Raw genomic sequence first — 57,671 nt, forward strand, 5'->3', positions numbered from 1 at the left:
TCTTAAAGCTTCTCCAAATCTTTGATAATGTACTATTTCTCTTTCTCTCAAAAATTTTAACGGCTCAAGTACATCCGGGTCGTCTGTTTGGTTAATTAACCATTCATAAGTTCCCCTTGCCTTTTGCTCTGCTGCTAAGTCCTCCGTAAGGTCAACTATAGGATCGCCCTTAACTTGCAAAAATGCCGCCGTAAAAGGTGTTCCAGATGCAGCTTGAGGATAAACTCCTCTGCCATGATCCGTATAGTATGCGCCTGCTCCGGATCTTTCTATTTCTTCAACTGTTGCATTTTTCATTAATTGATGAACCATTGTGCCTATCATTTCAAGGTGCGCAAGTTCTTCTGTGCCTATATCGTTTAAAGTTGCTATAGCTTCCGGTGTTACCATTGAAAATCTTTGGCTTAAATATCTTAATGAAGCGGCTAATTCTCCGTCCGGTCCGCCGTACTGTGAAATTATTTTTGTTGCTAAGCCCGGATTAGGTTTTTTTATTTTAATCGGGTACTGTAATATCTTATCGTATGACCACATATATATACTCCTTCCTATATCTCAAAATTTGCTTCATATTCCCAAGGCCACGGTCCTTCAATCCATTGCCATGGATATGTGCTAAGCGAATTATCCTGATTAATCATACCAAAGTTTTTATTATATTCATCGTTTAGGATTTTCATCTGCTTTACAAATGCATTACGTTTAGCTAAAGCATTTCTGTCGTTAGGATGAGTATTTAGATATAACTGCAATTCTTCCAGCATCATATGAGTTCCGGCCATCTCTCTTTTTAAGTTCATAGCATTATTATTCATTTTATTCCCTCCTCTTAACTTTCTGATAATCCACAGGGTCTGATTTCATTATCTTTTCTGTTATAAGGACTAAACAATTCCGGAAATGCAGTTCCAGCCGCTAAGCTTTCTATAGGGCTAAATACTTCACACATAAATTGATATGGGACGTATGCGGCTGATAATCTTACGTTTTCTATTACCAATTCTTGAGGTATACAAGTTTCAGAATCGGAATAGTACATCTCGTCCCTTAATCTTCTATTATTAATCATTTTTAAGATTCCTCCTTATGGTATCTACTTATTTTATAATATGGCTTTGATATATTTTTGTTACATATCCAAAAAGATATATCAAAAAAGGTCGAAAAAAAACAGCTTGTGATTAAGCTGTTTAAAATTGCATTTATCTTAGAATCCGGCTTTAATCAGTGCATCCTTAACTGCATTTATTATTGCCTTGCTTGTTACTGTTGCACCTGACACCGTATCTATATCTGTTGTTTGATTTTTTACTATTCTGTCCGTTACAGTTTTAATTGCATTAGTGCTTACACCTTTTGTTTCATTATGGTAAACAACATCAATATTCATAATTTTCTTGTTTTGAACATTTACTTTAACCTCAATAGGTCCCCCTATACCTCTGTCCTTACCGATATATTCACCTGATTTCAATATTATTTCTTCTCGTTCCTTCCATGCAGCTTTAATAGGAGTCTTTCCGCTCATTACTGTTTCCTGCAATACATCATATTTGATTTTGGCTGCATTTTTTCCGGATATCCTTCCAAAAGCAACTGCTTCGCCTAAATTGCCGGTTCCCTGATAAATACTTGAAAACATTGAGCCAAGCTCTCCTGCGCTATATAAGTGAGGTATGGGTTTTCCGTTAACATCAAGAATTTCTCCATTTTTATTTCTTTCGGGTCCTCCCTGTGTATTGGTAAAGGAAGGAACTAATTCCATTGCATAATATGGTGCTTTTGTAATAGGCTTTAATGTTTTCGGATTTCTGTTAAAATCTGTATCCTTCTTATCGTTACAGAATTTATTGTAATCTTTAATTGTCTTTTTTAAATTTGCAGAATCTACTCCTATTTTTTTAGCGAGCTCATCAATAGAATCTGCCTTTATAATATAACCTTTCTCAATTTCTTCTATGTTTCCTTCGCTCCATGAATCGTAAACCGGCTGCGACAATCTTGCTGTTTCATCAAAAACAGCAAATGCAGGCAGAGATAAAGGCATCTGTATCCAAGAGCTGTGAAAATCAATATATCCATGGTGAGGAAGAAGCGATTCATCCGTGAACCTTGTGCCGTCCGTACCTATGAAAATGGTATTTTGAGTAGCAAAGCCCGTACTCAATACACTCTTTTCTCCCTGTATCGCATAAGCGAATGTTGTTCCCGTTTCAGGGTTCAATACATTTAAATCGGGACCAGCCATATTGCCCATATGCCATAGATTTGCACCAACCTCCATAGCCATTTTTATCCCGTCACCTGTATTGTATCTTGCTGCTTTTGAATAACCGTAGGGTAGGTGCAAGTAATCCTGAATCATCTGTTGATCATTCTCAAAACCTCCCGTACATAGAACAACACCGTTTTTAGCTCTTATATTTAATATTTTTCCATTATTTTCGACCTTAACTCCATGAACCGTCTTTGTTCTCGGATCCTGAATCAAATTAACCGCAGGAGATTCATACCAAACTTCGATTTTATCGCTTCGTTTTTCTACTGCCTCTTGCAGTGTTCTGTACAGCTTGCCTGTAAACATTTCTCCTTCAATAATCAGAGCATCCATAACCTCTCCGCCGGGATAATCGTATTCATTAAAAGGAAAAGACATTATGTTTTTAGCACCGATGGAAGTGAGCCATTCTCGATTTTCACTTGCTTTTTCAAGATATGAAATGATTATGTCATCGACCGGTGTATTGAATTTACCTCTAAGGCTCTTAAAATATTCCGTTCCCTTATCTACGTCATTTTTATCTAAAGCAAGGACGGCCTGACCTGCATATCTCGTGTTGCCGCCTTCCTGTCCCTTAGGTGCCTTTTCAAGCAATAAAACCTCAGCACCTTCATCTGCGGCTTCAATACTTGCAGTGGCTCCGGCTCCTCCATATCCGACAACGATCACATCATATTCACCATGCCAATCTACTGTATATTCAAAGTGATAATCCTGACTGTTATAATTCATTTGTGGTGTTTCAAAAGAAAAGCCCGTTAATGTCTGCATAATTAGCATTAAGCTTAATAAAATAACGAATAATTTTTTCATTTTGCCTCCTTTTTTCTTCTTTCTTTTATTGATTTAAGCTCTTTTTCCATTTCAGATAATATCAGTTCTGCACCTACATTAAATTCATTTGCTAAAATATTAACAAATCTCCCGTTGAAAAATTTTTTCCAGTCCGTCATTTGAGGATCGTAAGTCAATGCATAAGCTGCCAATCTTCCTGCATCCTCTTCTATTCTCCCCTGTCTTGATTGTTCAAAATCAATACCGTAAATTTCACTCTTATATATAATAAAATTTCTGAAATTTACGTCCCATATTATATATTGATGATTATAAACAGCAGAAGTAATTTCATAATACTTTTTTAACCATCTGCACAATTCATATAGAATTCCATCATAATCAGTTGAATTAATCTTTTCTTCATTTTCATACCAATCAAGAAGAGTATTGTCTCCTAAATCCTGTAAAATTAAGCTGTTATCATTTATATCTGTTACATCGGGGACTGTTAATCCGTTTTGTTTTAACAGTATTAATATTTCTAATTCTTTTTTAAGATCTTTATCATTATAAAAGGTTTTATAAATAAAAGAATTGCCATTTTCAATAGTTCTTACTACTTTATTTCTTTTACTTGTCAAGCTTATTTTTTGATACATATTTCTATATCCCCATTTTCATTGTATCCTTCAAGTTCCTTTACTATGGCCTCTACCGAGTTAAGTAATATTTTTTGTACAAAAGGAACCATTTTTATTTCTTTACCGTTAATCTTAAGTACTACTTTTTGTTCGTCCAAAATGCAATCCCCCCTTTCCGCATTTCCTTTTAAAATCAAGGAGCATAATTCTTTACAAGTATGCCCGCATTTTTTACAGCATTCATCCTTCATATCCGGCAATCTGTCAAAAACCTTCTCTTCTATTAAATCAACTAATTTTTCGATATCCTTAACTGCGCTGATTGCAGGCAATCCCTTATATTCATTTATTGTGTCTGCGATACGACCTGATATGGCAAATGTAGTTTCGTCCAGACGTTCTTCTATTGCCTCTTCATCATGTGCAGTAACTATTTTAGGAGCACAAGTATCTCTTGCACCTTCTAAAATTACAAAATCGTGATTATAAAAGTTCAAAATCTCGTTTATGCTCAGTTTTTCCTGAAATAAAATATCTGTTTCATATTCTCCTCTTGCAGTAACCAATAATGAACCCGCTTTTTTATGTCTGTCGGTATTAGTTCCCTCAGCATCCATTTTGAAACCGTGAAAGTGAATATGCTTTACAGTTCCAACAGAATAATTTCTTTTCTTTAATTCCTTTATTATATGTTCAATTGTGGTTGTCTTGCCTGAATCTGTTATGCCGATTACCGAAAATACTTTCATTATACACCTCTCTAAATAATAACAAATACAACTACCGCCAAGCATAATCCAATAATGATATAATCAATATTTTTCATTTTTAAAATCATGTAGCTTGTCCTGAATGAATATGCCCTAAAACCTCTCATCTCCATTGCTGCCGATAATTCCTTAGCTTTTAAAACAGAATTAATGACCATAGGAGTCAGTAAATACTTATAAATCTTTAGCTTTTCATTTAATTTAACCTTCTGTAAATCTATGCCTCTTAATTGTACAGCAGTTACCATATCTGTCATTTCCTCTTTAAAAACAGGAAGAAACCTAATGGCTATGGAAGTCATAAAAGCAATTTCATATGGACATTTCCACTGCACTAATCCTTGAATTATTTCTCTGCTGCTTGAGGTTGTTATAATTGAGCCGGAAACAATTATAACAGTCATTCTCAACAAAAATTCTAAAGCTTTTATTATACCTGCATCAGTCAAAATTACCACTTTTCCAAGTGAAAACAAGGGATTTCCGGACTTGTTAAAAATACTTTGAATAAGTGCAATTGCTGTCATAACAACTAACAGCTTTCTAATGCTTAAGAATATCGAGATAACATTACTTTTCATTAAAAATGATAAAATTAAAGAAACTGCTAATACGACTAAAAGAGTAAGCAAATCATTGTGGATTAATGATAAAGTTGACAACAAAAGGGCTATAGTAAGCTTAGTTCTGGGGTCTATTTGCAGAGATTGTATCACTTATAATTTTACCTCCTTCTATTCTGATAATTCTTTGCCCATATCTTTCTATAAATTCTTTGTCGTGACTTATTGCCAAAATTCCTGTTTTTTTAGCCCTCAATGTATCCAGCATTTTGTTTAAGGATTCTATTCTGTCCTTATCCAAAGAAGCGGTTGGTTCATCAAGTATTAAAAATTTTGGTTTGTTCATAAGTACAGATGCAATAGCAAGTCGTCTTTTTTCACCGTAACTTAAAAAAAACGGATAAGAATCTTTTACCTTATTAAGTTCAAATATTTTAATCATTTCCTCAGCTTCTTTTAAAGCAATTTCCGGTATAATTCCTTTAGTGATTAAGGGAAAAGTAAGCTCTTCCGTGACAGACATTGCAAAAAGCTGCCGTTCAGGATATTGATATACATATCCGATTAACTCTCCTGCTTGTCCTAACGACAACGAGGATAAATTTCGTCCCAATATTTTTATTTCTCCCCTTTGAGGCTTTAAAATGCCCATTATCAGCTTAGATAAGGTTGTCTTACCTGAACCGTTATTTCCTGTTAATACTGTGTTTTCTTCTGTATTAAGTGCTAAAGAGAAATTATCAAATATTGTCCTGCCTTTTTTATACTTGAATGAAACATTGTTTATTTCTATAAAATTACTCATTATTCACCTATATATACTGTTCTGTCTATTATTTCTATATTTTCAGCATGATCTGCTATTATCAAAGTTTTTCCTTTATTCTTTATTTCTTTTAGTAAATTTATTATTGTTGCTTTTTTTTCATCATCAATCCATGACATGATTTCATCACATATAACAATTTTTGGATCAAGCATTAGTACGGAGGCAATTGCAATAAGCTGCTGTTGTCCGCCGGATAAATTATTCGGATTCTCATATCTATATTGTTCCATTCCGATAATTTTTAATATATTGTCAATTCTTCTTCCTATTTCTTCTCTGTTTATACACATATTTTCAGGTCCGAAGGCAAGCTCATCTTCTATGGTCGGTGAAAAAAGCTGAGTGGACGGATTTTGAAATATAATGCCTACATTTGAAACCATTTCAGACAAAGCCATTTCTTTTATACTTTTTCCGAATATGAAAATTTCACCTGCCAGATGACCTGAGTATAAGGAAGGAATTAATCCGCATATAACATTTACCAAAGTACTTTTACCTGAGCCGCTTTTTCCTTTGATTTCAACAGCTTCGCCTTCTTTTATGAAAAAGCTTATATCTTTTAATATTTCATACTTTGAATTTTCATATCTGAAGCTTAAGTTATTAATTTCAACTGCATTCATTATTTTACCTCTATTTTTGTAATCCACTTACATCTTCTGTTGCTGAAAATATCATTGACTACTATGGATTCGTAAGGACCTCTTCCGCCATTATCTCTGCTGCCCAAATATTTGCCGTCCTCCATATATGTAATAAAAATATTTTTATCGGTTAATATTTCTTCCTTTGAATACGCAACCGCATATCCGTCTGCACCGGTTATTACAGCTCCGGTTATTTCGTTTATCTCTATATTATTTTCTTTTAATATATTCTTTAATTGAACTCCCACATAACTATGAAGCTTTGCATCTGTCGTTGAAGTGTCAAGAATTGCTTCAAAAATTTCTTCCCCTGAGCCTTTAATGATTCCCATATTCAATACTATTTCATTATTACTGTTTTCTAATATTATTTCAGCTCTGTTTAATATTTCCTTCTGTGCTTCCATTGTTTGCTTGTTAAAATTATACGATATTATTACCGTTATGAGTAATAATATAATTGTTACTATCGCAATGATTTTTTTGTTCATATGCTGCTCCGCTTATTAAAATCTAAATAGTTGGTTTAACTTTATAATAATTGTTTAAAATAAATATATATTTGGTATAAATATGTTATATAACGAACTTAGGAGGAAAAAATGTATAAAGAAGAACTATCTGTTATCTCTCAAGCAATTCTGAATGAAATAGAAGGATTCGAATTCTACAATTTAGCCGCTAATCAATCTGCAACCGCCGGAACTAAAGAGGCGTTTTTAGAACTGGCCAATGAAGAGCTAAAACATGCCGATTATTTAAAAAAGCTATGGAAAAAATTAAGTGACGGCAATGAAGTGAAAATAGAAGATATCATTGGTTCAGGCATTGATATTCCGTCTCCTGAAATATATCGCTGGGACAAAATAGATAAAAACAGCTCATCAGTTGCCATGTCTATTTTCGGAATAGGAATGCAAATGGAAAAAAGCTCTATTGATTTTTATGAAGAAGCTAAAAGCAAATTATCTTCGCAAGCAAGCAAGGATCTCATTGATTTGCTTATAAGCTGGGAAAAAGTTCATTTAAATCAATTCAGTAATCAATACTCCTTATTAAAAGAGGATTGGTGGGCTGAACAAGGATTTGCACCGTTTTAATTCAGAAATACATAAGTATTGACCGGCTGGACGGCAACTAAGAAGTCGGTCTTTTCAATTTATTACAAAATAAGGAACAATCATATCCGATTGCTGACATTCTCCGTGACTTCCACCTTCTGAAGTTTTATGCATCCCATGGTCTGCTGTAAGAATAATTTTACCTTCCCAAATTTCTGATAATTGTTTAATACAGTTATCTATTTTGCTAATATAGTTCATTACCTCACCCGAATACGGTCCAAAGCTGTGTCCCCTGTCATCAATTCCGTGAAAATGAACAAATATCAAATCATAATCTTCTTTTGCTTCTATTAACGTACTTTCAAACATCTCATCATCCGTGTCGCCGTCTTTATTTAAATCTATATGTAGCATCGGCTCTATTTCCGTATTGAGAATTTTTATATCACCTTCCAATATAATAGATTTCTTATTGTTTTCCAATGTGTATTGAAAAATACTGTCGACCTTCATTTCTCTGTTGCTTCTGTCATGTATTCCGTTAATATCAGGAGTTTTTCCAGTTATAATAGCTGCATATCCTGCATTTGTAACAGGTGTATAAACACTTAAGGCCTCATTTTTATAATAGTTCTGAAGAAATTTTATATATCCCTCACTTAATGCATGCATGTATTGGTTTAATGAAAAACCGTCAAGTAAGACTAAAATAACTTTTTCATTATTTCCCAAGGATAATTTAGCATCATAATAAGCATCCGTTATGCTGAAAAAATCATTATATAAATATATACCTTTCAATTCCTTTAATTTACTGATGCTGATTGAGTCTTTAACAGGAAGTTTGACTATTGAACCCGTGTCATATATTAATGCAAGCTCATTATACTTTTCATCAGTTATATCTTCACTTAAAATAATATTATCTTGCAGATAGTAATCCGCTGCCAAATCTCCATGTTTATCAAAAATGTTAATTACTGATTCATTTACTGAAGAAGTTGAAACGCTGCAAGATATTAATAAAACAGAAAACATAATTAAGATTATTATTTTTTTCATATCATACCTATAAAATTATATTTATTTTTTTTAATCCTTTAATTATACTGTAAGCAATTATACCGCCTATTGCCCCGGACAGTGCCGCACTCGACAATATTAAAGCAACCGTAACAGGAGGTAATCTGAAAAACATTATGTTTGATATCAAGGTACCGGTTACATTAGCAGCCATGCAACCAAATAAGCAATGTAAAATGTTGTAGCTTTTATCCTTGGAAAACAGAAAAACTATATCAACCATCATACCCGGCAATGTATATGAGACTAAACTCATGATGCCGTGAGTTCCCATAGCTCCAGTGGCAATAACCAAAATACTTTGTACTATGCCAATCAATGTTCCCGTACCGGTTTTTTTTACAATGGCGGCGCCCAGCACAATCCAAAACATATAGAAACCTCCTGCTACCGCTCCGCCGGGAATAAACAAGGGACCCGATATAATGTGAACAAGCGGAACTATAATCGGTTTTGTGGCTACTCCTAAGCCGGACAGCATAGCAATGACTATTAAATTAAACACTGAAAAGTTACTTAAAAATGATTTAGCTTGCATATTGATACCTATTCCAATATAATTTCATTTACATGTTTTATCCATCGCTGGCTAAAGGGGTCTCTTCTTATAATCAGCTGAAACGGACCGTTTCCCCCTTGATTCTTTGACTTAAGATTTTCTCCGTCTCTTTCAAAACACAAATAAACATTGCTTTGTTCATTAATTTCTGCCATATCTAATATTATCCTGTATCCGTCTGACGCATTAAAGGTTGCTTTTTTAAATTTATCAATTTCAATCCTATTTTCATTTAACAGCTTAATCAGCTCAATTCCCTTATATTCCGTTTCTACCGGTTTTTGTCCGCTGCTTCTTACAACGGCAGGAAAAGCAATTGCATCTGTACTGTTATATATACTGTCTGTTTCAATTTCTGTAATTTCATTTCCAACCTTTACGGTCAAGGAAGCTTTTTCTTCAGAACAGGCAGTGAGCAGTATTAAAGTACAAACAATTATTATATTTTTAATAGCATTCTTTTTAATCATAATTACCTTCCCGTCAATAATGATTTACTTACTGCATCTCTTACAGCATTTAAATACCCTCTGCTTGTTGCTGTTGCACCGCTTATAGCATCAATATTTAAATTATTGGAATATTTTAATTCTTTAGATATTTCCTTGAATACTTCCTCATAATAACCTGTTGTCTCCCTGTGATTAATAGTTCTTACGTCTGTAATGATATTATCCTTGATTACTATTTCAACATCCATAAAACCGCCAAAACCCATACCTCTTCCTGTATAAGCCCCGTCATTCAAATTTGAAGCTCTGCCTGAAGTAAATACATGTTTAGCAGAAGAAGTTAAAGGCAGTAATATATATATTGACATAAACACAATTAAACTTATAAGAAGATATCTCTTAATTAATTTCCCTGAAAACTTATATGAAAATCCCTGTCTTCCTTTAATACACATATGACTTGTACATTCTGAACAATTGATACATTCGGGAGAAACCGTTAATTCATCTGTATAGGGTATATCTACCGGACAATTTTTTAAACAAACAGAGCAGCCGTCACAATTACTTGATTTGTATACCTTGAAAGGTCCCACTGCATATAAAAGTGCCTGAAATGCCCCTAACGGGCAGAGACATCTGCAAAAGATTCTCTTAATGAATAATGAGAATATAATAATAGCAAATAACACCACAGTGCCTATATGAATATTAAAACCAATAAAAATATTCATATAAGAAAGCCAAGGGGAATAGATCGATATCAAATTTCCAATACCCAAAATACTGAGCACCATGGTGATTATTAAAATCAAATATTTCAATATTTCAGGATTAAAATATTTTGTCTTTTTCAATTTAATTTCTTTAATATTCAGCTTTTTCCCTATAAATTTAAAGAAATCCTGCAGGCTTCCTATAGGACATATGTAACCGCAAAAAAATCTGCCAAACAACAGGGTCGTAACTGATATTGCAATTGTTAAGCCGATGCTTTTACTTATACCCCGCCATCTGTATGATAAATCGGTCAATGATGACTTTAATGAGCTCCAGCCACCGTATGGATTCAAATCACCTGCCGACAGAATCCTAAAATCTATAAAATCATTTATATACAAATAGTAAATAATACAAGCAGTTATAACTGATAAGGAAAAAATAATTTGAATTATTGCTCTTTTTTTTATTTTCATTTCTTTTCTATCCTTGCTAAATCAGTTAAAAGAATTTTACTGTCTTTATAGAAGCTGACTGTTTCCTCTTCAGATATTATATAGCTGTTTAACATATCATCTAAAGACAAGTTAATTTCTTCACCAGTTTCACTTACTGCAATAAAAGTATTGCCATCATTCCATCTCATACCTGCCGTCAATAGCACATCCTCTAACAGCATGGCTTCAGCTCCGTCTATATCCTCGGTTCTTACAACTTCTATTATTTTTTCGGGGAAAATAACGGCATCTTTGGTAGTTGAAAAATGTGTCATATTTTTTACATTCATACCAAGCTTAAAGTTTGGTGAAATATTCATTGGAGCATTTTCACCTTCAACCTTGATGAAGTATCTTTGTCTGACTAATGATATGGTTTCATTTTTGCTTAACCCGTCAACGGCTCCCATTGTAAAAAATCCCTTTTCATCTACAATATCAAATTTTCGGAGAATTTTACCTACCTCTATGGATTTGTCCTTACTTCCGTAATATTCATAATAATATGGTTCAATATCCTTAGTCAATATATTAAATATGTGTACCTTATCAATGTCCTTTGGGGATATTTCTTTATACAAATCAATATTGGACACCATCTTAACCCAATAAGGTCCTAATTCCATAGGCAGAGCAATTCGTACAGGTTTTTCTTCGTCTATTATAATTTTTCTGTCAACTTCCCATACTAATATCACATCATTTAAAGATAGCTTTTCTTTGTCTATCAAGGTGTAATAGCCATCACGTCCCGTAATTCCGATACCTTCATACTCACTTAAATTGATACCTTCTTTTTCAAGTACATGCCTTAAGGCAGGGCCTTTAACATGCATATCTGTTTCAGTACCTGTGGTATTTATTAAGGTAACATCCATTTCAAGCTGCTCATACTGCTTTATTTCATCAGTATCAACTCTTACACTGCCTTCTTCCCAGTTGATTAAAAAGCTGTTAATATCCTTCTGCCACATTTCCTGAGGTACAACATCCGCCACTTTAGCCATTTCAACATTGTTATTTTGGTATTGAAACACTCCAATAGCCGCATTTACTGCAGTTACTACCGCCTGAGAACTAACCGTCGCTCCCGTTACCTGGACTATATCTTCGTCATTTTCCTTGTCAAGAACAACTAAATTTAAATATTTGTCTGTAATTATATTTATAAATCTTTCCAAAAACCAATCCTTTTCTATATGTTCGGCATAATCCAAGGATTCTTCATGTTTCAATATTTTAATACCTATAAGTTTATTATCTTCAGTATCAAAGGCTGACAAAACTTCAACCGGACCATTGTAACCGATACAGTCAGTAACATATGCTTTAATTTCACCGTCTATTTTATAGCCTCTTTTAACCGAAGGAAAATTTAAAGATATAAAAACATCATCTGCTATGTCTTTAATTAATTCGGCTTTTTTTGCCTCCGGATAAAAAGACAGAGCTATTTTCTCTTCTTCAGAAGCCTTATTTTGTGTTAAAAACAATGTACCTATGATTATAACTGTTACGGCAATAATAATATAATAAAACTTTTTATTATTCATAATATCCTCGGATTATTCTATTAAAATTCTATCTATATTTGAAACCCAATTAGGTTTATTAACATCCCCTGCTTCCTTTTGACCTACTACAAGCTTAAAAGGAGCACCTTCTTCAGGATCATATTCTATTCCTTTTTCTTCCCATGCAATAATCATAGGATATCTTGCATCTGAATTTGTTTCATCAATATAATCTTGTTTCTTAGCCTGTTCCACCGTAAACATCATTTTATAACCATCTTGAGCTATAACTGTAATTGTTGAAGCTTCAGGTGAAATTTCAGATACTTCCAGCAGCTTCCATAAATTTACTCCCTTAAAATGAGTGTATCCGGTTGTTCCAAAGCTGTTTAGCGAATAAAAATCGGCCTCAAAAATCAAATCATTCATTTCTTTTAATTCATTGAGAGTAAATGATATTTCACTTTCTATAAGTCCTTGAATTTTCAAAGCAATTTCTTGTTCGGAATTTGATTCTTCTTTGTCTTCCGCTTGGGCTGATTCTTCATTTTCATTTGATTCTTCGGTATTATCTTTTACGTTGATTTCATTTTGCGCTGCGTTCTTTTCTTCATTATTTTTTTCTGTTTCTTCTTTTGGTTCTACTTCTAAATCTACTTTAGATTCCTCGTTGTGTTGTTCTTTATTTTCTGGCTCATCTACAGTTTCTTCTCTACCTTCATCATCTTGTATTTCTTCATCTTCTTCTTTTATTACTTCTGTTTCATCTCCAGAATTTGCAGCAATTTGATTGTTGTTTGAGGTACATGAAGTTAAGCTTAACAGTATAATAAACAATAATATCAATAATTTATTTTTCATAGTTCCTCCCAAACTGCTGAAAAAGCTCGCCTGTGACCTTTACCTGTCTTTCCGGCGCCTTGCAGGTCGAACTTTTTCAACAGCCTATTAATTTATTTATTCATATATCTTAACAGCATAACTGTTGCCTGTGCTCTGGTTGCGTTTTGATCCCCGCCAAAAACATTGTTTGGGAGACCTTGAATTATTTTTGAATTGACTGCTTTTGCAACAGGTTCTTTTGCCCAATCAGCTACATCATCGTTGTAAGACGACAATATTTGTGAAGCTTCTGTTGCTGTTAAATTTCCTTCTAAAAGCGAGCCGATTATTGTGCCGATTTCTTGTCTTGTTATTGGTGCATTCGGACTGAAAGTATTATTTTCATATCCCTTCACTAAATTGTTTTCAACTGCTTTATTAACATCATTTACAAACCAATCTTCAGCTTTTATATCGGTAAATACTGTCTTAGCATTTGTTGTATCAAGATCAAGAATTCTGACAATCAATGAAACAAATTCTGCTCTTGTGATGTTATCATCGGGTCTGAACATATTGCTGCTGCCCTTTGCATAACCCTTTTGCTGCATAGTCATAATTTCATTTTTAGCCCAATGATTTTCTATATCGTTAAATACAGACGTATTTTTAACATCCTTTAATTCGGGAGCTTCATAATCTCCTGTCCCCACAACTATACAATCCGTCCATTTGACCCACATGGATTTACTTTCTTCGATAATCAGCCTTATCGGTCCGTATGCGTTGTTGTTTGCATATCCCACATCACCTTCGTTTGCTACCAAAGGATATCCTTCAACCGCATAAGCAAGAATTATGTCTTTTATTTTACCTTGAGAATTTAACACGCCGTTCATTAACTGATCATTACTTCTCAAAATCTGGTTATAATTAGGTCCGCTGAATACTCTGACACTTGGTGCATCTACATCGTCCTTAAGTCCCGCAACATTTGAAATTATATCCCAAAGAACAACTCCTTCAAATTCTCTTATACCGTCACCCGTATAAATATCTCTGACAGCATAATCAGTCAACTCCTCAATTTGTCTTAAAGTAAATGTCATTGGCTCTTTTACTTGTGATCCGGTTACTCTGAGTACAGGTCTGTCCAAATAATCCTTATATACGCTTTGATCATGACTCCATGATGAATCCTTTGTAACTTCTATCTGTGTGCTTTCACCGTTTCCGCTTCCTTTTTCATCCGTCATCAATGAAGTACCTTCTCCAATAATGATTTCTTTGGCAAATTGAACCTGATTTGAACCATTAGTATCATTGTAATTTGTTTTACCGAATATTATGCGGAGAGGTCCTCCGTCATTACCTAACCCGGGATTAAAGCCGTTATCCGCAGGTCTTGTAACATAAGGATAACCGTTGAAGCCATAAGCAACTAAGACAGGCATTCCTGTACGTAATGGATCAACGTACTCTCCCGGGAATGTACCATCACCCTTATCCAGTGCACTTTTTTCATAATATCCGTACAAGGAACTGTCTTTTATTTCTTTTATAGTCATAGGAGCAAAATTATAATTGTCGGCTGCTATGAAACGAACACTAATATTCTCATCAATATTAGGATTTAAACCTGCTTCAAGCAACAACTCCCACAACGGTACACCTTTAAATGTATTGTAATACCAGAAATATTCGCTGTTTGACAAACTGTATTCATCGGTTACATGAAGAGTCTTCATGGCTTCAATATCAGACACTTTATATCTTACTTCCTTACCGAGACCGTCTCCATGAATTATTAATTCATATTCCGTATATTTCACATCGTTATAAGGCGCATATGTATGTTCATATATGTTTTTTGCGTCCTTTTCTTCAATATAAATATACGCAACATTGGAAAATTCCTTAGCACTTTTTTTGTCCTGGTCAAAAACTAACTTAAAGCACCCGTTATCATTGTGTTTCTCTTTTATATAGCCTTCTTCTGTATTTAGGTATACGAGAGGAACCTCATTGATACCATATGCTACGACATATTTTTCTGCCTCTGAAATAGGAACAGTCACTATTTTTTGTCTTGATTTATCTTTAAAAGTTATATTGCCTGCATTGCCCTTTGCCTTAACGTAATTATCTATTAAATACTTAGCGTTAATTCCTTCATAGGAATTCTCAATTATTTTTCCGGCGACTTTTTCATTGTAGATTTTCGTAACCTGACCATTTAAATCCTCTTCAATTTGCCTTAAGGAAACTGCTCTGTAACCTTCAACAGCAGGACCTTCTATGGTAAAGGTTGCGCCTGTTATGGCATCTACGTTATAGGGCTCTCCTTCATATGAAAGATGTTTGTACGGTGATTTTTGATCTGATTCATTTTTTATATCATCACCAACCGTAATCTTTATAACTTCTTTTCCCCATTTAGACATATTCATATCATCAATATCGTTTTGTCCAAAAACTAACTTTGGAAAATCTCTGTCTAAATCCTTTTCTGTAAGAGCTCTGTCAGACCATATTATCGGCGGAGCAAAAACATCCTTTGGAAAATCCGCCAATACTGCATTATATTTTGCGATCATAGGAGACACGTTTAATTTACTTTTTTCTGTAAAGTCACTGTAGCTGTATGTATTTTTTAATTCGCTTATTGTCTTTGTAAATTCAAACCCGTCTGCACATGTAAATTTAACTTTATAATCTATGTCATTTTTTAAATTATCAGTACCTATTAATTCAAATAAATCGTATCCTTTTGCTTTAACTATTTTATGAAAACTTAGTGAATTATTAGTGGAATATATTTTTTCCACCATCGAATATTTTGACCAATCCGATTCAGTAATTATAACTTCTTTATTAACTCCGGTGCCTGTTATTAATAAATCAACCTCTGATGCATTTACGGGCAATATCAAAGCTTGGGAAATAATCATGCATACAACCAATATCAAAGATAATATCGATTTGTTTTTAATCATACTGACCTCCTTTTGTTAATATTGAAACCCGCCGCCTTTGGAGGCGGCGGGTATCTTTATTTAAATAATGCATTAAATACCACTAAAGCTGCTTCTGCGCGGTTTACATCTTTTGCAGGTTCAAAATTCTCACCGGCAACTCCTGTAAATACTTCTTCCGCTTCAAGCCATGCTACTGAGTTTCCTGCCCAATCGGCAACTGCATCTTTATCTGAATAATCAGATTTTTCCATTACGAATTTATTTAATTTTTCCTGAGCCACCTTACCGGAAGCTACGGCTGCTCTTGCAACTACAGCTGCCATTTCCTGTCTTGAAATTATTTTTTCCGGAAGGAATGTCCCATCTGTATTTCCTACAAACAAACCATTATCAACTGCAGCTTGTACATATACCGAAGACCATCTGTCAGCTGTTACATCACTGAAGGTTCCTTGATATTCTTTTGTTTCATAACCTAAAGCTTCAATAATTATTTTACAGAATTGCTCTCTTGTAAACGGATTTTGCGGTGCATATAACCCATCACCCATACCATCGATTATACCTTTATTGGCAAGGGCATAAATAGCTTCTTCAGCAAATTTATATTCTTCTGTTATATCAGTAAATACTTTTTCTGCGTCAGTATCTGCAGGCTCTTCTGTTTCTATAGGTTCTTCTGTAGCAGGAGCTTCTTCTTCAGTAACAGCTATCTTATTTACCAATTTATAAACTGTTCCAAATTCACCCTCTTGTTTAACTTTTCTGTAAACTGTTATATCGTCTGTGTCAGCATTTTCATCATTGTCTATTATTTCACCGTTTACTTCATATGCTATAACATATTTCAGTTCATCATTAAATATATCTTCAAGAGATTGAGGATCAATCGGATAGCCGTCAGATGCTTCAAATAATACTTGTCCATTTTCAAAAGCAATATCGGCTTTTTCCTTTAAAAGATATTTTAAGCTTACACCCTTTACATCAGCTGTTTTTTCACCGGTCTTGCTGTTATATATGTACTCTTCATCAATTAGTGCTTCAGCCGGCATTGCTTTTAAATCATCAAGTGAGAACTTCAATGTTTCTTCCACACCATTAACTGCTACTTCTAACGTATAATCAGCAGCAAATGCAGAAACCTGCGACAATATAAGTGCAATTGTCAATACAAATAAAACAAATTTTGATTTTCTTAACATATTCATCTTCCTCCAAAAGTATAAATAATTACAAAAAAACAGCATACCTGATGGAAATGCTGTAAAAATTAAAACTCCTTTCCAACAGGAGGCCTCATCGTTTCCAAACAAGACCCTAACGGCATAACGACCATGATTTCTTTTAGGCAGCTATACTCGGAGCTATTTTCTATATTGTGTAAATTATATCATATTATAAAAATTATGTAAAGATAAACAATAATACTAATAAAAATAATGGCAGCCTTCATAGTACAGCCATTATTTTTATCAGTAATTAATTTAGTTTAATTACTTTTAGCTTTAATTCTATCCATATTATCATTTTGACCAATTCCAAGTAATATTGTTGCAAACATTACTGCAAGCATAGCATATGCATAGAATACGTATGGTGTTATATCTAAAGCTGCTAATGGTGCACTCGAATCGGCAGCAAATCCTAATGTGTAAATCATTGCCGGAGTCCAAGGCAAGCTGTATACAAATGTATTAGATTGAGCATCCATTAAATTTGCTACTCTGTATGGGCTTATATTGTGTTTCTCTCCTAACGGTTTTGCAAAAGAAGCACCAACCGCCAATATTGCCGGAGCATTTAAACCCATTAATGCAGAAAGCGATATAACCATTGCTGAAATCGTAATTTCTGCTCCGATTCTTGTATCTGTAACTTTATTTAATGAATTTAACAATTTAATATCTCCGTGTCCTCTTCTCATAATAGCAATCGATCCGAATAGCAACAAAGCTAATAATATAACCTGTATCATACTGCTTAATCCCGTTTGAATCGTACCTCCGATAGTACGGTCAAGACCTTGTCCTGATACAGAGAATATTGCCGGTTTTACTGCGTCTACAACATCTATTTGTACAAAATCAAATAATCCTGCCGCAATACCTGTAACTGCTCCCACTACCGAACCTATTATAGTTGCTATAATTATATTACCTGTCTTTACAGCTACAATAATTGTAAATATAACAGGTATAAACATAAACAATGTATTGGGATTATAAGAAATATTACCTGCTGCAGTACCTGCCGTTGCCTTCATAGGTCCTAAAATTAATATTGCTATAATTGTTATGGCTCCTGCTGTAAAAGCATATTTTAATCTTGATTTAACTACTCCCGGTACGTCAACTCCCTGAGAAGTTGCAGAACATATAGTTGTATCTGAAACAGGAGCTAAATTATCACCAAATGCACCACCTGATATAATTGCACCGGCAACTAACGGTGGGTATGCTCCTAATGCTACCGCCGCCGGATACAAGACACCCATGCCTGTTGCAATGGTTCCAAACCCGGTACCTGTGGCTGATGCGAAAACAGCAGAAGCAATGAATGTAATAATTGTAAAAGCTGTACTGCCAACACCCATGTTAGCTGCAACACCTGCAATACCTAAAGCAAGTCCCGAATCTCTTAAAATTCTTGAAAACACTCCTGCAAATAACCAGCAAACAACAGGAATTAATGCCTCCTTGCTTGCCATACCTTCTATTACAACGTCAGAGAACTCTTTCTTGTCTTTTGCAAAGAAAAATCCTATTACAAGAGCCATAAAAGCCGGAATCCACAATGCACCATCAGATATTGAACCAAAGTGGAATGTTGTAACTATAATTAATACTAAGAACACTAAAAAAGGTATAAATGACATCCATTCGCCACCATAAAACTCAAGTTTTTTTTCTTTTAATTCCATATTTCCCTCCTAAAATTATTAGTACAACCATATATAAGCAAATTCTATGCCAAAAATAATTAAAATAGAACCGGCTGAAAATAAACAAAAATAAAAAAGCTGCTAAGTATTTATTTTCACATGGAAATTTTATTCATAGCAACTTCTTTCCTATTGAATATTAAATCGAATCTTTTAAATTATATTCTATTATTTTATTAAATAATTGTCTTCTGCTGATATCCATTAATTTGGCTGCATGAGTTATATTGTTGTTACACTCTTTTAAAACACCGATTATATAATTAATTTCAAAATTTCTTTTTGCTTCCTTGTATGATGTTATATCTAAATCATTATATTTATTTGATCTCCCGGTGTCCCTTTCACTGTTATATATTTCTCCTCTGATTATTTCACCGTCTGATAATACTACCAATCTTTCGATTATATTTTTTAATTCTCTGATATTACCTGGATAGTCATAATTCAATAATTGATTTCTTGTATTTTCATCTATTCCTATAATTTTTTTACCCATTTCCTTATTAAATCTGTTTATAAAAAAATTTATCATATCCTCTAAATCCTCTTTCCTATTACGTAACGGAGGAATTTTTATTTCTATAGTATTAATCCGAAAATACAAATCTTCTCTGAACTTTTCTTCTGATACTGCCCTCTTTAAATCTTTATTTGTAGCTGATATCAACCTGAAATTAACATTTATCAGCTTGTTTGAACCCATGCGTTCGATTTGCTTTGTTTCTAAAACTCTTAATAATTTAATTTGAATAGGTTCTTCCATATCTCCTATCTCATCTAAAAAAATGGTACCTCCGTTAGCTTCCTCTAAGTGTCCTATCCTTCTATGTTCCGCACCTGTGAATGCTCCTTTCTCATGCCCAAACAGTTCTGATTCAATTAAATTAGAAGAATAATATTGACAGTTAATTGGTATAAACGGCATATTGGCTCTATCGCTTTTATCATGTATCATATTTGCTATTATTTCTTTACCGGCTCCTGATTCACCGGTTATAAGAACATTTGAATTGCTTTCTGCGACCCTGATTACTAAATCATACACATTTCGCATTTCTTTATTTTTGCTTGTGTAAAGAAATTTGCTTTTCATATTATTTTTATTTAATTCGTTAACATTATTTAAAGAAAAAATTTTTTTTACCTTTTCAATTTCTATTATTAGTTCTTCGGGGTTATGACTTTTTATAAAATAACCAAAAGCACCTATTTTCATAGATTGAACAGCAGTTTCAACACTTCCGTAACCTGTTACCATAATTAATTCTATATTTTTACTATACTTTTCTTTTACATCCTTTAAAAATTCAACTCCGGATTTGCCGGGCATCATAATATCACTGATTATTAAAGAATAATAGTCCTTATTCAGCATTTCATAAGCTTCTTCGGCTGAAGCAGCTGCATCTATACTATATCCCTTTTTCTTCAATAGCATTTTATATGTTTCTCTGTAATCATCGTCGTCATCTACAATTAAGATTTTAAACAAACCTGCCATTACTCTGTCTTCCTTTCTAAAGGTATGGTTATGGTAAAAATAGTTCCTTCTCCCAATTTACTTTTCACATCTATTTTCCCGTTTAATTTTTCTATTTCCGAATAAACAATAAACAAACCTAAGCCTGTACCTTTGCCTAACTCCTTTGTAGTAAAAAACGGATTAAATATATTACCTATATCGTCTTCAGAAATACCGATTCCGTTATCTTTAAAAGTAAAAACCAAACTATCCTTCTCTAAGTTTATATAGATTCTTATAATACCATTATCATCTATTGCATCAATAGAATTAGACATTAAATTCATAAATATATGTTCCATACTCTCAAAGCTTAAATTAACTTCCTTATCGATACTGCTGTTAACTTCTACCACTATACTTTTATTTTTAATAATATCACTGTGCATTTCAATTATTTTGTCAATCATTTGCGGAACATTAATCAGCTGTTTAGCATTGCTTGAAAACCTTGAAAAGCTTAATATATTATCTATAATGCTGCTTGCTCTGTTAACAGCCGAATCTATAAAATCTAATGATTTATTAATTGCTTCATCAAACTTTTCATTAATTCTTATTAAATAACTTTGCGTTCTTATTATCCCCAACGGATTTCTTATTTCATGAGCCATACCCGCGGCTAATTGTCCCACAGCAATCATTTTATTGTTCTGAAGCATTTTATTTCGATTTATTTTGTCCAATGTAATGTCTTTTATAGAAATGAGAAACGCATTATTAATTCCTTTTAGCAGTTGTATGCTTAATTCATATACTTCATTGCCAATCATACTTTCTTTTTTAATATCTTTGTGAGAATCCAATATTTCATTCATTAATATATTTGGCTCGTTATAAAAGTTATTTAAATATACATCACAAAGTTCTCCAACCATGTTAATACTTTGAACCCCTAAAAAGTCTGCAAAGCTTTTATTTGCCTTCAATACTCTTTTATCACTGTCAACTACCATCATAAATTCTGAGATTCCATCAAAAATTTTCTGAAGTTCGTTTCTACTCTGTTCTAATTCACGCGTCCTGATATTTACCTGCTTTTTTAGTGATAAATTATTAAATACCACAATTGAAAATATGGCTATTATTATTACGACTAAGATAATAATATCATCAATTATCTCGGCATATGTCTTAATCTTAATTAGTGGTGTTGAAATACCAAACCACTTCTGCTGAATTTCTTCTAAGCTTCCCTTTTTATTTACTTGAGAGATTGCTTTGTTAAGTATTGAAACTAACTCCGGTTTATCCTTCGAAACAGCTAAAACTACCTCAAGTTCATATAAAATGAGGTTAGAAAACTTTGATTCATCAATATCTTTATCGTTGTCCATCAAATATGTAATTATAGGTTCATCTCCTATAACAGCATCAACTTCGCCTTGTAATAATAACTTATAACCTTCTGCTACATTATGTGTGTACACCAATTCCGCATCAGGATAGTTTTCAATTAAATAATTATTGGCATAATCACCCTTTTCTGTTGCGATTTTTAAATTATTGATTTCATTTAGTTCAATGTTATGATCTTTTCGTAATAATAAAACAGTTCTTAAATTGTAGATTGGATTAGTAAACAAGTAAACATTATTTCTTTCTTCGTTAATAAACATATCACATATATGAGTTTCACCTTTTTTTAACGATTCTAATGCCTCATTCCATTGCATGGGCACAGTTTGTATGTCAACTCCGATTTCTAAAGAAATCTGATTTATATAATCAACAACAACGCCTTTATATTGATTATCTTTTTCATCTACAAATCGCAGGGGAGGTGCATTTTCATTTGCTGCATAAATAATTGAATCCTGCTTTTTCAGCCAATCAATTTCTTCTTGAGTTATTTTGTTGCTGTTTGCAATTAACATATACAATATAATAATTGTCAAAATAATTACAACTAATGTAATGGTACCTTTTATCCTGTTCATTTGTTCTCCATCTTTTCAACTGTGGTTAACTGCTATTACACTCATTTATACAAAAAGTTGTGTATAAAAGTAATATTATTTCTTAATTATACAATATTATCATAAAGTAAAGTAAACAACAATCAAAAAAGCGAGATATATAATATTCCCGCTCAGATTGATGACAAAGTCATCAAGATGTAGGTTGTTATTCATAAATATTTACTATTCTATCTCCAACCATATCCATATTTAAATATTCCCTGTGTCTTATGGGGATGGTTACAACTTCAGGATTACCATCGCTTATAAATCTTTCTCTCGTGCCATTTTCAAAGGATCTGAAATAATCATATATGCCGCAATTATCTACATTTATTTCACTGGCTGTAACCCTGTATAAGCTGTTAAAATCAATCAATGTATCAAACGGCGAGTATGCAGGTCTCCAGCCTACATCCAGAGTTGCAATCGTATTGTATTTATTACCTTCATATTCTCCGCTCAGCATAATTTCCAAATTTTCTTTTTTGGGATTGCTTCCATGCGGAAGTGCCAATGTTTCAACTTCATAATCAGGTATGATTGCTTTTATTATATTGTTTACAGAGCCGATTTCCGCTTGAATTTCATCTGAGCTTAACAATTCCATCTCATAATGGCTGTAAGTATGATTTCCTATGTCATACCCATTTTCAACCAGCCATTTTATTTTTTGCTCTGTGTACTCTTTTTGTCCAAATGGATTAGCATTTAAGAAAAAACTTGTCGTAACATCAAAATCATCATATTTTTTCTTAAATTCTTCTAATATTCCCACGGCACAATCCGGGTCAATTATCAATTCACCGTCTTTTTCTATATAATTAAAATTGTTTTGCCTTCCGTCATCAAATGTTAATATTATAGGAGTATAACCTGCTTTAGTTTTTATTTCTCCTTTTGCATAATCATTTAAGCTTATCATTTGATATTTATTCTGATACATATATTCTAAATCTTTACGAAAGTTTTCAGGAGTTCTTTGCCATACTAATTCTTCAGGTCCGATGCCATGATACATAAGAATCATGACTTCCCCAAGCTCATTTGGCTTTAACGACAAATCAATTGCAGCAACAGGATCAATTTCTTCTGTATCTTCCAATTCCTCTGTTTCATCATCCTCCCCTTTAATCGGATTTTCAGGAACCTGTTCATTTTGCTCATTGCTTGGATTCTCATTTGATGCTTCTTTATCTTTTGCAGAGCATGCGGTTAAAACAAACATAATAATCATAAAGATGATAATAAATTTTTTCTTCATTGACTTTCTTTCCCCTTTTATAATGATACCTAATTGTATAATATCTTTAGCAATATGTCTATATGAAGAATTTTCATATTCATATTGATGACAAAATCATCAATATGGTAGACCGTTGAAATTTTTTCATATTATTGTTGTTATTGGCTAATAATTTGGTATAATTAATTAAGCAGATGTCCCAAATCTTTGATTTGGTGTCAGTCGATTATGCTGTAAGTGAAATAGCGAAAGTAGTTTAGCACTTAGGAGGAAGAATGAGTAACGGAAATAAAATAGCTCAGGATAAGCTTAAGCTTCTATACATATTAAATTTTATTAATGTACCATTAACAAATATTGAAATAACAAATTTCATATTAGATAATAACATTCTTGATTATTTTACCTTACAGGGACTGTTGTCTGATTTATGCGATTCTAAATTTGTAGTTTTAAATTCAAAAAAAGGAAATGAATATTACGCAATATCCGAAGCCGGAATAGCTGCTTTAGACATGTTCGGAGAGATACTGCCTGAATATTTTAAAAATGAAGTAAAACAAAATTTATCATATTTAAAAAAGGAAATAAAAAAACACAGAGAATTGCTTGGACACTATTATAAGAGAAAAGATGACGAATTTATTGTATCTCTTCAGGTCATGGAAAATGAATCCGTCATTTTCAGCTTAAGCATTAATGTCATAGATGAAGCAACAGCAAAGAACATATGCAAAAAATGGGATTCAAATCCTGAACAAATATTTTCTAACATTGTTAAAACTCTTACATCCGATCTTAGTTAATAATTTTTATACAGCCGGGGATAAAGGAAATATCTATCGTTTTTGAAATTGTATGATAGTTCTTATCTATGGCTGTTATTTGATTTTTCTTGGAATTATTAATATATACATAATAATTACCCACAGTTAAGCTTTCAGGATAACCGCCTAAATAACTAATTTTTATTAATTCTTTTTTCACAACATCTATTGTATAAATGTTTTTGTCAACAATGTTTATTAAATATATTTTATTATTGCTTTCGTCAAAATCAAAATCAGAGCATAATCCTTCAATTTTTATGACCTTTTCTATTTCACCCGTTATGATGTTTATAAAATTAATGTTTGTATGTACATTGCCGTTTACAAAATAAGTCATAACAATTAAACAGTCCCCAAATATAAACATATGCATGGGTTTTCCGCTTGTTTTGAAATGTCTTTTTTCTTCTCTGTTTTCCGAATATTCTATAATTTCATTTTCTTCATAACAGCATGTGTACAGCTTTTTATTATTGGGGTTGTATAAAACATCGTGAGGTTTTATACCGGCCGGGATGGATTCTGTCAATGAAAAATTAGTTATATCTATTACGGAAATATTATCCGATTCAAAATTTGCAACATAAATGTTATTTTCATCTAATGTAATATGACGCGGGTCCCTGCCTACATTTGTTTCTGAAATTTCATTAAAACTCAAATCGTATTTATATATTTTATTATTGTATGAATCCACCAAGTATACGGAATTCTGCCAATTAACTATGCTATGAATAGCAATTTTTTCTGACTTGCCAATATAAACTGCTTTTTTACAAATATATTCCTCTTCCAATAATTCAAGTAAAAATAAAAATAAATTTCCCTGACTGTTTCCCGTAACAGCCAATATTTCATTACATATCAAAGCAATCACCTCCATATAGTTTATGATAAAAATTTAAAGAAGTGATACTAATTCGCATTAAAAATGTTCCCTTGAAGCGAATTAGTAGATGCTGTTTTCCTATGTCGCGGACAAATATTTGTCCGCATTTTGAAATAAAAACAGTATGAATGTTTTAAAATTGCTTTTTTAGGGTATTAATGATATATAGCTTAAAAAGGAGATTTAAATTATGATAAAAGAAAATGTAATTAAATTATTAAACGAACAAGTAAACAAAGAGATGTTTTCAGCTTATTTATACTTAGATATGTCAAATTACTATATTGATAATGGTTTAGATGGTTTCGGAAATTGGTTTAAGGTTCAGGCACAAGAAGAAATGGATCATGCGATGCTGTTTATTCAATATATGCAGAACAACGGTTTGTCGGTTAAATTATTAGTAATTGGTGCTCCTGATATAGAATTCAAGAGCTATGATGCTCCACTTCACGAATCTTTAAAGCATGAAAAATTTGTTACCGATTCAATAAATAATATTTATGATGAAGCATTCAATGCTAAAGATTACAGAACCATGCAATTCTTAGACTGGTTTATAATGGAGCAAGGTGAAGAAGAGAAAAATGCTGATGAATTAATACAAAAATACAATAATTTCGGAACAGATGCAAAGGGTTTGTACCTTCTTAATACAGAATTAAAAGCAAGAGTTTACGCTCCCCCATCATTGGTTTTAGATTAAACCTAAATCAATGTTCAATAAATAATACAACAAAAATACAGCAGATAATCTGCTGTATTTTTTGTTGTATTCGCCTGAGATTTACTTACATTCTTGGTATACAAACTCTTGTTCCTACAATCAAAAAGTTAGCAGGTCTTAAGCTCGGATTAGCAATCAATAGCTGTGAAGGTGTTAAATTGTTGCCTATAGCAACAGTTGAAAGTGTGTCTCCTGACCTAATAATGTATTCTATTGCATTTTCGGAGCAAACTTCGAAATTTTCCGGTGGAATACACAGCTCTGTGCCGGGAACAATAACATTCGGATTAAAATCTCTGTTAGAGCCTATTAATTCATTCAAGCTTAAATTATAGCTGATTAAAATATCACTTAAACGTGTTCCCTCTTGAATTGTAACTACTGTTCCAAATGGGCATCCCGGTGGAACATTAGGTATACATATTTCCTGCCCAACCTTTAAATCATAAGGATTTGCTTCAGGATTTGCTTCAAGTAATAAATTAAGCGGTATTTCATATGTCCGAGCTATATTATAAAAACTATCCCCTTCCCTAATAATATAATAAGCCCCATTTACGCACGGCGGTCTTTGAGGTACTCTCGGTACACACAAAGACATACCTTCGGTCAAGGTTCTTAGCCGCAAAGTTGGGTTTAATTCCAACAGTCCCACTAAATTAGTGCCGAACCTTGCTGCTATGGAATTCAATGTATCTCCGGGCTGAACAACATAGGGCATTGTATTTACATTAGGACATTGAACCTGATTTTGGTTTTGTCTATAAATCATTATATAATCACCTCATAATATAATTTGTTATTTTATAATATTCATGAGGTAATTAATGTTTCTTAAATATTATGTTGAAACTTGTATTATTAATTAACTATTTGCAAACTTATCACGCTCTGAAACGGCAAGCTTGTCACAACGCTCGTTATATTCATGTCCGTTATGACCTAATACATGGACAAATTTAATATTATGATTATCCATTGTTTTTAATAATCTTTCCCACAAATCAACGTTTAAAACCGGCTTTCCGTCAGATTTTTTCCAGTTTTTCTTTTGCCAGGAACTAAGCCAGCCCTTATTGATTGCATCCGCAACATATTTTGAATCAGTTGTAACAGTAACATCACACTTTTCCTTAAGTGCTTCAAAGCCAACAATAACCGCCATAAGCTCCATTCTGTTATTAGTAGTGTTTTTTTCTCCGCCGCTAAGCTCTAATTCATTTCCGTTATATTCTAATATTACTCCATACCCTCCGGGACCGGGATTTCCACTGCATGCACCGTCCGAATAAATATTAACTTTTTTCATTTCATTCCGCCTGTGTTTATAATTTCTATCTGATTCAATAAGATTATTACCCATTATTAAACGTTTATAATTTTTAGTATACAGTTCATTCATACTAAAATCAAGTGAAAATATCCGCTTCATTACATAAGTAAGAGCTGTACGTTACTGTACAGCTCAGATTTATAACAAAATAATAAAGATGATAAGTGTTGAAAAAGTTCGTCCTGCAAGGCGACGTAAGAACAACCGCAGCGTATTCAGACATACGTTGAGGATTGACCCGGCTGGACGGCAACAAAGCAGACGGGCTTTTTCAGCAACCTAAAGCTAAGTACAAATTATCTGCAGCATTTACCTCTGCCGCCAATACCACCAAACAAGTTCTTTCCGCAAAGCAAACAGAAAATTACAAATATAATTATAATCCATTCTATCCAATCATTGCCGAAACCTCTGTCACAGCAATCGAAATTTGTAGCTCTTACTTCATCTGACATATATATTCACCTCTCTTTTATTTTATTTTAATATATGTCAGTAAATAAGATTTGTGATTGTTAAAATTGATTATTCAATAAGACTTTAGCATTGCTTAAGGGTTTTATATAACTTCTAACGTCGAATATGCTTTATTAATTAATTCTTCAACATTCAATCTTTCTTCCGAAATTAAAATAGAATCTAATTTTGGATTTATGAGAGGATGTGAGGGAGCAAACACAGAGCAACAATCATCATAAGGTAAAATTGAAGTTTCATAAGTTCCGATTTCCTTTGCTCTGTCCATTATTTCCGTCTTATCCATACCTATAACCGGTTTAAGTATAGGCATTCCTATAGAGTTTTCTATAACTATCATAGATTTCATTGTCTGGCTTGCAACCTGGCCTAATGATTCACCTGTTATTAACATCTCCAGTCCATTTTCTTCAGCTATTCTTTCCGCAATTCTCATCATGAACCGCCTTGCTAAAATAGTGGTTTCCTCTTCTCTGCAGTGCTCTTTTATGGCTTTATGGACGTCTAATAAATTAATGCTGTAAAGCTTAATTGTTCCGCAATATTCCTCTAAAATTTCTTTAAGCCGCTTAACCTTTTCATTTGCTCTTTCTGATGTAAACGGATATGTGTGGAAATAAAGAGCACTGATTTCAACTCCTCTTTTGGCAATCATATAGCCTGCTACAGGACTGTCAATTCCTCCTGATAAAAGTAACAGTGCCTTTCCACAGGAACCTATCGGCATTCCTCCTACAGTGCTGATCCTTTCTGATGATATATAACAGTTTTTCTTAATATCTATCATTATTTCTATATCAGGATTATGAACATCAACCGTTACGTCTGTGAAAGCATTCAATATCTTTTCACCTGTTAATGCGCTGAAATCCATTGATTTAATAGGAAAGGTCTTATCCCCTCTCTTTGTATTAATCTTAAATGTTTTTATATTTTGTTTTTCTTTAAGATATCTAAATAAATTAATTGCTTTTTCTATAATAATTTCCGGTTCTTTTTCAACCTTTATGGAGGGACTTATAACAACTATTCCAAAAACCTTTTTAACCTTATTTATAATTCCGTCCATATCATAAATATGCTTAGTTTGTATAAAAACCTTGCCTAATTCCTTGTAAATGGATACATCCTTGTACTCTTTTAATGCATATCTTATTTGTTCTGTAAGTTTATGTTCAAAAGAACCTCTGTTTTTTCCTTTTAAAAATATTTCTCCAAAGCTTACTGCCACAACATTATACATATTTTGTCCTTTTAATTCCCTTTCTATATCATCATTATTTCTCTTATATCATTAACTGATTGTTTAATATGCAGTACAACATATTCTACTTCGTCAAGTTTATTAAAATAACCTAAGCTTATTCTTATGGAGCCGTCGATATATTCCTTGCCGACATTTATTGCGTCTAATATCCTGTTATTCTTACTTTTAGATGAACATGCCGAACCGGTTGAAACATATATTCCTTTTTGTTCTAAAAAGTGTACCAGAACTTCTCCTCTTACATTTTTAAATGACACATTAAGTATGTGAGGGGCTCCTTCTTCATTTAATAAACTGTTAATTTGAATATCATTTATTTCTTCGGATAATCTTTTAGCGTAAAGAGCTTTAAGCTCATTAAGCTTATATTTTTCTTCTTCAAAATTTTCATATAGAAGCTTGCACGCTTCACCAAAACCAATAATACCCGGAGTATTTTCAGTACCCGGACGAACTGATTTCTCCTGACCTCCTCCAAAGACCGACGGTTTAATTTTTAATGAAGAACGAACAAATAATCCCCCAATTCCTTTGGGACCGTGAATTTTGTGACTGCTGAATGCCATTGTATCAACGGGGATATTATTTATATCAATTTTTATCTTACCATATGATTGTACAGCATCCACATGTATTTTGGTATTTTTATTTTTGCTTTTAACGATTTCAGCTATCTTTTTTATATCCTGCACAATTCCAATTTCGTTATTAACATGCATAATTGATACTAATACGGTATCAGAATCCACTTTTTTCTTTAAATTATCAAGATTGACTCTTCCCATACTATCGGTTTCAACATATCTGATATTTGCTTTATCCCTGAATTGATCAATCACATTGTAAACAGAAGGGTGTTCAATTTTTGTGGTAACAATATTTGAATTTTCGTATATATTACTTAAGTGGCTAATCAGCGCAATATTGTTACTTTCAGTACCACCGCCCGTAAAATATATTTCCTCATATTTTGCATTAATTATTTTAGCGGCATACCTTCTTGCTTCATCAATTTTCTTTTCTGCCACCAGTCCCATACGATGCAGAGATGAGGGATTTCCATAATAATTTTCATTGACATCAACGATTTGCTTCAATACTTCCTGCCTTGCCTTTGTTGTTGCACTGTTATCTAAATAAACTTCCATACATACCTCTTAGACATAAAAAATTTGTAAAAAATACTTGCAAAATAATGTTTCGTTTGTTATAATAATCTATGGTTATCCCCCCCGATAACCAAAATATATTCCCAATACCCCTTTTATGCATATTAATGCTTCACAACGATGGCCCCAAGGCCATTTTTGTGTTTTCATGACTTTACCTGTTTTTTCAACCTCAATTATTTTCCTTCCTCATCTCAGCCAAATACAACTCCAACGCCTTCTTAACCGTATCGTTGTCGGCAGAATTATAAATTATGTCATCTATAGTTTTTACCGGCAGCACATCATTTGATGTACCTGTGATAAATGCAGCATCAAAGCTGTCAAGTTCATTATACTTTACAATGCGTCTTACTACTTCAATACCGTTTATTTCACAAACTTCTATAACCTTGCTCCTTGTAACTCCAAGAAGTACCGCTTCATCCGGTGCTGTAACAAGCTTATTGCTTTTAACAAAAAATATATTGGATTTACTTCCTTCGCTTACAGTATCATCATTATTTATTAAAATCACTTCATATGCTTTTGTATTTCTTATAATTTCCTCGACCTTTTCCTTGAAGCTTTTTTGAAAAGCTTTTACATTCGGATTATTTCTATTTATTTTTGCCGTAGACGTATGAACTCCGGTCATAAATTGTTCCTTTGCAGGATAATGGCTTTCTATAAAATAAAATAAAACTACCGGCTCGTTATCATAATAATATGAAACTCTTATATTACAGTTTTCAAAATTATTTTCTTTAATCAATAACTCAATTGAATTTTGAAACTCATCAAAATTTAAACTTCCTTCCACATTGCTTAATCGTATGCTGTCTCTCATACGTTCAAAGTGCTCTTTTAAAAATATCGGACTCTTTTTGATTACTCTTATAACCTCATATATTTTTGCCGTGTCCTTTGTCAATAAATCATTTAATTCATCCTTGCTTATCAATTGATCATTCATAACATTTATGTTTGAAATAATATTCATCATTTATTCTCCTTTTCATCCCAAAATGACTTTATTTCATTTATTAAGCTATTTGCATTATTAACTCTTTTATAATGCTTCCAATGCTCAGGGAACAACCTTATGTATGTCATCTGGCATAATCTTGAATCTATCATAAGCACTATGCCTCTGTCTTTTTCAGTCCTTATTACCCTGCCTGCCGATTGCAAAATTCTATTGAAGCCGGGATATTTATATGCAAAGTCATATCCTGAATTATATTTTTCATCAAAGAAGCTTTTAATAATATTTCTTTCAAAAGAAATCTGAGGTATTCCTGTACCTATTATAACCGCACCTATTAATTTTTCAAGAGGCAAATCAATGCCCTCAGAAAATACTCCTCCAACAACAGTGAATAACACCACACCTGTTTCGTTTTTAAATTTATCTACAATTTCTGTTTGTTCTTCTTCGTTTATAGTCTGGTGCTGCAAAATAACATTTGAAGTATCATATAAATTTTCATACACTTCATAAATTTTTCCCATGAAGCTGTAGGAAGGGAAAAACACCATATAATTACCCTTCTTTTCGGATATTACTTTATTTATATAGCTGCATGCTGATTCTATGTTTGCTTCTCTTTCCGTGTATTTCATGGAAATATCCGAAGATATCATTAAATTTAAATTTTCATCATTGAAGGGCGATTTGATCTTTAATATATAGTCATCATCATCGCCGCCTAAGATATATCTGAAATATTTTAAAGGAGTTAAGGTTGCGGAAAAAAATATTGAAGACCACGCATTTTTTAATATTTCTTTTAATACTGAGGAAGGATCTATTAAAAACAATTTAACTTTAGTTTTATTTCCTATGAAATCAATATAGTAGCAAAAATTTGAATCTGCAATTTCAGAAATTTTTATAAAAAATGTGCTTTTAAAATACATATCAATTAGCTCATCCGGCATATTTTCATTTTTTTTATCATTTATAAATTCTTCTGCTATACTTGAAAATTTCCTGAGGGAGCTTATTAAATCAACAGGCTCACTTTCTAAGATCCGGGGCTCATTATCAGTTTCCTTTTTAATTTCAATAAATCTCTTATTAATAGTAAATAATGCACTGCTTATTTTCTTATTAATTTTCTTCATTTCTTTATAAAGCTCATAGAAATCTTCCTTTATAAGCTCGGGAGAATACATGTCTCTTGTTCTGTCCTCAAGATTATGAGCTTCATCAATCAAAAGTATATCATTGGTATTTTTAAATACATCGTCCCTTTGAAGTGCAACTCTCGGATCAAAATAATAATTATAATCACAAATGACAACATCAGACATATAACCTAAATCAAGAGAAAATTCAAACGGACAGAGATTATGTTTTCTTGCTGTTTCTTCTATATATTCTCTATCAAATAAGCAACTGTTTTTAACAGCGTTTTTGAGAGGTGTATTTAACCTGTCGTAATATCCTTTAGCATATGGGCAATATTCCGGGTCGCAGTTCGTTTCATCCATAAAGCATATTTTATCCTTGGCTGTTATAACTGTGGTTCTCAGGCTTAATCCCTTATCAACCATCATTCTGACAGTATTAAAAGCAATTGTTTTAGTGGATGATTTAGCAGTCAGATAATAAACTTTTGTATTATTTTTATAATTCATGGATTTAATTGCAGGAAATAAAACCGATATAGTTTTCCCGACACCTGTCGGTGCCTGAGAGAATAATTTTTTACCTTCTTTTATTGTACTGAAAACCGCAACAGAAAAATCTCTCTGCCCTTTTCTGTAATAATCAAACGGAAATTTAAGCTCATCTATAGATATTTCTCTTTTCTTTTTTAAATCGATAATCGTTTGAGCCCAATCAATATAAGAATTTAATAATTGATAAAAAAATAATTCAAGTTCATTTAAATTATATTTATAAAGAATTGTCTTTGTTTTTTCTGTATCTAAGTTATAGTACCTTAATTGAATTGAAATAGTATCTATTTCATTATCAAGGCAGTAAATGTATGCATAACATTTTGCTTGTGCAATATGAGCTTCATTATAATTTTTTTCAATAAAATCCAAATTTGTATAAGTAGATTTAATTTCATCTATTATAATTTCATTGTTTTCAGATATTATTCCGTCAGCTCTTCCTTCTATTATAAACTGTATATTGTTAACGGTAAATTCTCTTTTGAGAAAATACTCTTTTTGATAATTTTCTCCCATTAACGATTGAAGAATTTTATGTGCCTTTATTCCTTCCATTGCTCTTTCGGCACTCAAGCTTTTTACGTTAATGTCGCCGCTTTTATATACAAATTCAACTAATTCTCTAACTGAAAGTTTAATGAGATCCATGATTTGCTCCAAAATATCAATTTCTTTCTCCCTCGGTCAGTTATTTCGCAGGAGAATGCAACAAAAATAAATAAACACCATATTCGGTGTCTATTATAACATAATTAAATAAATATAAAAATGACTATTTTATATATTGTACGCATTTAACCCTGTTTCCGCATACTTCAAACTTATCGGAAAGACCTTCAACCAACATTAACCCTCTTCCTGATTCGCAAAAGTCATAATCACCATAAGCTTTTTTCTTATAACAAATTCCCGAACCCTCATCAGCTACTTCTATAATAATACAGGATTTATTAATCAATAAATTAATAAAAACCTGTTTGCTTTTATCTTTTCGGTTTCCATGTAATATGCTGTTTATAATTAATTCATTTAGTATTAGCTTCGTGTTAAAGAAAGTATTTTCGCTTACAATGTCTTTTATACTGTCTAAAATTTCCCCAACCGTTATTTTCGCATTGTTTATGTCGCTCTGAAAATTACGCTCAACTTTATAATCCATTATTATTCCTCCAATTGGAAGTAATATACCCATCTACAATGCTTTTAATCAGTTTGAATAAAAATTAACATGAATTCTAACATAAAATTGTACTATTTTTCATTTTCAAAACCCAAAATATTTTCAAACAAATTCCATATTTTTTCAACGCCTAATTTAGATGCTGCTGAAAACGGAATTATTATATTACTATCTGCAATATTCAGTGTTTTCTTAATTATATTAACACTTCTTATTTGCTGAGATTTAGAAAGCTTATCTGCCTTTGAAGCAATAACGTAGCCGGTATATCCGCAGCTTTTTATCCAATCGTACATCTGAATATCGTTATTGCTCGGTTCATGCCTGATATCAACAAGCAAAATTACTTCCTTCAGCTGCTTTCTGTTATGCAAAAATGTATCAATCATTTTAGCCCATTTTTCCTTTTCGGATTTTGATACCTTTGCATATCCGTATCCCGGCAAATCCACAAAATTGAATGCATCATTAATGTTATAAAAATTTAACGTCTGCGTTTTTCCCGGTTGCGAGCTTGTTCTTGCCAGGCTTCTTCTGTTTAACAATGCATTAATCATTGAGGATTTACCTACATTTGATTTGCCTGCAAAAGCAATTTCAGGAACAACCGTATCAGGATATTGTTCTTTTTTGACAGCTGTTATTAGTAATTCTGCTTTTCTTATTATCATATATACCTTCCTTAAGCAATTGATTAGCAATAGATTAGCAATTGTAGTTCATATTACTCATCCACTGATTACCCATTGTTATTCTATTGTTCTTAATGCGTATTTAACGACATCTTCTATTTTATCTGCATATAGTATTTCCATTGAGCGAATTATTTTACTGTCGATTTTTGATGCATCCGGCTTATTCTTAGTACTGAGCACCACTCTTTTTATCCCGGCTCTCTTTGCAGCTAACAGTTTTTCTTTTAATCCGCCTATAGGCAAAACCCTGCCTGTTATTGTAATTTCTCCTGTCATAGCCACATCTTTTCTCACCGGTACATTAGTCAGTGCAGATATAACTGCAGTTGCCATTGTTATTCCTGCAGAAGGACCATCTTTTGGAATTGCTCCCTCAGGTACGTGAATGTGTATATCTGTTTCCTTAAATTTACCGTAATCTATTTTAAATTTGTCGGCATTTGCTTTTATATAGCTTATTGCTGCCATAGCAGATTCCTTCATTACATCGCCTAACTTACCTGTAAGCTGCAACTTGCCGTCACCCTTCATAGTATTTACTTCTATAAACAAGGTTTCTCCGCCAACCTTAGTCCATGCAAGACCTGTTACAACCCCTACCTGATCTTCTTCATATACTAAATCATAATCATATTTTGGAATACCCAGATATTTTTTCAGATTTCCGTTGTTAATTGAAATAGTTTTCTTTTTATTTTCCACTATTTGTACAGCGGCTTTCCTTATTAAGCTTCCTATATTTCGTTCAAGATTACGTACTCCCGATTCACGTGTGTATCTTTCAATTATTTCAGTTATGGCATTTTGCGAAATATTAACTTGAGTTTCCTTTAACCCATGCTCCTTAATTTGTTTTTTAATTAAATATTTTTCGGCTATATTTATTTTTTCAATATCTGTATAACCGGATATTTCTATTATTTCCATTCTGTCTAATAACGGCTCCGGAATGGTGGATGTTGTATTGGCAGTAGTAATGAACATTACATTTTCTAAGTTGAACGGAGCTTCAATATAATGATCGGTAAATGTTTTATTTTGTTCGGGATCCAATACCTCTAACAGTGCTGATGCAGGATCTCCCTTATAATCACTTGCAAGCTTATCTATTTCATCAAGTAAAAATACTGGATTATTTACCTTTGCCTTAGCAATTAATGATATTATTCTTCCCGGTATAGCTCCAATATACGTTCTTCTGTGACCTCTGATTTCCGCTTCATCTCTGACTCCGCCCAATGACATTCGCACGTATTTTCTGTTCATAGCTCTTGCTATGGATTTGGCAACAGATGTTTTACCTACTCCCGGTGGTCCGACAAAGCAAAGTATCGGTCCCTTCATATCTTTATTTATTGATTTCACGGCAAGATATTCGAGTATTCTTTCCTTTACATCATCTAAGCCGTAGTGATCCTCCGACAATATATTTCTTACCTTCTTTAAATCAGTATTATCTTTTGTATTTTTGTTCCAGGGCAGGTCAATAAGCCAATCTACGTATGTTCTTATTACTCCCGCATCAGGTGATGACGAAGAAATTTTTAAAAGTTTGTTTATTTCCTTTTCTGCCTTTTCCTTTACTTCCTTTGGCATATTGATTTTTTTTATTTTTTCCAGATATTCATCAACTTCAAGCTCGATTCCTTCATCTTCACCAAGCTCTTTTTGGATAGCTCTTAATTGTTCTTTTAAATAATAATCCTTTTGAAACTCACTGACTTGTTTTCTCACAAGCTCGCTGATTTCATTTTCAATTTCTAAAACCTTTATTTCCTTAGATAAGTATGCATTAATTGATTCCAATCTTTCATATGGGTCGAATATTTCTAACAGTGATTGCTTTTGCTCATGTTTTAAATAAATATACGATGCAACCACATCAGCAAATTTATCGGGATTTTTTATTTCTTTAAGGGAAATAAGCGCATCCGGTGATATCTTTGTATATATTAACGAATATTCTTCGAAATTTTCCAGGGTCAAGCGAATCATTGCTTCTAATTCATCATTTACCAAGACATCATTATTATAGACATATTCATCTAATATAGCCGCAAAATATGGATCTGCCTGAATAATGGATACAATCTTAGCTCTGTTCACACCTTCAACCAGCACTCTGATATTGTCTCCGGGAAGCTTAATCATTTGTTTAATTTTACAAATAACTCCGACTTCATAAAAGTCATCTTCCTTAGGTGAATCTATGTCTGCTTCTTTTTGTATCGTAAGAAAAATATCTGAATCTTCCAACATTGCTTCTTCTAAAGCATTGATTGATTTTTCTCTTCCAATATCAAAATGCATTATTGCATCGGGAAATATTCCGATTCCTCTGATTGGAATCAGAGGAAGTTTTCTGTTTTCTATACTGTAATTTTCAATCATATAATCTCCTTAGTAAAAACTGCCTGCTATAAGCAGGCAGTTTTAAAGCTTTTCATCAAGATGATAGACGTTGAAAATGTTCGTCCTGCAAGGCGCTGCAAGCCGGGCGACCGCAGCGTATTCAACCATACGTGAGGATTGCCCGGTGAAGCGGCAACGAAGCAGGCGGGCATTTTCAGCTGTCTAAGAGGCATTTTCTTTTTTGTCAGTCAAAGGCTTCTTAGTCAATACCAATTTCGGTTCACTTTTATTAACTATCGTATCCTTTGTTATAACGCATTTTTTAATATCATTTCGAGATGGAATTTCATACATAACATCAGTCATTGTATTTTCAAGTATACCTCTCAAACCTCTTGCGCCTGTTTTTATTTCTAAAGCTCTTTCAGCTATTTCTTCTAAAGCATCTTTTTCTATTTCCAATTCAACATTATCCATTTTGAACAATTCCTTATATTGTTTTACAAGGGAGTTCTTCGGTTCTATTAAAATAGACATTAAAGCTTTTTTATCTAATTTTTCTAAAGCAACCACAACCGGCATCCTGCCCACAAATTCCGGAATTAAACCAAATTTCAATAAATCCTGTGTTTGAACCTGTTGTAAAAGCTTATCAGTATCCATGGCGGAGTTTCCTGAAAGATCCGCACCAAACCCGATACTTTTTTTGCCTATTCTTTTTTGTATTATTTTTTCTATTCCGTCAAAAGCACCGCCCAATATAAATAATATATTTGTAGTGTCTATTTGTATAAACTCTTGATGCGGGTGCTTCCTTCCGCCTTGTGGCGGTACATTTGCAACAGTTCCCTCCAATATTTTAAGAAGTGCCTGCTGCACACCTTCGCCGCTTACATCTCTTGTTATAGAAGGGTTCTCTGAACGTCTCGAAATTTTATCAATTTCATCAATATAAATGATGCCCTTTTCTGCCCTTTCTACATCAAAATCCGCTGCCTGCAATAATTTTAACAGTATGTTCTCAACATCCTCACCAACATAACCTGCTTCTGTCAACGATGTAGCATCTGCAATCGCAAAGGGTACATTTAACAGCTTTGCCAATGTCTGTGCAAGATATGTTTTACCGCTTCCTGTAGGTCCAAGCAATAAAATATTGCTTTTTTGAATATCTACACCATCATCTTTTGCTTTATAATTAATTCTTTTATAATGATTGTATACTGCCACTGCCAAGCTTTTTTTAGCGTAATCTTGTTGAATTACATACTCATCAAGTTTTTCTTTAATTTCTTTTGGTTTTGGAAGTTCAGTAAAATCATATTCCTCGAATAAGTCTATATCGTCATCTACAATGTTATGACATAATTCAATACATTCATCGCAGATATATACGTCAGGACCGGCAATTAATCTTCTTACCTGTTCCTGAGCTTTACCGCAAAACGAGCATTTGATTTGTTTATCATTATTTTTGCTCATTGAAACACTCCTTATTTTCTTTTGGCAATTATATCATCTATTATGCCATACGCTTTCGCTTCCTCCGCTGTCATGAAATTATCTCTGTCAGTGTCGCGTGAAACTTTTTCTATTGACTGACCTGTTTTTTCACTAATGATATTATTTAAAGTATCTCTTATTTTAATTATTCTGTCAGCGTGAATTTTTATGTCAGATGCCTGACCTTTCATCCCGCCAAGCGGCTGATGAATCATTATTTCTGAATTCGGCAGCGCAAATCTTTTTCCTTTTGCTCCTGACAACAGTAAAAATGCACCCATACTTGCAGCCATACCTATACAAATTGTAGATACGTCCGGTTTAATATACTGCATGGTGTCATAGATTGCCATACCTGCTGTTATAGAGCCACCTGGGGAGTTAATATATAGCTGTATATCCTTATCAGGATCCTCTGACTCCAAAAATAACAGCTGTGCAACTATTACGCTTGCTGTTGCATCATTAACTTCATCGCTCAATATGACTATTCTGTCTTTTAACAATCTTGAATATATATCGTAAGATCTTTCGCCTCTGCCTGTTTGTTCAATTACATATGGTACTAAAGCCATAATATTTCCTCCTGATTTATTATATTTCATTATACTATTATTGTACTTATTTATCTTAATATTATCTTAAATTATTTTACTTCACTATCTTCAGCTTCTTTTTTTACAGGTTCTGTAAAAACCGCACTTGCAACAAGCATTTCTATAACTTTTCTCTTTTTAAGAGTTTCTTCGATATAACCTTTACTTGATTCAAGCATGCTGTTTTTGAAAGCTTCCATTCTTTCTTCTTCTACCTGATATGATTTAGCCATTTCTTCTATTTCCTTCATCATATCTTCTTCAGAAGCCTGAATGTTTTCTTTCTTGACTATTGCTTCTAAAACCAATTCGGCTTTTACATTAAATTCTGCTTGATCTCTTGCGCCTTCTTTATATTGGTTAACAAAATTACTTATTATATCATCGTATTCTTTACCGACAAAACCTTGCTGACGGAATTGTTGTTCATAATTTCTTGCTAAATAATCAATTTCTCTTTTAATCAATACTTCAGGTATTTCCACCTTAGCATCTTTTATAATTTTAGTTAATACATTGTTGTCATTTGTAACTTTTGAGGAATCGGCTGCTTTTTTTTCAAGATTTTTTCTTGTATCAGCTTTTAATTCTTCCAAAGTGTCGAATTCACTTATATCTTTTGCAAATTCATCATCTATTTCAGACATTTCCTTTGATTTTATTTCATGAATTTTTACATTAAATACTGCATCCTTGCCTTTTAAGTTTTCAGCATGATATTCTTCAGGGAATGTTACGTTAACTTGAACTTCATCACCTTTATTTTTGCCTATTAACTGTTCTTCAAATCCAGGAATAAATGTGTTGGAGCCAATTTCAAGTGACTGATTTTCAGCAGTGCCTCCTTCAAATTGTTCTTCGCCCACAAAGCCGGCATAATCTATAGTTAAAAAGTCTCCGTTTTGAACAGGTCTGTCAGTAACTTCAACTATTCTTGCATTCTTGTCTTGAATAGCTTTAAGTTCCTTTTCAACGTCTTCGTCGATAACCTTTACTTCCACTTTTTCAACTTCAACACCTTTGTATTCTCCAAGCTCAACTTCAGGCATTACTTCAACCTCAGCAGTTACAACAATGTCTTCACCTATTTCAAATTTCTGAACATCTACCTTAGGGCTGTCAATTACGTCAAGATTTAATTCTGTAACTGCCTTTGGGTATTCTTCCTGAACGGCAAAATCTAAAGCGTCATCATAAAAAATGCTCTTGCCATATTTTTTCTCAATTATATGTCTTGGAGCTTTTCCCTTTCTGAATCCCTGCACATTAATACTATTTTTCGCTTTTAAATATGCTTTATTCACCGCTTCTTCGAATTGATCCGGTGTAACTGTAAATTCAATAGTAACTATGTTTTTTTCTTTTTTAAGTAATTTAGAACTCATTGTTCCTCCTATATATTAAATTATTGTATGATTAAAAGCTAATATTGTTTCAATAAATGAATTCATAAATATATTAATTCGCATTAATAAGTTCCCTTAAAGCGAATTAATATATACTGTTTTCTTCTGTTGCGGACAAATATTTGTCCGCATTTTGATATCAGAACAGTATAACCATTATATTATACCACAATACTTTTCAAAAGCAATAATAATTTGAAATTATTGGAGAATATCGCTAATTCTTTGCTCATTTTGTCATAAAGATTTATAGCTTTAAACACAATCAGGAATTTCCCTTCTTATATTCATATACTCTGCAATTCATAAAAAGATTCATTCCGCTTAAAAAAAAGCAAAGTTTATTTTTAACATATATCATTCCCACTTTCTCCATAACCTTCCCCGAAGCAATGTTGCGTATATCGTGCAAAGCCCGAACAGTTTCGAATCCTACTTCGCTGATTAGAAAGCTAAGAACTTCTTTTAAAATTTCAGTGGCTATCCCCTCATTCCATCTTTTTTTAGCCACAGTATACCCTACTTCACAATATTTTTTACTGTTTTTAACATTAGAAACAGATATAGAGCCGATAACCTCTTCAATTTCCTTATCAACAACAGCCCAATGATAATTTTTTTTACTTTTATAGCCTTCAACCCATTCGGTAACATAGCTTTCTGTTACTTTTTCGTTTTCATGTACACTCCATGCATTATATTTAGCGGCTTCATAATCGCTCGACCAATTTTCATAAACCTCATGGACATCACTCAATCTGAATTTCCTTAATATAAATCTGTCCGTATACAAGGTAACAGTGCCGATATGTTTCATTTTATCTTTTTTATTTAATAAAAACATTTTAGTTCTCTCCGTTGAATGCTGATTTATTCTGTATTTATTTACTACTTAATTATACAATTACTAATTTATTTTGAAAAGTAATTTTACAATTAAAACTTATTTAATTGATTGAATTTTTTTGAAAACAATTATATAATAGTTCTAAGCAGATGACCCAAATTTTAATTTGGTGTCAGTCGCTTATACTGTATGTGAAATAAAATTCTTGCAATTCTTTGAGTATGAGAAGAATCAAATAAACATTGGAGGTTCATATGGAAATAGATAGAGGTATCATTCAAGATAATTACAGTCATAACGTTAAAAACTGTACTGAAAGAAAAGATAAAAAATTTATACCAACCATAGAATCCGTATTGAAGAAGAAACCGATACAAATGCCTAAAGAAATTTATGAAGCAAGCGGTATTAATATATTTGGTAAAAGAATAAAATCACTTATATTTACAACAGATCTTGCAATCATAAAAAATCATAATGCCGATGGAGTTATAGCAGTTTATCCTTTTACTCCTCAAATAGCCATTAACCAGGCAATTATAGAGGTATCCTCAGCCCCTGTTTTCGTAGGTGTCGGCGGAGGTATTACAACCGGACAAAGATCTATAGACATAGCAATAAATGCAGAATTAAACGGCGCATTCGGTGTAGTTATGAATGCACCGGCTCCAAATGATCTCATAATGGAAATGAAAAAAAGATTGGATATTCCTATAATAATTACGATTGTTTCTGAAAGAGAAGACTTTGAATCACGAATAAAATCAGGAGTTTCGATTTTTAATGTTTCAGGCGGTGCCAAAACAGCTAAAATAGTCAAAAAAATAAGAGAAAGTCATCCGAATTTCCCTATTATAGCTACCGGAGGGCCAAATCCCGAAAACATTTCTGCAACGATACAGGCAGGAGCAAACACAATCACATTTACTCCGCCAACCACCGGAGAACTATTCTCCGAAATTATGGACAACTATAGAGAAAGACTATAATTAATATGACCACCTGACGGTGGTCATTATTTTTAATGAATGTTTTTTAAATCCTCTCTATTAGCTTCTATGATGTTGTTTATTTCTCTTATCCTGTCTTGGAGCTTGGACAATATTTCGTCACTGTAATTGTAGGCGCTGACTTTCATTTCCGTTGCTTTTTTTTCTGCTTCCTGAATCAATTGATTGGCGAACTTTTGTGCTTGTTTTGTCACTTCATGTTCTTCGATTAAGTATTTTTGCTGATTATTAACCTTTACAATTAATTCATCTGCTTCTGTTTGTGCTTCATTTAAAATTCTCTGACGTTCTTTTGCAACCCAGGACGCTCTGTTTATTTCGTCAGGCAGCTTCAATCTTATTTCATTGATTACTTCTAAAACCTCTTCTTTATCTATCATTACCTTGTTTGATAAAGGAAATTTTGAACTTTCTTCAATAATATCTTCAATTCTTTCTAACAAATTTAGTATGTCCATATTAAATCCTCCCAAGTTTTTTATGTATTTCTTGTCCAACATTTATTGGAACTAAATCTTCAAAGACACCGCCATGTTCGGCAACATCCTTTATCATGCTTGAGCTCAAAAAAGAATATTCCGATGAGGCAACTAAAAAAATTGTTTCTAATTTATGATTCAGATGTTTATTAATACTTGAAATAGCCAATTCATATTCATAATCAGATACCGCTCGTAATCCTCTTACAATCAAATTGATATTGTTTTTTTCACAGTATTCAACAACTAACCCTTCTGTATAATCAACAGTAACATTATGTAAATGAGTTGTAGCTCCTTTTACCATATTACATCTTTCCTGTATATCAAACCAGTATTTCTTTTCTTTATTGTTAAATACTGTTACCACTACTTCATCAAATTTGCTTGAAATTCTGTTAATAATGTCAAGATGACCTAATGTGATAGGATCAAAACTTCCGGTATATAAAACTTTCATTTTTTATTAATGTTCCTCCGTATATTTAAAAATGCTTATTCTTGTTCTTCCATAAATTTTCTCTTTATATTTTATCACGTTTGTATCAATATTATCAATTACTTTTTCTGATTCATCGCTTTCAATTATCAATAGACCGTCAGGCTTTAATAAACCGTGTTCAAATACCTTTAATGCAATATTTGAACTGCAGTTTAATGCATATGGAGGATCAGCAAATATATAATCAAATTTAACATTTTCATTGGATAAATTAACAATTGCCTTTTCATAATCATTCATTATTACCTTTGCTCTGTCAACAAATTTGCATAACTCAAGATTTTTTTTAACATAGCTTAAGCTTTTACGGGATAAATCAACGAAATAGGCTAACTTAGCACCTCTTGCCAAAAATTCTATACCTACGCTTCCGGAACCGGCAAATAAATCTAATACTATTGAATCCTCTTCAATAATACCTATCATATTAAATATTGCTTCTTTAATTTTATCGCCGGTTGGTCTCACCGACATTCCATCCGGTGCATACAGTTTCATACCCTTGTTGGTTCCGGAAATTATCCTCATACAATACCTCCTACGTCAATTAAATATTATAGTTTCGTCCTTGAATAGGTTTATTATTGCATTTTTTAGAATTTTGTATTCTTCGCCTTTCAAATACGGGTTTTCTGTCATAATCTTCTTTGAAATTTGTTGGGCACTTTCGACCACTTCGATATCGTTTACTATATTTTGAATTTCATACTTTGAAAGTCCGCTCTGCCTTATACCGAAAAAATCTCCCGGTCCTCTAAGCTTCAAATCTTCTTCAGCAATTACGAAACCATTGTTTGTGCTTCTCAATATATTCATTCTTTGAGCTGATTTTTTAGATCTGCTCTCATTTAATAGTATGCAGTACGATTGATGCTTGCCTCTTCCGACTCTTCCTCTCAGCTGATGGAGCTGTGCAAGCCCGAATCTTTCAGCATTTAACACCATCATAATAGTTGAATTAGGAACATTAACTCCCACCTCAATAACCGTAGTTGAAACCAATATTTTTATTTTTCCTTCATAAAATCTTTTGATTATTTCTTCTTTTTCAGAATTGTTCATTTTTCCATGCAAAAGTCCTAATTCATAGTCTGAAAAATATGTATCCTTTAATTCATTAAAAACCTTTGTGGCTGAATTCAACCCCATTTCCTCTGATTCTTCAATAAGAGGGGCTACTATGTATGCCTGTCTTCCTTCATCCACCTGTTGTTTTATAAAATTATATCCGTCTTGTTTGTCCTGCTCTCTTAAAACATTTGTTATAACCTTTTGTCTCCCCGGCGGCATTTCATCAATTACAGATAAATCTAAATCACCGTAAATCATTAACGCCAAAGTTCTTGGTATGGGAGTAGCCGTCATAACAAGTATATCAGGATTTTTTCCCTTTGTTGAAAGTATAGCACGCTGTCTGACGCCAAAACGATGCTGCTCATCAGTAATAACGAGACCTATGTTTTTAAACTCAACATTGCTTTCTATCAGCGCATGGGTGCCGATTATTATATCTATTTCCCCGCTTTTCAGTCTTTCCAGAATTATTTTTTTATCTTTTGTCTTAGCTGAACCGGAAAGGAGTGAAATATTTAAATTTATATTTGCCATAGCCAAATATTCTTTAATAGTTTCAAAGTGCTGCAATGCCAATATTTCTGTAGGTGCCATCATAGCGGTCTGATAGCCTGAAGCAACGGCTGATAGCAATGCATATATTGCAACTATAGTCTTTCCGGAACCTACATCACCCTGGACTAATCTATTCATTGGCTTTTCCATACTCATATCATTTTTAATTTCTTCTATAACTTTAAGCTGAGCGTTAGTAAGCTTATAAGGTATAGACCCTATAAGCTTATCAGAAAGTTGCGTATTCAATATTTGATTGCCGGCAGAATTGTTTCTTAAATTGCCTTTTATAGACATAAGCCCAAGCTGCATTATCAAAAGCTTTTCAAATGCAATTGTTTTTTTAGATATCTTATATTTTCTGCCGTTCTCAGGAAAATGCAAACTTTTTATTGCGCATTTTCTTGAGGTTAATTTATATTCAGTGCATATATGATAAGGTAATACATCTTCGATTTTATCGTAATATACTTTTAGCGCTTCCATTGTTAATTTTGTAAGCTCATTGTTTGTCAGTCCGTAAGTCAAACCATAGACAGGTGTAATTTTATTTGCTTTCCAATCATTACGGCAAAGCTCAATTTCAGGATTTACCATTTCAAATTTACCGTAAGCAGCTTTGACTGTTCCAAAAATATAATAATATTCACCGACAAACAATTTATCCATTAAAAAATCCTGATTAAAAAACGTAATAGTTATAAAACCTGTTTCATCCTTCCCGACAAGCTTTATTATGGACATGTTTTTCTTAATTTTAGATTTTAGAGGGTTATCAAAAAGCTTGATTTTCAGAAGACATTTTAAATTATCTGATAATTCGTTTATTTTCTTTACAGTTCTTCTATCTTCATATTTAACGGGGAAATAATTAAGTAAATCTTCAACAGTAAAAATATCCAATTTATTTAATTTTTCTGCTCTTTTAGGTCCTACTCCCTTTAAATATTGTATATTAATATCAAGCATATTCACCCTCATGTGGAAATCCTTCGCTACGCTTAGGATGACAGTTTATTCAACCGAAATAATATAGTAGTACAAAGGCTGCCCGCCATATATTATCTCAACATCGCATTCTTCTGCTATTTCTTCTATTTGTTCTTTAAGTGCTTCGGCTGTCTTTTTATCGACCTTGTCACCATAAAACAGTGTTATAAGGAAGCTGTCTTCATCAACCATGTTTTCTATTAGTTTAAGTGTCTGCTCTTCGGGATTATCACCGTGTGAAACAATTTTACCCTCACTTATGGCGATTATTTCATCCTTTTTAATTTCCATATCATCAAAAACAGTATCTCTTACAGCATATGTCACCTGTCCTGTCTTTACCTCAGATACTGCATCCGTCATAGCTTTTATATTCTCTTCAACGCTCATTTCATACTTAAAAGCAAGAAGTGCGGTTATACCCTGCGGTATACTTTTTGAAGGAATAACATGCAGGTTTTTATCAGATATTTCTTTTGCCTGAGTTGCAGCTAATATTATATTGCTGTTGTTTGGTAAAATTATTATATTATCTGCATTTATACTGTTGGCAACTGCCAAGATATCCTCAGTGCTTGGATTCATAGTCTGTCCGCCCGACAAAAATTCATCTACATTTAAGTCAGTAAATACCTTTTTAATGCCATCGCCCATTCCTATTGAAACAAAGCCGTATTTCTTCTTTTCTTGATTTTGCTTTGAGTTTTTCAATCTTTCTCTGAATTGTTCCTTCATATTGTCTATTTTAATTTTAGCTAATTCACCATATTTAACAGCGATTGCAAGAATTTGTCCCGGATTGTTTGTATGGATGTGAACTTTAATGAGCTTTTCATCACCGACACATACGATTGAATCACCCTTATCATAAATCTTGCTTAGAAATTCTTCCGGACTTCTGGAAGGATTTTTAATAAAAAATTCTGTACAGTAAGTAAATATAATTTCATCCTCACTACTAAATCCTAATACTTCATTTTCTGTTTCAATAACCTTAATTTCATTTTTTTCCTGTTTAATTTCAACGCCTTTTAACGCGGCTAAAGCACCTTCCAACAAAAAGATAAGTCCTTTTCCTCCGGCATCAACTACATCTGCCTGCTTAAGAACTTTTAACATTTCAGGTGTTCTTCTCAATGTATCCTTAGCCTGCTCTATCAAGCTTTCCAGAAATAAAGAAATATCTTCAAAATCAATATATGTAACCATGGCTTTTTCAGCTGTTTCTCTCGCAACAGTCAATATAGTACCCTCAACAGGTCTCATAACTGCTTTATATGCTGTATCAGAAGCAGATTTAAATGACTCAGCAATTGCTTTGCTGTCTATTTTATTTACTCCCTTGAGTCCTTTTGCCATACCTCTGAACAACTGCGATAATATTACACCTGAATTTCCTCTTGCCCCCATTAAAGAACCATTTGCAGCTGCATCGGCAATCTGTGTAATTGTGCTTTCACTTAGGTTGTTAATTTCCTTAACAGCTGATTGTACCGTTAAATTCATATTGGTACCGGTATCTCCGTCAGGAACCGGGAATACATTTAGCGAATCCACTATTGCTTTATTATTTTCCAAGTTAACAGCGGCACCTAAAAGCATTCTTTTGAATGTAACATTATCTATATACTTAATTATCATTTTAGCCTCCTACAGTTATTTTTGTACTCTGACACCTTGTACAAAAATATTTACATTCTCCACTGAAACTCCAGAAAAAGTTTCTACGCTGTATTTTATTCTGGATATGATATTATCCGCAACAACAGATATTTTAACGCCATATTGTAATACTATATATAAATCAATATTTAACTTGTCATCTATTGAAGTTACTTTTATGCCCTTTGTAAGCTGATCTCTTCTCAACAGTTCAAAAATACCTTCAGTTGCATTTCTTGAAGCCATACCAACCACTCCGTAGCATTCCATAGCAGCTAAACCGGCCAAGGTTGCAAACACCTGATCATCCATGGTTATATTTCCATATTCATTAATGATTTTTACTGACATACATACCTCCTATATATTTTTTTAAATAATATTACATACAAACTTATTATAACCTTTTTATGACTATTTTACAATAAAATATACCTTATGTATAAACACAAGTTATTTTTATTATACTAATTTAAATTTGATATTGCAATATTTAAATTTTAATGGTAGAATTATAAAGTTAAAATTGTTAAACAATATGTTTAAGCAAATCGAAATTATAAAATCATAAGGTTTTAGATAAATGGGAGGTGTATAGCATGGCAAATTATTGTGAAGTATGTGGAAAAGGTGCTATATCAGGCAACAGTATAACACATAGTGATAAAAAAATAAAAAGAACTTGGAAACCAAACGTAAGAAAAATAAATGTTATGGAAAATGGAATTTCCGTAAGAAAAACAGTTTGTACAAGATGTATGAGATCAAATAAAGTACAACGTGCTGTATAAGCATTGAAATAGTGGCTGCTAAGCCATTATTTTTTTATAGCCCTAACCCCATTTGTACGAGCGATAGCGAAGTACAGATGGCGGTAGGTCTTATGCAAGGAATTCCAAATCTGTGCGAACGACAGTGAGCAAACAGATTTGATGAATTCTACTGCTATGCCTTCTACTAGAATAACCTAAAAAGGGTGCATCCCAACACTATCAGAAGCAATCCAAAAACCAAAAGCCATATTTTTATAGGCAGAATCTGCACAATAATTAATGCCCCTATAACAGCAATCATTAAACCGACAACTTCTGTAAACTTAATTTTAGGTCCGCAAGGAATGCCATTTTTCTTTTTTCTTTTAAAATAATTCATAAAAACCCCCCAAGAACGATAGATTAGCAATGGATATGCTATGGAATATCAATGGATAATCAATTGATAATTTGATCAAATAAACAGTATTACTTAATATATACTATTCAACCACAATAAAAAAAATACAAAGAAGTTTTTATTCTTTGTATTTTATCAATTGCAGATCTATTGCCAATCAATTGATTAGAACTCTGCGTTTTTTGGTGTTCTTGGGAATGGTATAACGTCTCTTATATTACCCATACCTGTCAGATACATTATTAATCTTTCAAAGCCGAGACCGTATCCTGAATGCTTTACTCCGCCGTACTTTCTTAATTCCAAGTACCACCACATTCCCTCTTTTTCTACTCCCATTTCTTCCATGCGTTTTTCTAACATGTCTAATCTTTCTTCTCTCTGGCTGCCTCCTATTAATTCACCGATGCCGGGCACAAGTAAATCCATTGCCGCAACAGTCTTGTTATCTTCATTCATACGCATATAGAAGGCTTTTATGTCTTTAGGATAGTTAGTTACAAATACAGGCTTACCGAATATTTTTTCTGACAAATATCTTTCATGTTCAGTTTGAATATCAGTTCCCCACTGAACAGGATAATCGAAATTATCATTGTTTTTCTCTAATATCTCTATAGCATCAGTATAATCAATTCTACCGAATTCTGAATTTACAACATTGTTAAGCTTGTCATACAAGCCTTTTTCTACGAAGGAATTGAAAAATTCCATTTCTTCCTTTGCATTTTCCATTACATAGCTTATAACATACTTTACCATGTCCTCTGCTAACTGCATGTTATCATTCAAATCAGCAAAGGCAATTTCAGGCTCTATCATCCAAAATTCTGCCGCGTGCCTTGTAGTATTGGAGTTTTCAGCTCTGAATGTCGGTCCGAACGTATAAACATTTTTAAAAGCAAGAGCAAATATCTCGGCTTCCAATTGCCCGCTTACGGTAAGATTTGCCGATTTGCCGAAAAAGTCATTAGTATAGTCAGTTTTTCCGTCAATCTTTTCTATATTGTCCAAATCAAGTGCTGTCACTCTGAACATTTCGCCGGCTCCTTCAGCATCACTTGCCGTTATAATCGGCGGATGAGCGTATATGAATCCTCTTTCATTGAAAAATCTATGTATCGCATATGCAGCAAGAGATCTTACGCGAAACACTGCAGCAAATGTATTCGTTCTCGGTCTTAAGTGAGCTATGGTTCTTAAGTATTCAAGCGAATGTCTTTTTTTCTGCAATGGATAGCCGGGATCAGATTCTGCTTCCATGATTATTTCCGTTGCCTTTATTTCAAAAGGTTGTTTTGCTTCCGGTGTTAACAGTAAATTACCTTTAACCGTAATCGCACTTCCTGTAGAGTATTTTTTAACCTCATCAAAATTACTTAAATTATTTTCAAAAACAACCTGAACATTTTTCATAAATGTTCCGTCATTTAATTCAATAAATCCAAAATTTTTAGAGTCTCTTATAGTTCTAATCCAGCCTTCGGCGATTACTTCCTTGTCGGCGAATTTTTCCGGAGATTTAAACAAATCTCTCATATCTGTTGCTTTCATGAATCCTCCTAATGTTTCTTAATTATTTATATAATATTAATCTTTTGAAATAAAAACAAAGGCACTTCCTTTGTTTAATTTAATTAGGCCAACATCTTCTGATACTTCATTGCTTATGCACAATGTCGATCCTCTTTCTACATTTATATTGTTCAGAGGATATTTGAAGCCCTCTAACGTTAAGCCTTCAATATTTTCTGACAATGGTATCAGAGAAACGTAATAATTTTTTCTGAAGGGTATTATCATACTTTCAGTAACAATTTGGATAAAATTATTATTGTCTATTATTCTTATATTAATATCTTTTTTATAATATTTTTCTATTAACAGCATATTAGCAACAGTATGGTCCAATCTCGTTCCTGATGCACCAACCAAAACTATATCATTAAATCCCATTTTAACGGCATGGCTGATTGCCAATTCCATGTCGGTATAGTCTTTTTCGGATGGAAATTTAACTGTTTCAATATTTAAATTTTTATAATCTTCCAACACAGATTTATTGACCGAGTCAAAATCACCCAAAATTAAATTTGGAATCAATCCAAGCTTTTTTACCTTTTCAAGTCCGCCGTCGGCACATATAACATAATCAACATTTAAATCTTCGATATGGCTTTTATCAATATCACTGCCATTTCCTACAATAAGAGTCGTCATTTTATTTTACCATCTTTTGCTTGAACATTTTAGTTTGTAATACAACATCTTCTGCCTTGTATATTGCCGAGCCGGCAACAATCACATTGGGACCCCAGCTCAAAACTTCTTCAACATTGTCTAATGTTATACCGCCGTCTATCTCAACATCAATATTTAAATTGTAATCCTTTATCATTTGGGTTAATTCTTCACATTTATACTTAACATTTTTAATCAGCTTCTGTCCGCCGAAGCCTGGATTTACGCTCATGAGCAGCACCATATCAACATCTCTTATTATTTCTTTAAGAGTTGAAACGGGAGTAGCGGGATTTAAGGATACACCTGCCTTTAATCCTAAGGATTTAATTTTTTGAATTGTTCTGTGCAAATGAACGCTTGCCTCCTGATGTACTGTTATTATGTCTGCACCTGCATTATAAAAATCTTCTATATAATCATCCGGATTTTCTATCATAAGATGGACATCAAAAGTAAGCTCGGTTATACCTCTCAAGCTTTTAACTACATCGGGACCAATTGTGATATTTGGTACAAAGTGCCCATCCATTACATCTATGTGTATATAATCTGCTCCGCCTTCTTCGATTAGCTTTATTGCTTCTCCAAGCTTAGAAAAATCGGCGGATAATATAGAAGGCGATAATTTATTCATGTTTCCTCCCATTGACAGGGACATTCCTTTTATCAAGCGAAGACTTTCCCTGATTAAAAAGGTGTGTCCCTCTTCCTATTTTTTTTATTCTTTTTTATTTCGTCCAATAATTTAACGTAATTGTTATATCTGATTTCACTTATATTGCCCTCTTCTACGGCTCCCTTTATAACACAATCAGGTTCTTTTTTATGAAGGCAATCCAAAAATCTGCAGCCTGAATCATATTTCTTTATTTCGGGATAATATTCTTTAAGCTCAAATTCTCCCACTCCGTTTAATTCAAAGGAGCTAAATCCGGGAGTGTCAACAACATAGCCCCCAAGGTTTAATTTGTATATTTCCGCATGTCTGGTTGTATGTCTTCCTCGTTTTAGCTTTTCACTGATTTCACCTGTTTCAAGATTAAAATCCGGTTGAATTGCATTCATCAATGACGATTTTCCCACACCGGACGGACCGGAAAACACACTTAATTTACCCTTTAATATATTTGTAAGTTCATTGATTGAATTTTCATCATATATGCTTGTAAAAATAATCTTATAACCGGTATTTATAAAAATATTCTCATATTCTCTTTTTAATTTTTCATCTGCAAAGTCAGATTTATTAAAGCATATAACCGGCTTTAAATTATTTATTTCAGCAGCAATTAATAATTTATCAAGAAGTAAAAAGCTTGGCTCCGGATTAGTTACAGCAAAAAATATCAGCAGCTGTTCAACATTGGCAACAGGAGGTCTTAGCATTTCATTTTTTCTGTCCTTGATTTCTTCTATATAACCGCATGTTTCATCCTCTTCGGTTAATCTGATTAAAACATTATCACCTACTAACGGCTTAATATTTTTTAATCTGAACAGACCTCTTGCTCTGCATTCAATTAATCCAACTTCCGTATCCACGTAATAATTACCCCCAACACCTTTTATTATGACACCTTCAATCATAAAAACTCCTATTCAAATTTTATTTCAACTTTATCATAAAGTTCATTGTCAATATAAATTTCGAAAACTTGAGTTCCCGTGCCTTCAACATTTATTATAATACTTTGCTCAGATGTATCAACATCATTTGAATAAACTATTTCTCTTCCGCCTTCAGCTATTCTTTGAACTACTATATAAACCTCATCCTTATTCTTTGGTAATGATATAGTCAATGGATAAGTTCCTGAACCACCGGGTTCTTCACCGTCGCCATCACCCGGTTCCTCAGTACCCGGATCTTCCGTATCCGGCTTACCCGAGCTCACTGTCAGCCATATAGTTGTTCCCAGTGCAACATCCTGACCTGCAGGCACGCTTTGATTAATAACAAAGCCCTCCTCCACAGTATCGCTGGGCTCGGGAGTAACCTCGCCTACTATTAATCCGTACTGTATTATATATGCTTTTGCAGCGTCTAAAGGTAAATCTGTCACACCCGGCATCACAACGTACGTTATCTTTGGTCCAAGACTTACTACATAATCAACCTTGTCATTTTCATTGGCAGGAGTACTTTGTATCGGATCTTGTCTGATTATTTGTCCGGCAGTAACAGTATCAGAATTCTCTTCGGTAACATCACCCTCGGATAATCCTGCATCTGCTAATATTATACCTGCTTCTATTGCATATCTTCCTACTAAATTAGGTACAATTATTTCTTTTTGACCTCTGCTTACAACAACCTCTACAGGATAATTTTCCTTAAGCTTCATGCCTTCATCAACACTTTGCTCCATTATCCTTCCTTCTTCATACTCGTTGCTGTATTCACGCTTAGCAACCTCAAAAACTAACCCTAAACCCTCGATAGTTTGTTTTCCTTCTTCCTCTGACATGTTTAGTAAATCAGGAACTTCAACCTCAGGCACATACATTATCGCCTTAAATGCAATTATACCGCCTACTACCGCTATTACTAAAGCACTTAATACTGCCGCAACGGTTATTTTTAAATTTCTTTTTCTTTCTGCGTCATTTGTTTTTTGGTCTTCTTTTTTGTGTTTATTTTTAATTTCTTCCTCGGTATCTTCTCCAAAGAAGCTTTTAAACGCATTATTTGAATTTCCGTCAATTAAATCTATGTTAATAACATTATTATCGTTGATGTCATCAGTTATAACAGGTATAACCATCGTAGGCGAATCAATAATTTCGTCATCCTCCGAATTATTGCCTGTACTAAATCCGTTTAATGCATCCAGGCTTTTGATTAAATCATCGATATTTTGATATCTGAAGCTCTGATGCTTTTCAAGACATTTCATGATTATATCTTCATAAGCTTTCGATATATTGAGGTTTTTAACCTTCTTGGTAGGTAGGACAGGCTTTTCCTGTATCTGCTTCATAGCTACAGAAATATGATTGTCGGCATCGAATGGCACAAGTCCCGTAACCATTTCATACATAACAATTCCCAAGGAATATATGTCGGATTTATCATCCACATATCCCCCTCTTGCCTGCTCAGGTGAAAAATAATGAACCGAGCCGATAACATTAGAAGTGTTATTGATTGTAGAGCTTGTAGCGGCCCTTGCGATTCCGAAATCAGTTATCTTTGCTATACCGTCTTCTGTAATCAGTATGTTATGAGGTTTTATGTCTCGGTGTACAATATTATTGGAATGTGCATGCTTTAATGCTTCTGCCATTTGTCTTGAGATTTTAACGGCTTCCTGCTCGCTTAGTCTGCCTTTTCTGTTAATGTATTTCTTTAAGGTTTCGCCTTTAACATACTCCATAACTATATAATATATATCATCTTCAATTCCTGTGTCATATATATTTACTATGTTAGGATGTGCCAGGCTTGCGGCAGATAAAGATTCCTGCTTGAATTTATTTACAAAATCAGGATCGGAAGTTAATTCATCTCTCAATATTTTAATTGCAACAAAGCGGTTTAATACCTTGCATCTGGCTTTGTAGACATATGACATGCCTCCGCCGCCTATTTTTTCTATTATTTCATATCTATTTCCTAATATTCTACCTATCATAAGTTTCACCTCTAATGGTATTGTCAACGATAATTATGGTAATATTGTCAGTACCTCCGTTATCATTGGCTGATTTGATTAATCTTTGTACGCTTTCCGAACTGCCGTATTCTTTAATTGTTTCCTTAATTTTATCATCAGATAAATGTGTGGTAAGTCCGTCAGTACATAAAAGCATTATGTCATTTTCAACCTCTATTTCAAATATATCAGCATGTACAAAATCTTCACTGCCAACGGCCCTCGTTATTACATTTCTCTTCGGGTGTGTCTTTGCTTCCTCTGTAGTGATTCTTCCGTCTTTTAACAGTTCATGCACATATGTGTGGTCTTCTGTTATTTGTTCTATTACATCATCCTTGATTATATATGCCCTGCTGTCTCCAACATTGCCGATATAAGCGGTTTTTATGGAATGGTCAACAACTGCCATTGTTATGGTTGTTCCCATTCCTGCATATTCTTCCTTATTCAGTGATTCTTTTCTTATTTCATCATTGGCTTTGCTTATACTTTCGATAATAAATGTGGGAGCTTTAAACTCCTCTGATTCAAAGCTTTTTATAAAGCAATCCTTTATAATGTCAATTGCTATAGAGCTTGCAACCTCTCCTGCTTTGTGTCCGCCCATGCCGTCGGCAACCGCATAAAGATTATATCTGTCAGTTTCTTCAACTATAAAATTATCTTCATTGTTTTCTCTCATTAATCCTTTATTTGTTTCGAAATATACCCTCATATAGCACCTCTATATATTTAAAAAGTTATTTCTTAGTTGACCACATGCAGCATTGATATCACTTCCAAGTTCTCTTCTTACAGTTGCGTTTATTCCTTTATCGACTAAAACTTTTTTGAATTTTTCAATATCAAGATTATCTGATGGCTTTATATTTGCTTCCTTAACATAATTACAAGGAATTAAGTTAACATTAGCTAATTTTCTGTTTAACAGTCTTGCTAAAAGCTCTGCATCCAAAGCACTGTCATTAAAACCCTTTATCATAATGTACTCAAAGGTTAGACGTCTTCCGGTTTTTTCAAGATAATAATCACATGCCTTCATTAATTCAGGAAGCTTATATTTCTTTGAAACAGGAAGTATTTGCTCTCTTTTTTCCTGAGTCGGAGCATGAAGAGATATGGCTAATGTAATTGCCAAATCCTCATCAGCAAGTTTATAAATATCAGGTATAATGCCGCATGTAGAAAGAGTAATTTTTCTCATGGAAATATTTTGGCCTCTCTCGTCATTTATTAACCTTAAAAACTTAACCACATTGTCATAGTTGTTAAGCGGCTCACCGGAGCCCATAATCACAACATTCGATATTTTTTCGCCGATATCTTTTTGTATCAGATATATTTGCTTAAGCATTTCTGCTGCTGTTAAACTTCTCAAATAACCATTTTTAGTTGACGCGCAAAAAAGACAACCCATTTTGCATCCCACTTCAGATGAAATACATGCAGTATTGCCGAATTTATATTTCAAAAATACACTTTCTACAACATTTCCGTCCTCAAATTTAATGACGTACTTTTTTGTTTCATCAAGCTTAGATTCAAGTTTTAATTCAATTGAAGCATCAGTAAATTCAAATATCTTACTTAATTCTTCCTTTGTTTTCTTGGACACATTGGACATGCCGTCAAAATCATCAATACATTTATTATGTACCCAGTCAAATATTTGCTTTGCTTTAAACTTCTGCTCGCCTATTTCCAAAAGAGCTTTCTCAATTTCCGCTAAGCTTAAATCATCAATTTTTCTCATTCTTTACCTTCTATAACTATCATTTTGACGGGGACATTCCTTTAAGGTCTATCTACAACGACTTATCCATCCTTAAAGGTGTGTCCCCCTTCAGCTTACATGAAATACTTCGCTGCATTCAGGATGACAAATTAAAATTTTGTCAATTATATCATATCCTTTTTATTTTCGCAATAAAAAAGCCATCCATCCCGTGTAAATGCGGATATATCTCAATATATCCCTGTCCTGCCGCAGTAAAATATTTATGGATATTTTCAGATATATCGGCTAAAACATAATCCTTATTATTTTTCAGGAACCTATTAATAAGTTCGAAATTTTCTTCTGAATTTGTGGTGCAGGTAGAATATACCAATTCCCCTGATGCCTTTATATATTTTGAAGCATTCTCAAGTATTTTATATTGAATTTCTTTTATGTCATTTAGTTCCTTATCCGTTTTGTTGTATTTTATTTCCGGTTTTCGCCTTATTATTCCGAGTCCGGTACAAGGAACGTCCGCTATAACATAGTCTGCTTTTTCAATTAATGATTCATCTAATTTAGTCGCATCATATTCTTCAACCTTAACATTATTTATACCTAATCTTTTTAATTCATTGTCAATGAGCTTCAACTTTTCCGGATATATGTCTCTTGAAATTATTTTTCCTGTGTTATTCATCATTTCCGCAGCATTCAGTGTCTTGCCCCCGGGAGCCGCACACATATCAATTAAAAGTGAGTTTTCCTTCGGATTTAGTATTT

General features: G+C 33.1%; 57 protein-coding genes and 1 riboswitch (2 of these 58 running past the window's edge). Of the genes, 5 read left to right on the forward strand and 52 right to left on the reverse strand.

Going from position 1 to position 57,671, the window contains the following annotated elements; genetic code table 11:
* The 10 genes from RT412_RS10355 to RT412_RS10400 all read right to left on the reverse strand — a co-directional run.
* A protein-coding gene (locus RT412_RS10355; RefSeq protein ID WP_313343303.1) for a manganese catalase family protein crosses the window boundary here: on the reverse strand, positions 1-534 show its 5' portion. It extends 75 nt beyond the left edge of the window; only the first 534 of its 609 coding nucleotides appear in the window; its start codon is at positions 532-534; its stop codon lies off the left edge, out of view.
* A 14-nt stretch (positions 535-548) separates the two neighbouring features.
* Positions 549-815: a spore coat protein CotJB gene (locus RT412_RS10360; protein WP_313343306.1), complete on the reverse strand. Its 267-nt coding sequence runs from the start codon at positions 813-815 to the stop codon at positions 549-551.
* Positions 816-829: 14 nt separating this feature from the next.
* Positions 830-1,069 carry a spore coat associated protein CotJA gene (locus tag RT412_RS10365; RefSeq protein ID WP_313343309.1) on the reverse strand — a complete coding sequence of 80 codons (240 nt, stop codon included), beginning with the start codon at positions 1,067-1,069 and terminating at the stop codon, positions 830-832.
* Positions 1,070-1,207: 138 nt separating this feature from the next.
* Complete coding sequence (locus RT412_RS10370; protein WP_313343312.1) at positions 1,208-3,094, reverse strand: FAD-binding protein; 1,887 nt, start codon at positions 3,092-3,094, stop codon at positions 1,208-1,210.
* Complete coding sequence (locus RT412_RS10375) at positions 3,091-3,717, reverse strand: RIO1 family regulatory kinase/ATPase (protein WP_313343315.1); 627 nt, start codon at positions 3,715-3,717, stop codon at positions 3,091-3,093. Before RT412_RS10375 ends, RT412_RS10370 begins: the two co-directional genes overlap by 4 nt.
* Positions 3,702-4,448, reverse strand: coding sequence for a molybdopterin-guanine dinucleotide biosynthesis protein B (gene mobB / locus RT412_RS10380; RefSeq protein WP_313343318.1), 747 nt, complete (start codon positions 4,446-4,448; stop codon positions 3,702-3,704). Before mobB ends, RT412_RS10375 begins: the two co-directional genes overlap by 16 nt.
* Before the next feature lie 11 nt (positions 4,449-4,459).
* Positions 4,460-5,185, reverse strand: coding sequence for an energy-coupling factor transporter transmembrane component T (locus RT412_RS10385; RefSeq protein ID WP_313343322.1), 726 nt, complete (start codon positions 5,183-5,185; stop codon positions 4,460-4,462).
* Positions 5,151-5,837 carry an ABC transporter ATP-binding protein gene (locus RT412_RS10390; RefSeq protein WP_313343325.1) on the reverse strand — a complete coding sequence of 229 codons (687 nt, stop codon included), beginning with the start codon at positions 5,835-5,837 and terminating at the stop codon, positions 5,151-5,153. Before RT412_RS10390 ends, RT412_RS10385 begins: the two co-directional genes overlap by 35 nt.
* Positions 5,837-6,487 (reverse strand): ABC transporter ATP-binding protein, encoded by a 651-nt coding sequence (locus RT412_RS10395; RefSeq protein WP_313413265.1) that lies wholly within the window; start codon positions 6,485-6,487, stop codon positions 5,837-5,839. The genes RT412_RS10390 and RT412_RS10395 overlap by 1 nt, the downstream gene beginning before the upstream one ends.
* The gene (locus tag RT412_RS10400) at positions 6,487-7,002 is read right to left on the reverse strand and encodes a hypothetical protein (protein ID WP_313343331.1); all 516 of its coding nucleotides are present in this window, start codon (positions 7,000-7,002) and stop codon (positions 6,487-6,489) included. Before RT412_RS10400 ends, RT412_RS10395 begins: the two co-directional genes overlap by 1 nt.
* A 111-nt stretch (positions 7,003-7,113) precedes the next feature.
* Here RT412_RS10400 and RT412_RS10405 point away from each other — a divergent pair, with 111 nt between their 5' ends.
* Positions 7,114-7,611: a ferritin family protein gene (locus RT412_RS10405; protein WP_313343334.1), complete on the forward strand. Its 498-nt coding sequence runs from the start codon at positions 7,114-7,116 to the stop codon at positions 7,609-7,611.
* 54 nt (positions 7,612-7,665) lie between these two features.
* On the opposite strand, the gene RT412_RS10410 is transcribed toward RT412_RS10405, so the two are convergent.
* The 12 genes from RT412_RS10410 to RT412_RS10465 form a co-directional block, all read right to left on the reverse strand.
* The gene (locus RT412_RS10410; RefSeq protein ID WP_313343337.1) at positions 7,666-8,637 is read right to left on the reverse strand and encodes an alkaline phosphatase family protein; all 972 of its coding nucleotides are present in this window, start codon (positions 8,635-8,637) and stop codon (positions 7,666-7,668) included.
* A 7-nt stretch (positions 8,638-8,644) separates the two neighbouring features.
* On the reverse strand, positions 8,645-9,196 hold the full coding sequence (locus RT412_RS10415) for an ECF transporter S component (protein WP_313343340.1): 552 nt from the start codon (positions 9,194-9,196) through the stop codon (positions 8,645-8,647).
* 8 nt (positions 9,197-9,204) lie between these two features.
* Positions 9,205-9,687: a hypothetical protein gene (locus tag RT412_RS10420; protein ID WP_313343343.1), complete on the reverse strand. Its 483-nt coding sequence runs from the start codon at positions 9,685-9,687 to the stop codon at positions 9,205-9,207.
* A gap of 2 nt (positions 9,688-9,689) precedes the next feature.
* Positions 9,690-10,865 (reverse strand): 4Fe-4S binding protein, encoded by a 1,176-nt coding sequence (locus RT412_RS10425; RefSeq protein ID WP_313343346.1) that lies wholly within the window; start codon positions 10,863-10,865, stop codon positions 9,690-9,692.
* Positions 10,862-12,439 carry an FMN-binding protein gene (locus tag RT412_RS10430; RefSeq protein ID WP_313343349.1) on the reverse strand — a complete coding sequence of 526 codons (1,578 nt, stop codon included), beginning with the start codon at positions 12,437-12,439 and terminating at the stop codon, positions 10,862-10,864. Before RT412_RS10430 ends, RT412_RS10425 begins: the two co-directional genes overlap by 4 nt.
* A 12-nt stretch (positions 12,440-12,451) precedes the next feature.
* Positions 12,452-13,261: a molybdopterin-dependent oxidoreductase gene (locus RT412_RS10435; protein WP_313343352.1), complete on the reverse strand. Its 810-nt coding sequence runs from the start codon at positions 13,259-13,261 to the stop codon at positions 12,452-12,454.
* Positions 13,262-13,353: 92 nt separating this feature from the next.
* Positions 13,354-16,218 (reverse strand): S-layer homology domain-containing protein, encoded by a 2,865-nt coding sequence (locus RT412_RS10440; RefSeq protein WP_313343355.1) that lies wholly within the window; start codon positions 16,216-16,218, stop codon positions 13,354-13,356.
* A gap of 56 nt (positions 16,219-16,274) precedes the next feature.
* Positions 16,275-17,405, reverse strand: a complete 1,131-nt coding sequence (locus RT412_RS10445) for an S-layer homology domain-containing protein (RefSeq protein WP_313343357.1) — start codon at positions 17,403-17,405, stop codon at positions 16,275-16,277.
* Between the two features lie 58 nt (positions 17,406-17,463).
* Positions 17,464-17,579, reverse strand: a riboswitch (molybdenum cofactor riboswitch).
* A gap of 113 nt (positions 17,580-17,692) precedes the next feature.
* Positions 17,693-19,123, reverse strand: a complete 1,431-nt coding sequence (locus RT412_RS10450) for a Na+/H+ antiporter NhaC family protein (RefSeq protein WP_313343360.1) — start codon at positions 19,121-19,123, stop codon at positions 17,693-17,695.
* 160 nt (positions 19,124-19,283) lie between these two features.
* Complete coding sequence (locus RT412_RS10455; RefSeq protein WP_313343363.1) at positions 19,284-20,648, reverse strand: sigma-54 dependent transcriptional regulator; 1,365 nt, start codon at positions 20,646-20,648, stop codon at positions 19,284-19,286.
* A complete protein-coding gene (locus RT412_RS10460) occupies positions 20,648-22,609 on the reverse strand; it encodes a transporter substrate-binding domain-containing protein (protein ID WP_313343366.1) in 1,962 nt (653 codons plus the stop codon). The genes RT412_RS10455 and RT412_RS10460 overlap by 1 nt, the downstream gene beginning before the upstream one ends.
* Positions 22,610-22,796: 187 nt before the next feature.
* A complete protein-coding gene (locus tag RT412_RS10465; RefSeq protein ID WP_313343369.1) occupies positions 22,797-23,894 on the reverse strand; it encodes a polysaccharide deacetylase family protein in 1,098 nt (365 codons plus the stop codon).
* 257 nt (positions 23,895-24,151) lie between these two features.
* On the opposite strand from RT412_RS10465, the gene RT412_RS10470 reads away from it, so the two are divergent.
* On the forward strand, positions 24,152-24,682 hold the full coding sequence (locus tag RT412_RS10470) for a DUF4364 family protein (protein ID WP_313343372.1): 531 nt from the start codon (positions 24,152-24,154) through the stop codon (positions 24,680-24,682).
* On the opposite strand, the gene RT412_RS10475 is transcribed toward RT412_RS10470, so the two are convergent.
* On the reverse strand, positions 24,675-25,574 hold the full coding sequence (locus RT412_RS10475; RefSeq protein WP_313343375.1) for a YncE family protein: 900 nt from the start codon (positions 25,572-25,574) through the stop codon (positions 24,675-24,677). The two genes, RT412_RS10470 and RT412_RS10475, sit on opposite strands and share 8 nt — an antisense overlap.
* A gap of 211 nt (positions 25,575-25,785) precedes the next feature.
* On the opposite strand from RT412_RS10475, the gene RT412_RS10480 reads away from it, so the two are divergent.
* Positions 25,786-26,301: a ferritin gene (locus RT412_RS10480; protein ID WP_313343378.1), complete on the forward strand. Its 516-nt coding sequence runs from the start codon at positions 25,786-25,788 to the stop codon at positions 26,299-26,301.
* A gap of 85 nt (positions 26,302-26,386) precedes the next feature.
* Here the strand turns inward: RT412_RS10480 and RT412_RS10485 are convergent, their stop codons facing one another.
* The 14 genes from RT412_RS10485 to RT412_RS10550 form a co-directional block, all read right to left on the reverse strand.
* The gene (locus RT412_RS10485; protein WP_313343382.1) at positions 26,387-27,094 is read right to left on the reverse strand and encodes a LysM peptidoglycan-binding domain-containing protein; all 708 of its coding nucleotides are present in this window, start codon (positions 27,092-27,094) and stop codon (positions 26,387-26,389) included.
* Positions 27,095-27,187: 93 nt separating this feature from the next.
* Entirely contained in the window at positions 27,188-27,631 is a 444-nt protein-coding gene (rnhA, locus tag RT412_RS10490; protein ID WP_313343385.1) for a ribonuclease HI, read from the reverse strand.
* A gap of 320 nt (positions 27,632-27,951) precedes the next feature.
* Positions 27,952-28,110 (reverse strand): hypothetical protein, encoded by a 159-nt coding sequence (locus RT412_RS10495; protein ID WP_313343388.1) that lies wholly within the window; start codon positions 28,108-28,110, stop codon positions 27,952-27,954.
* 104 nt (positions 28,111-28,214) lie between these two features.
* Positions 28,215-29,375, reverse strand: coding sequence for a tRNA uracil 4-sulfurtransferase ThiI (gene thiI, locus RT412_RS10500; protein ID WP_313343391.1), 1,161 nt, complete (start codon positions 29,373-29,375; stop codon positions 28,215-28,217).
* A 23-nt stretch (positions 29,376-29,398) separates the two neighbouring features.
* Entirely contained in the window at positions 29,399-30,547 is a 1,149-nt protein-coding gene (locus RT412_RS10505; RefSeq protein ID WP_313343393.1) for a cysteine desulfurase family protein, read from the reverse strand.
* 193 nt (positions 30,548-30,740) lie between these two features.
* Positions 30,741-31,553: an aminotransferase class IV gene (locus RT412_RS10510; RefSeq protein ID WP_313343396.1), complete on the reverse strand. Its 813-nt coding sequence runs from the start codon at positions 31,551-31,553 to the stop codon at positions 30,741-30,743.
* Positions 31,550-33,889: an ATP-dependent DNA helicase gene (locus tag RT412_RS10515; protein WP_313343398.1), complete on the reverse strand. Its 2,340-nt coding sequence runs from the start codon at positions 33,887-33,889 to the stop codon at positions 31,550-31,552. The genes RT412_RS10510 and RT412_RS10515 overlap by 4 nt, the downstream gene beginning before the upstream one ends.
* A 124-nt stretch (positions 33,890-34,013) precedes the next feature.
* Positions 34,014-34,400 carry an ATP-binding protein gene (locus RT412_RS10520; protein WP_313343400.1) on the reverse strand — a complete coding sequence of 129 codons (387 nt, stop codon included), beginning with the start codon at positions 34,398-34,400 and terminating at the stop codon, positions 34,014-34,016.
* A 92-nt stretch (positions 34,401-34,492) separates the two neighbouring features.
* Positions 34,493-35,092, reverse strand: a complete 600-nt coding sequence (gene yihA / locus RT412_RS10525) for a ribosome biogenesis GTP-binding protein YihA/YsxC (RefSeq protein ID WP_313343403.1) — start codon at positions 35,090-35,092, stop codon at positions 34,493-34,495.
* Between the two features lie 78 nt (positions 35,093-35,170).
* Positions 35,171-37,507 carry an endopeptidase La gene (lon, locus tag RT412_RS10530; protein WP_313343406.1) on the reverse strand — a complete coding sequence of 779 codons (2,337 nt, stop codon included), beginning with the start codon at positions 37,505-37,507 and terminating at the stop codon, positions 35,171-35,173.
* 183 nt (positions 37,508-37,690) lie between these two features.
* Complete coding sequence (gene clpX, locus RT412_RS10535; protein ID WP_313343409.1) at positions 37,691-38,950, reverse strand: ATP-dependent Clp protease ATP-binding subunit ClpX; 1,260 nt, start codon at positions 38,948-38,950, stop codon at positions 37,691-37,693.
* Between the two features lie 11 nt (positions 38,951-38,961).
* Entirely contained in the window at positions 38,962-39,546 is a 585-nt protein-coding gene (gene clpP, locus RT412_RS10540; RefSeq protein ID WP_313343412.1) for an ATP-dependent Clp endopeptidase proteolytic subunit ClpP, read from the reverse strand.
* A gap of 71 nt (positions 39,547-39,617) precedes the next feature.
* On the reverse strand, positions 39,618-40,952 hold the full coding sequence (tig, locus tag RT412_RS10545) for a trigger factor (protein ID WP_313343415.1): 1,335 nt from the start codon (positions 40,950-40,952) through the stop codon (positions 39,618-39,620).
* 286 nt (positions 40,953-41,238) lie between these two features.
* Entirely contained in the window at positions 41,239-41,817 is a 579-nt protein-coding gene (locus tag RT412_RS10550) for a GNAT family N-acetyltransferase (protein WP_313370605.1), read from the reverse strand.
* A 257-nt stretch (positions 41,818-42,074) separates the two neighbouring features.
* Between RT412_RS10550 and RT412_RS10555 the strand changes: the two genes are divergently transcribed.
* On the forward strand, positions 42,075-42,809 hold the full coding sequence (locus tag RT412_RS10555) for a hydrolase (RefSeq protein ID WP_313346845.1): 735 nt from the start codon (positions 42,075-42,077) through the stop codon (positions 42,807-42,809).
* Between the two features lie 32 nt (positions 42,810-42,841).
* Here RT412_RS10555 and RT412_RS10560 read toward each other — a convergent pair whose 3' ends face one another.
* Genes RT412_RS10560 through RT412_RS10585 form a run of 6 tightly spaced genes read right to left on the reverse strand, consistent with a single transcriptional unit; the run spans position 42,842 to position 48,443 of the window.
* Positions 42,842-43,288 carry an ATPase gene (locus RT412_RS10560; RefSeq protein ID WP_313346843.1) on the reverse strand — a complete coding sequence of 149 codons (447 nt, stop codon included), beginning with the start codon at positions 43,286-43,288 and terminating at the stop codon, positions 42,842-42,844.
* Position 43,289: 1 nt separating this feature from the next.
* Positions 43,290-43,769, reverse strand: a complete 480-nt coding sequence (coaD, locus tag RT412_RS10565; protein ID WP_313346840.1) for a pantetheine-phosphate adenylyltransferase — start codon at positions 43,767-43,769, stop codon at positions 43,290-43,292.
* A 6-nt stretch (positions 43,770-43,775) separates the two neighbouring features.
* Positions 43,776-44,339 carry a 16S rRNA (guanine(966)-N(2))-methyltransferase RsmD gene (rsmD, locus tag RT412_RS10570; RefSeq protein WP_313346837.1) on the reverse strand — a complete coding sequence of 188 codons (564 nt, stop codon included), beginning with the start codon at positions 44,337-44,339 and terminating at the stop codon, positions 43,776-43,778.
* A gap of 15 nt (positions 44,340-44,354) precedes the next feature.
* Positions 44,355-46,409, reverse strand: coding sequence for an ATP-dependent DNA helicase RecG (recG, locus tag RT412_RS10575; protein ID WP_313346835.1), 2,055 nt, complete (start codon positions 46,407-46,409; stop codon positions 44,355-44,357).
* Positions 46,410-46,454: 45 nt separating this feature from the next.
* A complete protein-coding gene (locus RT412_RS10580) occupies positions 46,455-48,071 on the reverse strand; it encodes a DAK2 domain-containing protein (RefSeq protein WP_313346832.1) in 1,617 nt (538 codons plus the stop codon).
* A gap of 15 nt (positions 48,072-48,086) precedes the next feature.
* On the reverse strand, positions 48,087-48,443 hold the full coding sequence (locus RT412_RS10585) for an Asp23/Gls24 family envelope stress response protein (protein WP_313346829.1): 357 nt from the start codon (positions 48,441-48,443) through the stop codon (positions 48,087-48,089).
* 248 nt (positions 48,444-48,691) lie between these two features.
* On the opposite strand from RT412_RS10585, the gene rpmB reads away from it, so the two are divergent.
* Positions 48,692-48,883 (forward strand): 50S ribosomal protein L28, encoded by a 192-nt coding sequence (rpmB, locus tag RT412_RS10590; RefSeq protein ID WP_313346826.1) that lies wholly within the window; start codon positions 48,692-48,694, stop codon positions 48,881-48,883.
* Between the two features lie 166 nt (positions 48,884-49,049).
* Here the strand turns inward: rpmB and RT412_RS10595 are convergent, their stop codons facing one another.
* The 9 genes from RT412_RS10595 to rsmB form a co-directional block, all read right to left on the reverse strand.
* Positions 49,050-49,244: a hypothetical protein gene (locus tag RT412_RS10595; protein WP_313346823.1), complete on the reverse strand. Its 195-nt coding sequence runs from the start codon at positions 49,242-49,244 to the stop codon at positions 49,050-49,052.
* A 186-nt stretch (positions 49,245-49,430) separates the two neighbouring features.
* Positions 49,431-50,819: an asparagine--tRNA ligase gene (asnS, locus tag RT412_RS10600; RefSeq protein WP_313346820.1), complete on the reverse strand. Its 1,389-nt coding sequence runs from the start codon at positions 50,817-50,819 to the stop codon at positions 49,431-49,433.
* A 36-nt stretch (positions 50,820-50,855) separates the two neighbouring features.
* A complete protein-coding gene (locus RT412_RS10605) occupies positions 50,856-51,485 on the reverse strand; it encodes a thiamine diphosphokinase (protein ID WP_313346812.1) in 630 nt (209 codons plus the stop codon).
* A 1-nt stretch (position 51,486) separates the two neighbouring features.
* Positions 51,487-52,143 (reverse strand): ribulose-phosphate 3-epimerase, encoded by a 657-nt coding sequence (rpe, locus tag RT412_RS10610; protein WP_313346810.1) that lies wholly within the window; start codon positions 52,141-52,143, stop codon positions 51,487-51,489.
* A 53-nt stretch (positions 52,144-52,196) separates the two neighbouring features.
* Positions 52,197-53,096 (reverse strand): ribosome small subunit-dependent GTPase A, encoded by a 900-nt coding sequence (gene rsgA, locus RT412_RS10615; protein ID WP_313346807.1) that lies wholly within the window; start codon positions 53,094-53,096, stop codon positions 52,197-52,199.
* 8 nt (positions 53,097-53,104) lie between these two features.
* Positions 53,105-55,144: a Stk1 family PASTA domain-containing Ser/Thr kinase gene (pknB, locus tag RT412_RS10620; RefSeq protein WP_313370657.1), complete on the reverse strand. Its 2,040-nt coding sequence runs from the start codon at positions 55,142-55,144 to the stop codon at positions 53,105-53,107.
* Positions 55,134-55,883, reverse strand: a complete 750-nt coding sequence (locus tag RT412_RS10625) for a Stp1/IreP family PP2C-type Ser/Thr phosphatase (RefSeq protein WP_313346799.1) — start codon at positions 55,881-55,883, stop codon at positions 55,134-55,136. Before RT412_RS10625 ends, pknB begins: the two co-directional genes overlap by 11 nt.
* A 9-nt stretch (positions 55,884-55,892) precedes the next feature.
* Positions 55,893-56,921, reverse strand: coding sequence for a 23S rRNA (adenine(2503)-C(2))-methyltransferase RlmN (rlmN, locus tag RT412_RS10630; RefSeq protein ID WP_313346796.1), 1,029 nt, complete (start codon positions 56,919-56,921; stop codon positions 55,893-55,895).
* A gap of 151 nt (positions 56,922-57,072) precedes the next feature.
* Positions 57,073-57,671: the final stretch of a 16S rRNA (cytosine(967)-C(5))-methyltransferase RsmB gene (gene rsmB / locus RT412_RS10635; protein WP_313346793.1), read on the reverse strand. The gene runs 733 nt beyond the window's last position; 599 of the gene's 1,332 nt are visible here — the last part of the coding sequence; the start codon falls outside the window, past its right edge; the stop codon is at positions 57,073-57,075.

This window comes from Sedimentibacter sp., assembly GCF_032080165.1.
In the GTDB taxonomy this organism is placed as follows: Bacteria; Bacillota; Clostridia; order Tissierellales; family Sedimentibacteraceae; genus Sedimentibacter.

Bases quoted from the DNA above. Each gene is read 5' to 3' on its own strand.
- RT412_RS10360 (WP_313343306.1), bottom strand. From the start codon at position 815: ATGAATAATAATGCTATGAACTTAAAAAGAGAGATGGCCGGAACTCAT.
- RT412_RS10365 (WP_313343309.1), bottom strand. From the start codon at position 1,069: ATGATTAATAATAGAAGATTAAGGGACGAGATGTACTATTCCGATTCT.
- RT412_RS10370 (WP_313343312.1), bottom strand. From the start codon at position 3,094: ATGAAAAAATTATTCGTTATTTTATTAAGCTTAATGCTAATTATGCAG.
- RT412_RS10375 (WP_313343315.1), bottom strand. From the start codon at position 3,717: ATGTATCAAAAAATAAGCTTGACAAGTAAAAGAAATAAAGTAGTAAGA.
- mobB (WP_313343318.1), bottom strand. From the start codon at position 4,448: ATGAAAGTATTTTCGGTAATCGGCATAACAGATTCAGGCAAGACAACC.
- RT412_RS10390 (WP_313343325.1), bottom strand. From the start codon at position 5,837: ATGAGTAATTTTATAGAAATAAACAATGTTTCATTCAAGTATAAAAAA.
- RT412_RS10395 (WP_313413265.1), bottom strand. From the start codon at position 6,487: ATGAATGCAGTTGAAATTAATAACTTAAGCTTCAGATATGAAAATTCA.
- RT412_RS10400 (WP_313343331.1), bottom strand. From the start codon at position 7,002: ATGAACAAAAAAATCATTGCGATAGTAACAATTATATTATTACTCATA.
- RT412_RS10405 (WP_313343334.1), top strand. From the start codon at position 7,114: ATGTATAAAGAAGAACTATCTGTTATCTCTCAAGCAATTCTGAATGAA.
- RT412_RS10410 (WP_313343337.1), bottom strand. From the start codon at position 8,637: ATGAAAAAAATAATAATCTTAATTATGTTTTCTGTTTTATTAATATCT.
- RT412_RS10415 (WP_313343340.1), bottom strand. From the start codon at position 9,196: ATGCAAGCTAAATCATTTTTAAGTAACTTTTCAGTGTTTAATTTAATA.
- RT412_RS10420 (WP_313343343.1), bottom strand. From the start codon at position 9,687: ATGATTAAAAAGAATGCTATTAAAAATATAATAATTGTTTGTACTTTA.
- RT412_RS10425 (WP_313343346.1), bottom strand. From the start codon at position 10,865: ATGAAAATAAAAAAAAGAGCAATAATTCAAATTATTTTTTCCTTATCA.
- RT412_RS10430 (WP_313343349.1), bottom strand. From the start codon at position 12,439: ATGAATAATAAAAAGTTTTATTATATTATTATTGCCGTAACAGTTATA.
- RT412_RS10435 (WP_313343352.1), bottom strand. From the start codon at position 13,261: ATGAAAAATAAATTATTGATATTATTGTTTATTATACTGTTAAGCTTA.
- RT412_RS10440 (WP_313343355.1), bottom strand. From the start codon at position 16,218: ATGATTAAAAACAAATCGATATTATCTTTGATATTGGTTGTATGCATG.
- RT412_RS10445 (WP_313343357.1), bottom strand. From the start codon at position 17,405: ATGTTAAGAAAATCAAAATTTGTTTTATTTGTATTGACAATTGCACTT.
- RT412_RS10450 (WP_313343360.1), bottom strand. From the start codon at position 19,123: ATGGAATTAAAAGAAAAAAAACTTGAGTTTTATGGTGGCGAATGGATG.
- RT412_RS10455 (WP_313343363.1), bottom strand. From the start codon at position 20,648: ATGGCAGGTTTGTTTAAAATCTTAATTGTAGATGACGACGATGATTAC.
- RT412_RS10460 (WP_313343366.1), bottom strand. From the start codon at position 22,609: ATGAACAGGATAAAAGGTACCATTACATTAGTTGTAATTATTTTGACA.
- RT412_RS10465 (WP_313343369.1), bottom strand. From the start codon at position 23,894: ATGAAGAAAAAATTTATTATCATCTTTATGATTATTATGTTTGTTTTA.
- RT412_RS10470 (WP_313343372.1), top strand. From the start codon at position 24,152: ATGAGTAACGGAAATAAAATAGCTCAGGATAAGCTTAAGCTTCTATAC.
- RT412_RS10480 (WP_313343378.1), top strand. From the start codon at position 25,786: ATGATAAAAGAAAATGTAATTAAATTATTAAACGAACAAGTAAACAAA.
- RT412_RS10485 (WP_313343382.1), bottom strand. From the start codon at position 27,094: ATGATTTATAGACAAAACCAAAATCAGGTTCAATGTCCTAATGTAAAT.
- rnhA (WP_313343385.1), bottom strand. From the start codon at position 27,631: ATGAAAAAAGTTAATATTTATTCGGACGGTGCATGCAGTGGAAATCCC.
- RT412_RS10495 (WP_313343388.1), bottom strand. From the start codon at position 28,110: ATGTCAGATGAAGTAAGAGCTACAAATTTCGATTGCTGTGACAGAGGT.
- thiI (WP_313343391.1), bottom strand. From the start codon at position 29,375: ATGTATAATGTTGTGGCAGTAAGCTTTGGAGAAATATTTTTAAAAGGA.
- RT412_RS10505 (WP_313343393.1), bottom strand. From the start codon at position 30,547: ATGGAAGTTTATTTAGATAACAGTGCAACAACAAAGGCAAGGCAGGAA.
- RT412_RS10510 (WP_313343396.1), bottom strand. From the start codon at position 31,553: ATGATGAATATTATTTCAAACATAAATGTTATGAATGATCAATTGATA.
- RT412_RS10515 (WP_313343398.1), bottom strand. From the start codon at position 33,889: ATGGATCTCATTAAACTTTCAGTTAGAGAATTAGTTGAATTTGTATAT.
- RT412_RS10520 (WP_313343400.1), bottom strand. From the start codon at position 34,400: ATGGATTATAAAGTTGAGCGTAATTTTCAGAGCGACATAAACAATGCG.
- yihA (WP_313343403.1), bottom strand. From the start codon at position 35,092: ATGATAATAAGAAAAGCAGAATTACTAATAACAGCTGTCAAAAAAGAA.
- lon (WP_313343406.1), bottom strand. From the start codon at position 37,507: ATGATTGAAAATTACAGTATAGAAAACAGAAAACTTCCTCTGATTCCA.
- clpX (WP_313343409.1), bottom strand. From the start codon at position 38,950: ATGAGCAAAAATAATGATAAACAAATCAAATGCTCGTTTTGCGGTAAA.
- clpP (WP_313343412.1), bottom strand. From the start codon at position 39,546: ATGGCTTTAGTACCATATGTAATTGAACAAACAGGCAGAGGCGAAAGA.
- tig (WP_313343415.1), bottom strand. From the start codon at position 40,952: ATGAGTTCTAAATTACTTAAAAAAGAAAAAAACATAGTTACTATTGAA.
- RT412_RS10550 (WP_313370605.1), bottom strand. From the start codon at position 41,817: ATGTTTTTATTAAATAAAAAAGATAAAATGAAACATATCGGCACTGTT.
- RT412_RS10555 (WP_313346845.1), top strand. From the start codon at position 42,075: ATGGAAATAGATAGAGGTATCATTCAAGATAATTACAGTCATAACGTT.
- RT412_RS10560 (WP_313346843.1), bottom strand. From the start codon at position 43,288: ATGGACATACTAAATTTGTTAGAAAGAATTGAAGATATTATTGAAGAA.
- coaD (WP_313346840.1), bottom strand. From the start codon at position 43,769: ATGAAAGTTTTATATACCGGAAGTTTTGATCCTATCACATTAGGTCAT.
- rsmD (WP_313346837.1), bottom strand. From the start codon at position 44,339: ATGAGGATAATTTCCGGAACCAACAAGGGTATGAAACTGTATGCACCG.
- recG (WP_313346835.1), bottom strand. From the start codon at position 46,409: ATGCTTGATATTAATATACAATATTTAAAGGGAGTAGGACCTAAAAGA.
- RT412_RS10580 (WP_313346832.1), bottom strand. From the start codon at position 48,071: ATGATAATTAAGTATATAGATAATGTTACATTCAAAAGAATGCTTTTA.
- RT412_RS10585 (WP_313346829.1), bottom strand. From the start codon at position 48,443: ATGTCAGTAAAAATCATTAATGAATATGGAAATATAACCATGGATGAT.
- rpmB (WP_313346826.1), top strand. From the start codon at position 48,692: ATGGCAAATTATTGTGAAGTATGTGGAAAAGGTGCTATATCAGGCAAC.
- RT412_RS10595 (WP_313346823.1), bottom strand. From the start codon at position 49,244: ATGAATTATTTTAAAAGAAAAAAGAAAAATGGCATTCCTTGCGGACCT.
- asnS (WP_313346820.1), bottom strand. From the start codon at position 50,819: ATGAAAGCAACAGATATGAGAGATTTGTTTAAATCTCCGGAAAAATTC.
- RT412_RS10605 (WP_313346812.1), bottom strand. From the start codon at position 51,485: ATGACGACTCTTATTGTAGGAAATGGCAGTGATATTGATAAAAGCCAT.
- rpe (WP_313346810.1), bottom strand. From the start codon at position 52,143: ATGAATAAATTATCGCCTTCTATATTATCCGCCGATTTTTCTAAGCTT.
- rsgA (WP_313346807.1), bottom strand. From the start codon at position 53,096: ATGATTGAAGGTGTCATAATAAAAGGTGTTGGGGGTAATTATTACGTG.
- pknB (WP_313370657.1), bottom strand. From the start codon at position 55,144: ATGATAGGTAGAATATTAGGAAATAGATATGAAATAATAGAAAAAATA.
- RT412_RS10625 (WP_313346799.1), bottom strand. From the start codon at position 55,883: ATGAGGGTATATTTCGAAACAAATAAAGGATTAATGAGAGAAAACAAT.
- rlmN (WP_313346796.1), bottom strand. From the start codon at position 56,921: ATGAGAAAAATTGATGATTTAAGCTTAGCGGAAATTGAGAAAGCTCTT.